This window comes from Microbacterium sp. NPDC055442 (genome assembly GCF_053644215.1).
The window spans coordinates 1-57,671 of record NZ_JBSHLF010000003.1 but is presented as its reverse complement, the minus strand read 5'-3'; the positions used below and the strand labels follow the sequence as shown (position 1 = coordinate 57,671).

The following is a 57,671-nucleotide window of genomic DNA, read 5'->3' as shown; positions in this document are numbered from 1 at the left end:
ACGGCTTGACGAACAACGTCGAATACAACTTCACGGTCGTCGCGACCAACCGCGTGGGCGATTCGGACCCGTCGGCACCGTCAGAGACGGCCCGCCCCGACGCGCGGCCCGACACCCCGCAGCCCCCGACGCTGGTCTTCGGGGATCGGAGCCTGCAGGTGGCCTGGGTCACGCCGACGACCCCGGGATCCCCCGTCGAGTCGTTCACGCTCGAGATCTCGCCGGCCCCGCCGTCGGGCATCACGCAGAAGACGGGCGTGACCGGCACGTCGCTGACGTGGGACGGTCTCGAGAACGGCACGAACTATCAGGTGCGCGTGCGGGCGCACAACCGTGCGCCCGACCCGTCGAGCTGGAGTGTCTACTCGGCACCCATGGTGCCGGCGGCACCCCCGGCGGCTGCCGGAGCACCGACGACGGCGCGCCTGGCGCCGGTCGGCACCCAGGCGCAGATGCAGGTCGCCTGGCAGCCTCCCGCCAACAACGGCGACACGATCGACCAGTACCGCGTCAACGTCCTCCGTGGGGGTTCGGTCGTCAACACGGTCACGAACATCCCCGGCAGCGTGACGGCGCAGGCGATCGTCGTGGCGGCATCCGAGACCGACTACACCTTCACGGTCGAGGCGCACAACAAGGCCGGCTGGGGTGCGGCCAGCGCCGCGTCGGCGCCGCGCCGCGGGTTCACGCAGCTCGGTGCGCCGACGAACGTGCAGGCGACGACTCCCGCCGCGAACAGCCGCATCGTTGTGACGTACGGCGCCGCACCGGGCAACGGCGCGCGCGCCGGCGAGATCGCCTACGAGTACAACGTCGGAGGCGGCTGGCGCAGCGATTGGGACGGCCGCACGATCACGGCGGGGATCTCGAACAACTCCGCCTACACCGTGCAGGTGCGCGGCTACACGACGATCGACGGCGTCAGATACGACGGCCCGGCGGCGTCCTCCGCGAGCGCCGCACGCCCGTACGGCCCGGTCAACACTCCGGGCGCGGGGGCGACGGCCAGCGGCACGACGATCACCTACTCGTGGTCTGCTCCGGCAGACAACGGCCGCACGATCCAGGTCATGCAGATCAAGATCAACGGCGAAGCCTGGAAGAACGTCGGCCGCTCCGGAAGCGAATCGCGCGACCACGGTCACAGTTACACGGGCACGATCCAGGTACGGGCCTACGACACAGAGGGTCAGGTCTCGGCCGTCGCATCGAAGTCGGCGACGACCTCCGCGCCGCCGCAGGCGTCTGCGCAGACGTACAAGGGCATCCGGACCAACAGTCCGACCTGCACGTCTCAGTACTGCCACCAGATCGGCGTGACGGTGAAGAACTTCCCGGCCGGGAACTACGACATCGTCTGCAACCACACCAACGGCGGCACGGCGTTCGCGCGCTACCCCAACGTGTACCTCCCCGCGAACGGTTCGAAGGAGTTCACGTGCCACTTCGGTGGACTGTCCGGAACCCAGGCGTGGATCACGATCGTGGGCTGGGGCGACGCCGCACGCGCGAACTGGTGACCCCGATCGCTCCATACGCCCGCATCTTCGAGAGAAAGACACGACACACATGACTATGACCCCCGAACAGGCGGCCTGGTTCCAGGGCACCTTCGCCCGCCTCGTCGACAACGTCGACCGCGCCCTCATGGGCAAGCGCGAGGTCGTCGGACTCGTGCTGGCGGCGATGCTCGCCGAAGGGCACGTGCTGCTCGAGGACGCACCGGGAACGGGCAAGACGAGTCTCGCGAAGGCCCTCGCGGCGACGGTGCAGGGCACCAGCAGCCGCATCCAGTTCACGCCCGACCTCCTGCCCTCCGACGTCACGGGGGTGACGATCTACGACCAGGCGACCCGTCGGTTCGAGTTCCACAAGGGCCCCGTGTTCGCCTCGATCGTGCTCGCCGACGAGATCAACCGTGCGTCGCCCAAGACGCAGTCGGCGCTGCTGGAGGTCATGGAGGAGTCGCGGGTCACCGTCGACGGCGTCGCGCACGAAGTGGGGCGCCCGTTCCTCGTCATCGCGACGCAGAACCCGATCGAGCAGGCGGGCACGTACAAGCTGCCCGAAGCTCAGCTGGACCGCTTCCTCGTCAAGACCTCGATCGGCTACCCCGACCTCGAGATCGCCGAGCAGATCCTCGCCGGGTCCGCCGACCGCAACCCGTCGGCGCACCTGCCGGCGATCATCACGACGAGCGCCGTCGCCGACATGGCCGACCTCGCCGCGACGGTGCACGTCGAGCCGGCCGTGCTGCGCTACACGGCGCAGCTCGCCGAGGCGACGCGTGAGGATGCCGCGACGCGCCTGGGCGTCTCGGTGCGCGGCTCGATCTCGATGATCCGCGTCGCGAAGGTGTGGGCGGCCGCGCAAGGACGTCACTTCGTGACGCCCGACGACATCAAGCGACTCGCCGCACCGACGTGGACGCACCGTCTCGTGATGGACCCCGAGGCGGAGTTCTCGGGCACGACGCCCGAGACCGTCATCGCCCGTGTGCTCGAGACCGTCGACGCTCCGCAGGCGAGGTCGGCAGCTTGATGACGACGGACGCGCTCCGCCCGGCGGCTGCCGTGGGGCAGCGCCGTGAGCACGCGCAGGGCGTCGCCCTGCTCGTGTGGGCGCGTGTCCGCAGCATCCTGTCGGTGTTCCGCCCGCTCGCGTGGGTGCTCATCGCGGCGGCTGTCGTGCTCTGGATCGCGGGCCAGACGCTCGGCTGGTGGGAGCTGACGATCACGGCTGTCGTGCTCGCGACCGTCGTCGCGCTGTGCGCCCTGTTCCTCATCGGTCGCACGACCTACGACGCTTCGCTCGATCTGAACCGCACGCGCGTCGTCGTCGGCGAACGCGCCGTCGGGGCGCTGACGCTCGCCAACACCGGCACGCGCGCGATCCTGCCCTCGCGCGTCGTGCTTCCCGTCGGGGCCGGTCGCGGCGTGTTCGCCGTGCGCCGCCTGGCGGCGGGAGAGTCCGCCGAAGAGCTCTTCGCGATTCCGACGCAGCGCCGGGGCGTGCTCGCGGTCGGGCCGGTGAGCGTCGTGCGCGGTGACCCGCTCGGCGTCTTCGAGCGCGTGCACCGTCGCGACGAGCCGGTCGATCTCTTCGTGCACCCCCGCACCGTGGCGTTCTCGGGCCAGTCGCTCGGGTTCCTGCGCGACCTGGAGGGGCTCCCCGCGACCGACCTCTCGCGCGACGATGTGTCGTTCCACGCTCTGCGCGAATACCAGCCCGGCGACGATCTGCGACACGTGCACTGGAAGTCGACGGCGCGCATCGGCGACATGATGGTGCGCCAGTACGAGGAGACGCGCCGGTCGCACTTCGTCATCGCCCTGTCGCGCAGCGCGGCGGATTATCGCGATTCGGACGAGTTCGAGCTCGGCATCTCGATCGCCGGGTCGATCGGCCTGCGCGCGCTGCGCGACTCGCAGCGCGTCGAGATGCGCGTGCAGGGCCGTGAGCTGCCGGCATCCAACGGCAAGCGGTTCCTCGACTCGCTCTCGATCATCGACCATTCCCGGCCCCGCGAAGGCGGCATCGTCGAGCTCGCCGGAACGGTGGCCGCGACGCTGCCGCTCGCGAGCGTCGTCGTGCTCATCTGCGGCAGCAACGTCGACGCCGCGGCGCTGCGCCGCGCGTGCGCGCGCCTGCCGTTCGGCGCGCGGGTGCTCGCGCTCGTCGCCGAGCCGGGCGCCACCCCGTCGCTGCGCCGCATCGGCGACGCCGACGTGCTCACGGTCGGCGCCCTGGACAAGCTCCCCGGCGCGCTGCGGAAGGTGCTCGCATGACCACTCCGACCACGACGCCGCAGCGTCTGCCGCTGCGGCGATGGGTCCTCGACCTCGTCGCCGTCGCACTGCTGCTCGCCGTGCCCATCGCCGGCTTCTGGCCGACGTTCGCGGCGCCGTCCTATCTGGTCGCCGCGGTCGGCGCGGCCCTGCTCGGCATGACCATCGCGTCGCTGGGCGCCCTGTGGCGCTGGGGAGCGCTGCTGATCGCCGGCGCGACGGTCGTCGTCTACTTCGTCTTCGGCGGTGCGCTCGCGCTGCCGCACACGACCGTCGCCGGGGTCGTGCCGACCCTCGACACGCTCGGGGGCCTCGCCCTGGGCGCCGTGACGTCGTGGAAGGGACTGCTCACGACGGTCGCCCCCGTCGCGGCGAGCGACGGCCACCTCGTCGTTCCGTTCCTGCTCACCCTCGTCGCCGCGGTCCTCACGACGAGCCTCGCGCTGCGCGTCGCCCGTGCCGCGTGGGCGCTGATCCCCGTCGCGGCGTTCCTCGTCGTGCAGATCGCGATCGGCACGTCCGAGCCCGCCGCGCCCATCGTGCAGGGCATCGTGTTCGCCATCGTCGCGGTCGCGTGGCTGTCGCTGCGCGCCGCGTGGGCGCACAGCGGCGCGGCGATCTCGCTCGGCGGAGACGGCGAAGGGTCGTCGCGCACTGCCGCGACCCGTCGCATCCTGCTCGGCGGCGGGGTCGTCGCCGTCGCCGCCGTCATCGGCGTCGCGACGAGCGCTCTGGCGGCCCCCGAGGCTCCGCGCTACGTGCTGCGCGACGTCGTCATCCCGCCGTTCGACATCCGCGAGTACCCGAGCCCCCTGCAGGGGTTCCGCGCCCTCGTGCGCGACCAGGCGGACGATCCGCTCTTCCGGGTGTCGGGACTGCCCGAGGGCGCGCGCGTGCGCATCGCGACGATGGACGCCTACAGCGGCACGGTCTACAACGTGTCCGACGAGGGCGCCGGATCGTCGAGCGCCTTCCGCCCCGTGCGCGGCAAGATGTCGCCGGATGCCGCGGGCACGCCCGTCACGCTGCGCTTCGACATGGGCGAATGGGACAACGTGTGGATGCCGGGCGCCGGAGAGATCGCCGAGGTGCAGTTCGACGGTCCGCGCGCCGACGACCTGCGTCGCAGCGCCCACTACAACGAATCGACCCGGACCGGCGTCGTCACGGGACGACTCACGACCGGTGACGGCTACACGATCGACACGACTCTTCCCGCCCAGCCCAGCGACGAGCGGCTGTCGGGCGAAGCCTTCGCTCCGGTCAAGCTGCCCAAGCAGGAAGGCGTCCCGCAGGATCTCGCCGACATCGCCGCGAAGGCGGTCGCTGAAGCGAACACGCCGATCGAGCAGGCGCGCGCACTGGAGAGCTTCCTGGCCGACGGCGGCTTCTTCAGCCACGGGCTCGAGGGCGAAGTCCTCTCGCGAGCCGGCCACGGCGCCGAACGGATCCTGACCCTCGTCGATGCCGACCAGATGATCGGCGACGACGAGCAGTACGCGACCGCGATGGCCCTTCTCGCGCGCGAGATCGGGATCCCCGCTCGCGTCGTGATGGGCTTCTATCCCGAAGAGGATGCCGCGGGTCAGGCCGTCTTCACCGCGACGGGCGACACACTGCACGCGTGGGTCGAGATCGCCTTCGAAGACTCCGGCTGGGTGCGGTTCGACCCGACTCCGCCCGAGGACCAGGTGCCGAACGACCAGACCACGAAGCCGCGCGCCGATCCGAAGCCGCAGGTGCTGCAGCCGCCGCCCCCCGAGCAGGAGCCCGTCGACCTGCCGATCGCGATCCCCGACGACCGCGAGAGCGAAGACGAGGAGAAGAACGACCTCGGCCTGCTCGGCGCGATCCTGGCGATCGGCGGCGGTGTGCTCGGCGTGCTCGCCCTCCTGGCGGCGCCGTTCATCGTGATCGGTGTCTTCAAGGCGGCCAGGCGTCGTCGGCGCCGAGCCGCGGAGCGGCCGTCCGACCGGATCAGCGGAGGGTGGGATGAGCTCGTCGACCGCGCGGTCGACTACGGCACGCCCGTGAACTCCGGCGGCACGCGCCAGGAAGACGCGGTGACGGTCGCCGACGCGTTCGCCGAATCGCGCGTCGCGACGCTGGCGACCCGCGCCGATCTCGAGGTGTTCGGGCCGACCGATCCCACGCCGGCCGACATCGATGAGTTCTGGCGTCAGGTCGACGACATCGTCGGCGGGATGGCGGCGCACCGCTCGCTCTGGCAGCGGATGCGCGCCAGACTGAACCTGCGCTCGCTGCTGGCGGGCACACGGTTCGCGCTCCCCCCTCGCACAATCCGTGCCCGTCCGGACGGCGACGATCGACGAGCCGACACCTCCCCACCCCCGGAGTCCGAATGAGTCACCCCAGCTACGCCCCGCCGGTCGCACCCGCGCCGCGCGGCCCCGCCCTCGCATCGATCGGGCGTCGCGTGGCCGCGTACGCGATCGACGGCGCGATCGGCGCCGCCATCATGGTCGTGCTGGCCGTCGTGGGCGTCGCGATCGCGCTACCGCTGTCCGACGGAAGTCCCCAGAGCGTCCTGTTGGTGCTCGCACTCGTCTACGGCGTCATCGGACTCGCGAGCCTCGCGTGGGCTCTCGTCTACACGGCGCTGCAGGGCGGTCAGGGCTCGCCGGGGCAACGTCTGATGCGCGTGCAGGTGCGGGATGCCACCACCGGCGCCCCCCTCGGCTTCGGCCGCGCGCTGCTGCGCAACATCATCTGGGGGCTGGCAGGGTCCATCGTCGTCGGCTACTTCACGCCCCTCTTCGACCCGGTGCGGCGTCAGGGCTGGCACGACAAGGTCGTGAACGCCGTCGTCGTCGACGCCGTCGCCCGAGCCGACCGGTCTGACGGTCGCACGCCGTCGCGACCCGGGGCCACGCCGGCGCCCGCTCCGGGCGCCGCGGGCGCACCGATGCCCGCTCCGGGCCCCGCGGCGCCCGCCGTGCCGCCGCCACCGCCGCTGCCGCCGCGCGAGTTCACACCGCCGCCGGCGCCGGCGTACCCGTCGGCTGCTCCGAAGCCCGTCGCGCCCGCGTTCCGTTCGGCCGCGTCGGGCGACGGCATGATCTCGCTCGTGCCCGGAATCACGATCGACCCGACCGGTGGCGCGGCATCCCCGGCGCCCGCGGCACCGGCACCCGTGGCTCCGGCGCCCGTGGCTCCCGCGCCTGCGGCTCCGGCGCCCGTGACACCGCCGCCCGCAACGGCTCCGACTCCCGCCGCTGCCCCCGCTTCGGCGACGCCCCCCGTGCCGCCGCCCGCCTACCTCGCGCCGCCGCGCGTCTCGACGCCGGGGCCGGTTTCGGAAGAGATCGACATCGACGAAACGCGCGCCGCGACCCCGGCCCGCACGGTCGCCGTGCTCGTGTGGGACGACGGCACCCGCACCGCCGTGTACACACGCACGCTCTTCGGGCGCAATCCGGGCCGCGAAGAGGGGGCGGTCGTGGCGTCCGTCCGCGACGAGACGCTGTCGCTGTCGAAGACCCACTTCGAGATCGGATCGAATGCGGCGGGTCCGTACGTCGCCGATCGCCACTCGACCAACGGCACGACGCTCGTGCGCGACGGCGGGCGCCAGGTGCTCGCACCGGGCGTGCAGACGGCGCTGCGCCCCGGCGACGTGCTCGAGTTCGGTGATCGCCGCGCCACCGTCGGGGGCGACGCGTGAGTGTGCCCATCGTCGAGGTCGTCGCCGGTGCGGCGACGGATCCGGGCCTGCGCCGTCCGATCAACGAGGACTCGCACCTCGCGGCATCCCCGCTCTTCCTCGTCGCCGACGGCATGGGCGGACACCAGGCGGGCGAAGTCGCATCGGCCGCCGTCATCGCCGAGTTCTCGACTCTCGCGGGACGCGGAAGCCTGTCGATGCGCGAAGTGCGCACGGCACTGGACACCGCGCGGCGCCGCGTCGACGAACTTCCGGAAGCGGCCGCGGGCGCCGGCACGACGCTCACGGGAGTCGTCATCGCCGACGTCGACGGCGTCGGGTGCTGGCTCACGCTCAATCTGGGGGATTCGCGCACCTATCTGCTCAGCGACGGCGAGTTCGACCAGATCAGCGTCGACCACTCGGTCGTGCAGGAGCTCATCGACAGCGGACAGCTCGATGCCGCCACGGCGGCCGTCGACGCTCGCCGCAACGTCATCACGCGCGCGATCGGCGGCGGCAGCTCGGCAGAGGCCGACTACTGGGTCATCCCGGCACAGGTCGGCGACCGGGTGCTCGTGTGCTCCGACGGGCTGTCGGGGGAATTGAGCAGCGAGCGCATCGACACCGTCCTGCGGGCGGAATCGGATCCGCAGGCGGCAGCGACCCGCCTCGTGCACGAGGCGATGCTGCAGGGCGGTCGCGACAACATCACCGCGATCGTCGTCGACGCCGTCGCGGTGCACCGCGGTGTCGCCGCCGACGACGGCGATGACGACGTCGACGAGGACACCCGACCCCGTGTCGGGACAGGAGGGGGTCGGCGATGATCGTCGGACGATACGCGCCAGGACCGTGGCAGGCGGTGGTGACGGGCCGCGGGCTCGTCGTGCTGGGCGCCGACGTTCCCATCACGCTGCTCGAGAGCGTCTGGCGTCAGGCCGACGCGGGCCGCGGGCTCCCCGCCGTGATCGAGGCCCTGACGGGTGCGTTCGGCACATCGCTCGCGGCGATCCCGCCGTTCGCCGTCGTGCTCGCCGAAGAGGACAGCGTGCGTGCCGTCGTGCGGGGGGCGTTCGAGCTCACCGTCGAGACGGCGACCGGCGTCGAAGAGCTCTCGGGTGCGACGGTCACGACATGGACCGAGCGCACGATCCCCGGTGCGGTCCGCGCGAACATCGTGACGGCCGAGCACGATGCGCCCGTCGAGTACCCGATCCGCGACGGCATCGTGCTGGTGTCGGCCGTCACGGTCACCTTCGATGGGGCGGATGCTGCGCCGGTGGCCCCGCCCGAGCTCCACGCCGCGCGTGGCGCCACGCCCGAGCCCCAGGCCGCGCGTGTTGCCACGCCTCCCGCAGCCGGGTTTGGGGCGGGTTCGGGCACGGACACGCCGGAGGGCGCGGCGAGTCGCGACGCGAATCCGCCCCAAACCCCGGACGCGGGTGGGGTTGAACCCGGGGTCGAACCGGAACCCCAGGCCCAGGCCCAGCCCGAGCCCGCGGCCGGGGCCCAGGCCCAGGGCCAGCCCCAGGCCCAGCCCGCGGCCGCGGCCGGGGCCGAGGCCGGGGCGCTGGCGACTCCCGCGGCAGTGGAGGCGCCGGGGATCATCGACTCCGCCGCCGTCACGATGGCCGGAGCCGACACGCTCCTTCCCGCCGACTCGACCTTCGCGCGCGCGGCCGTCACGGGCGACAGCGCCTCCGCCGAAACCTCTGCCGACCCGGCCGAGGGCGACAGCGTCTGGGCGGCGACGGTCGTGCGCCCGACCGACGCGACCGGACCCGCCCCGGCACCCGCCGCGGGTGATCACGACGGTGAGACCATCTCGCTCGCGCAGGCGCGTGCACTGCGCGGCGCGGCGGATTCCGACTCGATGCCGCCGCCGCTCGCGCCACCGCGGCGCACCGCGCCCGGTCGCATCCGTCTGTCCACGGGGCAGGAGCTGCTGCTCGATCGCACCGTCGTGATCGGCCGCCGGCCGCGATCGACGCGCGTCGTCGGCACCGATCTGCCGCACCTCGTCGCGGTCGCGAGCCCGGAACAGGACATCTCGCGCAGCCACCTCGAACTGCGGGTCGAGGGCGACAGCATCGTGGCGACCGACCTGAACACGACCAACGGCACGATCCTGCACCGGGCCGGGGCCGACCCCGTGCGGCTGCACCCGGGCGAGGCGACCGTCGTCGTCAGCGGCGACCTGCTCGATCTCGGCGACGGGATCACCGTCACGGTCGAGGAGACCGCATGAGCGCGAAGCGCGCGCCCATGGCGCCGCCGGATCTGCCGGGATTCACGTATGTCGACGTGCTCGGATCCGGCGGCTTCGCCGATGTCTACCTCTACGAGCAGCAGCTGCCCCGCCGCCGCGTCGCGGTGAAGGTGCTGCTGCTGGATCGCATCTCGAGCGGCTCGGTGGCGGAGTTCACCGCCGAGGCGAATGTCATGGCGATGCTCTCGACGCATCCCGCGATCGTCACGATCTATCAGGCCGGGGTCGCCGACGACGGCCGCCCCTATCTCGTGATGGAGTACTGCCCCAAGCCCAACCTGCAGGTGCGGTACCGGCGCGAGCCGTTCTCGATCGCCGAATCGCTGCGGGTCGGCGTCCAGGTCGCGGCCGCCGTCGAGACCGCGCACCGCGCCGGGGTGCTGCACCGCGACATCAAACCCGCCAACATCCTCGTGACCGAGTACAACCGACCGGCGCTCACCGACTTCGGCATCGCGTCGACGACGGCCGCCGCGGCGGAGTCCGCGGGCCTGTCGATCCCGTGGTCGCCGCCGGAGTCGTTCGCCGATGCGCCGCAGTCGACGCCGCGCTCGGACGTCTACGCGCTCGGCGCGACGGTGTACACCCTGCTGGCGGGGCGGTCGCCCTTCGAACAGCCCGATCAGCGCAACACGGCCGCAGACCTCATCCAGCGGATCGAGACCGAGCCCCTCCCCGCGCTCATGAGGACGGATTCCCCCGCGTCGCTGCAGTGGGTGCTCGAACGCGCGATGGCCAAGAACCCGGCCGACCGCTACGAGTCCGCCCTCGGGTTCGCGCGCGCCCTGCAGAAGGTGCAGATCGAGCTGTCGCACGCCGTGACGGCGATCGACATCCTCGATGACGCGCTGCCCGAAGAGGACGTCGTCGAAGACGATGACGACGGCCTGACCCGTGTGCGCGGCGTCGTCAGCATCAACCCCGAGACCTCGCCCGCGGCGGGGCTCACCCGACCCTCGGCCGCGACCGCACCGGCACAGCCGCGGCATGATCCGGCCGTCGCGGCCTTCGCACCCGGCGTCGACGAGACGATGCTGCGCGCGCCGTCGGCCCCCGCCGAGCCCGCGACGGACGTGACCGCGACGATGCGCCGGCCGGTCGCCCAGCCCGCTCCGCCCGCCGAGCCGCCCGCGTCACCGCCGCTCGCCCCGCCTCCGCCCGCAGCATCCGAACCGCCGCGCGCGGCCCGGTCGCGCCGTGCCGTCCTCGGCTGGTCGATCGGCGGCGGTGTCCTGATCGTGCTCGCCGCCATCATCGTGGGGGTGTCGCTGCCGGGAATCCTCTCGGGGAACACGCCGACCCCGCCGCCGCCCGAGACCTCCGCCGACCCGCAGGACCCCGTCTCGGTCGTCGTGCCCGCACCCGCCGACGTCACGGCCGTCGCGAACGCCGACGACGTGACCTTCACCTGGACGAACCCCGACCCGAAGGACGGCGACCACTATCTGTGGTCGGTCGTGAGCATCGGCGCAGAGGCCTCGACCGAGAGCACGACCGAGACGAGCGTCACGGTGCCCGCCGATCCGTCGGGTCGCACGTGCATCGAACTGTTCACGGTGCGCGACAACGGTCGTTCGTCGCAGGCTGTCACCGAGTGCACGCCGTGAGCGCGCCCGCCCCGCTCACCGTCGAGTTCGCCGGCGAGGTCTTCCCCGTCTCGCCCGACGCCGAGTTCACGGTCGGCCGCGAGGGCGACCTCGCGATCGACGACAACCTGTTCCTGCACCGCAACTTCCTGACCATCTCGCGCGTCGAGGGACTGTGGCTGCTCTCGAACGTCGGCAGCCGGCTGTCGGCGACGGTGACCGACTCCGGCGGACGCGTGCAGGCCTGGCTCGCCCCCGGAGCGCGACTGCCTCTCGTCTTCGCGAAGACGTCGATCATCTTCAGCGCCGGACCCACGACCTACGAACTGACCGTCACCTCGAGCGAGCCGGCGTTCCGCGAGACGGTGCGCATCGACGACGACGAGGGCGACGGACTCAGCACGATCGGCGACGTGCCGCTGACGCTCAGCCAGCGGCTCATGATCCTCGCCCTCGCCGAGCCCGTCCTGCGCCGCGAGGGCACCGGCATGAGCGAGCTGCCGACCTCGGCGCAGGCGGCGGAGCGGCTGGGCTGGACGCTCACCCGCTTCAACCGCAAGCTCGACAACGTGTGCGACAAGCTCGACCGCATCGGCGTGCCGGGGATGCGCGGAGGCGTGCGGTCGTACGCGACGAACCGCCGGGTGCGACTCGTGGAGCACGCGATGGCGGCGCGGCTGGTCACCCGCGAGGATCTGGCGCTGCTCGACGAGGCGCGCGACGCCGACGACGAGAGCTGACCGGGTCAGCGTCCCGTGTCGTAGAGGTGCCGGCCGCCGAGGCCCAGCACCTTGACCATGATGCCGCGCCGACGCAGCTCGGCGACCGTGCGGGTCTCTTCGTCGATGCTGCGGCCGAGGGCGTGCACGTTCGCGACGACGAGCACGTCGCCCGACTCGAGGCGGCCGACGAGGCGGTGCAGACGCTCCTCCCACGTCTCCATCGTCTCGGGCGCGGGGTGGCGGAAACCCTCGATCGGCACGCCGAATCGCGTGAGCTCGTTTCGCTGCTCGACGACCGACGGCATGTCGTCGCGGGCGACGACGAGACCGACGAGGCGGGATCCCGACGGTCGGGCCTGCCACCAGTCGCGCTCGGCGCGCAGCTCGCTGAAGCACTTGGGGCACTCCGCCGCCGCGTGCGGCAGGGTGACCGGGCTCGTGTCCGGACCCGGCGTCGGCTCGGCCCGGGTCGTGATCGCGGCATCCGCATCGATGATGTCGCTCATGGTGCTCCCTTGGTCCCGTCCATTGTCGCCCACTTCCGGCGCGGGGTCACTCGTCGAGGCGCAACCGCACGCTCAGCTCGTCGGCGTCGAGCTCGGCGAGCGCGTGGCGCAGCGCAGGCGTGCTGAACTCGCCGCCCGAGGACAGCTCGATGAGCCTGCGCCGCATCGCCTCGATCATCGTCAGGCGCACATCGAGCAGGTCGCCGCTCATCGTCGACATGTCCTCGTCGGGCGGCTCAGTCAGCCGCGCGCGCATGCGCTCGAGCATCCCGGCGGGAAAGGCGCTGCCGTCGCGTCGTGTCAGGGCGTCGTGCGAGAGGGCGGCCGCCGCGGCGCTGCGCAGCTCGTCGTCGAGTCGCCGCCGATCGTGCGCTGAGGCGCCGTCGCCGGACGCGGGCTCGAGGCGCAGCAGCCGCACGAGCCACGGCAGCGTGAAGCCCTGCAGCATGAGGCTGCCGACCGCGACGAGGAAGGCGACGAAGATGAGCAGGGGGCGCTCGGGGGTGTCCCGGGGGAGCGTCTGCGCCGCGGCGAGCGTCACGACGCCGCGCATGCCGGCCCACACGATGATCGTGCCGTGCTTCCAGCCCAGCGGCGCCGCCTGATAGTAGGCGAGGTCGGCGAAGGCCCGCGTGATGCGCCGGCGGGCCGCGACGAGGCGCCGCGCGTGATGCGGTGGCGCGTCGGGGTGACGCGCCGCTTCGTGCTCGGCGACGGCGTGGTCGATGCGATCGCTCAGCCGCTGCAGCTTCTCCTTCCGCTTGCCGCGGGCCCGCCGGCTCTGCAGCCAGACGAGCACCGACACGTAGACGCCGCGCACGACGAGCACGATGCCCAGCGCCGTGAGGGCCAGGAGCGGTCCGTGCCCGACACCGTGGTCGCTGCGGATGTTGTGGGCGAGGATGTCCTTGAGCTCGAGCCCCATCACGAGGAAGACGGCGCCCTCGAGCATGAGTTCGACCGTGCGCCAGTTGAGGTCGTCCGATCGGCGCTGCTCGGGCGTGAACCACCGCACCGAGCCCTGTCCCGTCACGATGCCGGCGACGACCGCGGCGACGAGACCCGACCCGCCCAGGTGTTCGGTGGGCAGGTAGGCCGCGAACGGCACGACGAAGCCGATCGCGGTGTTGGCGGCGGAGTGGCGCACGAGCGCGCGCAGACGCAGGTTGAGGTAGCCGATGAGCCCGCCGACGATGAGGGCGACGATGACGCCCCACACGAACGCGCCGATGAAGCCGCCGGCCGGAACTCCGGCCAGCGCGACGCCCGCGATGGCGGTGCGCAGCAGCACGAGCGATGTCGCGTCGTTGAGCAGGCTCTCGCCCTCGAGCAGCGTCACGACGCGGCGCGAGAGTCCGAGACGCTTGACGATCGACGTCGCGACGGCGTCGGTCGGGCTGAGGATCGCCCCCAGTGCCAGGGCGAGCAGGAAGGGCAGCCCGGGAATGACGGCGACGAAGAAGAAGGCGAGCGCGATGGAGCTGACGATGACCAGCAGCACCGACAGGCCGGCGATGTGGCCGAGGTCGCGCCGGAACTCGATCGCCGGCAGCGAGACGGCGGCCGAATAGAGCAGCGGCGGCAGCACCCCGACGAGGATGATCTCGGGGTCGACGGCGACCGGGGGCACGAACGGCAGCAGACTCACCCCCAGCCCGACGAGCACGAGGATGAGGGGGCCGGCGATGTTGAGCTTGGGGGCGACCGCCGTGGCGCCGGCGATCACGACGACGCCGATGATGATGAGGACGAGGGGGCTCATCAGCTCTGCCATGCCGAGAGCCTACGGCGCGGTACGGTCGAGATCATGACGCTCGACGAGATCCTCTACCCGCCGATCGAGCCGTACGAGACGGGTGAGCTCATCGCGGGCGAGGGCAACCGGCTCTACTGGGAGCAGTCCGGCAACCCCGACGGCAAGCCCGTCGTGTTCCTGCACGGCGGACCCGGCGGGGGCACCGCACCGTGGCATCGCCGGTTCTTCGACCCCGAGCGCTACCGCATCGTGCTGTTCGACCAGCGCGGATGCGGCCGCTCGACGCCGCACGCGAGCGCGCCCGAGGCCGACCTGCGGCACAACACGACGTGGCACCTCGTCGCCGACATGGAGCTGCTGCGCCGCAATCTCGGCATCGAGCGCTGGCAGGTCTTCGGGGGATCGTGGGGCAGCGCCCTCGCGCTCGCCTACGCCCAGACCCACCCCACCGCGGTGTCCGAGCTCGTGCTGCGCGGGATCTTCACGCTGCGTCGTCACGAGCTGGAGTGGTTCTACGAGGGCGGCGCCGCGGCGCTCTTCCCCGACGAGTGGGAGAGGTTCCTGGCCCCGATCCCGGTTCTGCAGCGCGCGCGGCTCATCGAGGCATACCATCGGCGCTTGACCGATCCCGATCCGGCCGTGCATCGTCCGGCAGGGGTCGCGTGGTCCCGGTGGGAGGCCGCCTCGCTCACGCTCCGTCCTGATCACGAGCTCATCGAGACCATGACCGAGCCGGACTCGGCCGTCGCGTTCGCGCGCATCGAGAACCACTACTTCCTCCACGGCGGCTGGTTCGAAGAGGGTCAGCTGATCGCCGACGCGGGCCGGCTGCGCGGCATCCCGGGGGTCATCGTGCAGGGCCGTCACGACGTGTGCACGCCCGCGATGACGGCGTGGGATCTGCATCGCGCGTGGCCGGAGGCGGAGCTGGTGATGATCACGGATGCTGCGCACTCGGCGTCGGAGCCGGGGATCGCGGCCGCTCTCCTCGAGGCGACGGACCGCTTCGCGGCGGAGTGAGCGTCGTCGCGCCGGCGCGTGTCCGGGCGGTCGGCGTCAGGCGCCGAACGCGCGCACGAGGGTCGCGACGAGCCCCGATCGGCGGCCGTCCATGCGGAAGCGGGTCAGCCCTTCGCTCACGACATCGCCCGTGCGCGACGTGACGAACCAGGGCGGCTTGGGCAGCACCGAGAAGCTGCGCCCGCGGGAGCGGATGAGCCCGCGCGGATCGAGCGAACGCGGGAACGGACGGAACGGGCCGCGCACGACCGAGCGCTCGACGCGATCGAGCAGCAGCGCGTTGTGCACGATGCCGATGCCGCTCTCGACGTTTTCGCGCGTCGCCCCGGGGAACCCGCCCCACGTGAGGGTCGGGGTGAGAAAGCCCAGCGCCGTCCACGCGTTGACGGCGATCGAGCCGTAGCGCAGGTCGGCGATCGCGCGCTCGAGACCGGCGCCGAGCGCCGCCTCGGTGACGGGGTCGACCAGGAGGTTCGCGCCGAGCGTGCCGACGAGGCGATCGTTCGCGTGGGCGACGGCCGCGTCGACGAAGCGCTGACCCGTGCCGGGCAGAGCGATGACCCCGAGCACGGGAGCGAAGTACTCCGTCGTCTCGAGCGCTGTCGCATCGTCGTCGGGGCCGATCTCGACGAGCAGGCGCGTGCCGTCGGCGCACGCCTGGGCGCGCGGGTAGTCGGCGACGGCGTCGGCGAGCTTCTCGTCGCCGCGCGGGTACCAGACGGGCCGCGCCGGCGCTGCCGCGTACGCGCGGCGCAGCGCCGCGGTGAACGCGTCGCGCTGGGGCCAGTCGGCGCTCAGGATGACGACCTGTCCCGCGATGCAGTTGTGCCCGCTGTTCTGCAGCCGCATCGTCGTGATGTGCTCGGCGTGAAAGCGCAGATCCGCGTCCGACCATTCGCCGGGCACGACGATGATGGGCGAGACCCCGCCGAGCTCCGCGGTGATCGGCTTCTCCAGCCCCCCACCCCCCGACTGCGCCCCGGTCCCTGAGCTTGCCGCGGTCCCTGAGCTTGTCGAAGGGTCGCCCCCTGACTCCGCCCCGGTCCCTGAGCTCGTCGCGGTCCCTGAGCTTGTCGAAGGGTCGCCCCCCACGATCGCGTCGAACGTCGCGGCGGCGCCCGTGATGTGCACGTGCGCGATCTGCGGATGCCGCGTGAGATACGCTCCGACATCGCCCCCGCCGCGGACGATCCGCAGGAATCCGGGCTCGATGAGCGGCGCGAGCGCCCGTTCGTAGACAGGGACGAGGTCGTCCTGCGTCGGGTTCACCTTGAGCAGCGCGACGCGGTTGTGCGCGAGCAGCTCGTAGAGCACGTCGAGCACGGGGATCGATGTGACGTTGCCGGCCCCGAGCACGAGTCCGATGCCGCCGGGGGTCGTGGGGGACAACTGCGCGAGTCCGGCGTCGCGGCGAGCCGCGGCATCCGTCACTCCCGGCTCGAACCACACTTCGCCGGTGTATCCCGACAGCAGCAGCCCGTCGATGGGGTCGAGGGGGAAGACCTGCGCGCGCCGGCGGCCGCCGGGCGCGGGCGACGTCGCGATCCCGTGCAGGGGGCTCTCGCCCTTCGCGAGACGCTCGAGCGTGCGGCGGTAGGCGTCCAGCGCGACGATCGTGCCGTACGGGCCGGCGAGCCACTCCTCGCCCCGCAGCGGATGGTCGGCATCGAGACCCTTCGAGGCCGCGGCGATGTCGGCCCACTCCCCGGCGACGGCGGCGACCGTCGTGCGCACACTCTGCATGAGACGTGCGCGCTGGGTCAGCGTGAGGTGCGTCCACGTGGTGGCGCCGGTCGCGAGCTGCGCGATCGCGGCATCGAGCGGAGCGCGGGTGTTCTTGCTCACCTGGGGCACGGGCCCTCCTTCCGGCAGGGCGGTCCAGTCTACGGGCGGGGCGGATGCCGCGTGCGGCTCGCCGCCCGTCAGCTCGCGCGGACCGCCGCGGCGACGGCCCGCAGGCCCGTGAGCGTCTCGGCGAACGACGTCGACAGGGGCGACAGCCCGATGCGCAGGCCCTCGGGATCGCGGTAGTCGGGGATGACGTCCTCACTCCACAGCCGGGCCGTCACGGCGCGCATCGACGGGTGCGACAGCGTCACATGCCCGCCGCGCAGCTCGGGGTCGCGCGGCGACGCGAGCGTCACGCCGAGCGGAGCGAGCAGCGCGTCGGACACGTCCACGGCGAACGAGGTCAGTGCGACCGACTTCTCGCGCACGGCGTCGATGCCGGCGCTGTCGATCATGTCGACGGTGTCCTGCATCGCGAGCATCCCCACGATCGGGGGCGTGCCCGAGAGGAACCGACGCATCCCGGCCGCGGGCTCGTACGCCGGCCCCATCGCGAAGACGTCGGCCGTGCCCATCCATCCCTGGATCGGCTGCGCGAGCCGGTCCTGCAGCCCCGCCGCGACGTAGGCGAACGCGGGCGAGCCCGGACCGCCGTTGAGGTACTTGTAGGTGCATCCCACCGCGAGGTCGAAGCCCCACTCGTCGGCGTGCACGGGCACCGACCCGGCCGAGTGGCACAGGTCCCACACGATGAGCGCTCCGGCGTCGTGCGCGATGCGAGTGAGGGATGCGGCATCCGCGAGGTAGCCCGACCGGTAGGCGACGTGCGACAGCAGCACGACGGCGGTCTCGGGTCCGACCGCCGCCTGCAGCGCTTCGGCCGTCACACCCGCCGACAGGTCGACCTCGACCCAGCGCACGCGTCCGCCGCGCTCGCGGGCGATGCCCTCGACGAGATACCGGTCGGTCGGGAAGTTGTCGCGATCGACGACGATCTCCACGCGCGCGGGATCGGCCGCGTGCTGCGCATCGAACGCCGCGCGCACGAGCTTGTAGAGCAGCACGGTCGTCGAGTCGCCGACGACGGTCTGACCGGAGGCGGCGCCGATGACCGCCCGCCCGATGGCGTCGCCGACGGCGAAGGGAAGCTGCATCCACGACTCGTCCCATCCACGGATGAGCCGCCCGCCCCATTCCTCGGTCGCGAACCGCGCGAGGCGATCCACCGACGCACGCGGCGGGCGTCCGAGCGAGTTGCCGTCGAAGTACACGAGCGACGACTCGGCTCCGACGAACAGGTCGCGGAAGCGGCGCAGCGGGTCGGCGGCATCGAAATCGGATGCGGCGCGGTCGAAGTCAATCCTGGTCATGTACGAGCTCCTCGGTGAGAACGACGGTCGCGGTCGCGAGCCACGCGGGCAGCTCGTCGACCGTGTCGGGCGGCGTGCCCGGGATGAAAGTCGTGAAGGCGCCCGTGCCCGGCTCGAGCGGCCACGGGTCGGTGAGGGCGTCGATGAGAGCGGGACCGTCGAGACCCGCGTCGACGAGGGCCGCGAGCTCGCGCGCGTTGACGCCCGTGGGCAGGTCGCCGTTGCCGAGGTCGGTGCCGTAGAGCACCGTGCCTCCCGCCGCGGCGAAGGCGGCGAGGTTCGCGACGGCGGTCGAGCGCGCGTCGCCCTCGTGGATGTCGAGCGTCGAGATCCACCGCTGCCCGGCGGCGACGGCGCTCGCGATGAAGCGCGGGCCGAGATGCTCGGTGGGTGTGTGGGCGAGCGCGTCGACACCGCCGCGCAGCGCGAGGCGCGGCATCCCCTCGCCTTCCGCGTGCGCGACGACGGGCAACGCGCGATCATGCGCGGCCGACACGATCGCGGCCAGGGTTTCGCGGTCGAACACGGGGCCCGCCGTGCTGTTGAGGGCGACCTTGATGACGGATGCACCGAACGCGGCCTGCTCGGCGACGGCGGTCGCCGCCCCACCCGGCACGCCCTCGTGCGGGGAGTCGCTCGTCACTTCGCACACGACGGCGTCGGGGGCCCACGAGCGGCCGGACGGGTATCCGCCCGGCACCGTCAGGAATGCCCCCGCGAAGGCGCGGCGGGGCACGGCGCGTCGCGGCCGGCGCGTGAGCGCGGCGGGGTCTCCGCCGAGGTCGAGGATCCCGGCGATGCCGCCCGCCGTGAGGGCTCGGTCGTCGATGAGGTGCAGGTGCACGTGGTGATCGATGAACGGGGGCAGCGCGACGCCGGTTCCACCCGTGAGGCCTTCCCGGCACGCGGATGCCGCGGGGCCGAGCAGCCGCGCCAGTCGCAGCGGATCGACGGGGTCGTTCACAGCTCCGTCCGCACCGCGAGCAGCTCGGGGAAGAACGTCAGTTCGAGCGCTCGCCGCAGGAACGGCACGCCGCTCGAACCGCCCGTTCCGATCTTGTGGCCGATGATGCGCTCGACGGTCTTGAGGTGACGGAAGCGCCAGAGCTGGAAGTTGTCCTCGAGGTCGACGAGCTCTTCGCTCGTCTCGTACGCCGCCCAGTGCTCGGAGGGGTGCGCGTAGATCTCGGTGAAGACCGGCACGAGCTCGGGAGCGAAGGTCCACGCCTGCGTGACGTCGCGCTCGAGCACGCTCGCCGGGATCGTGTAGCCCCTCCGCGCGAGCAGGCGCAGGAATTCGTCGTACAGGCTCGGTGCGTTCAGCGCCGCCGAGACGAGGGCGTGGGCCGCGGGGTCGGATTCGAAGACGCGCAGCATCCCGGCGTTCTTGTTGCCGAGGGTGAATTCGACCGCGCGGTACTGCGCCGACTGGAACCCGCTCGAATTGCCGAGGACGCCGCGGAACTCGACGTACTCGGCCGGGGTGAGCGTCGCCAGCACCGACCACTGCTCGGTCAGTGTCTTCTGGATGTGCTTGACGCGGGCGATGCATTTGAGCGCGAGTCCGAGGTCGTCCTGGCGCAGGTGCCGGCATGCCGCGCCGAGCTCGTGCAGCACGAGTTTGAGCCAGAGCTCGGTCGTCTGGTGCTGGATGATGAAGAGCAGCTCGTCGTGGTGCTCGGGATCGCTGAGCGGATGCTGCGCGGCCAGCAGCGTGTCCAGTTCCAGGTAACCGCCGTAGCTCATGCGGTCCGAGAAGTCGGTCACGACTGTGCCCTCGATGATTCGGGTGTTTCCTTCGATGCCGTCGTTCACGCCCTTGAGCGTAGACGGTCGACGGTCTTCGTCGTCAGGCCCTGTCGCCGGATTCTCAGGCCAGAATGGATGGCATGACCTCTGACTCGACCATCACGATGTTCGGCGCCGAATGGTGCTCGGACTGCCGCCGCACGAAGAAGCAGCTCGACGACCTCGGTGTGACGTACACCTACGTCGACCTCGAGACCGACCCCAAGGCCGCCGACGTCGCGCGCGACATCTCGGGTCGCACGAACATCCCCGTCGTGGTCTACCCCGACACGTCGCACCACGTCGAGCCGTCCAACGCCGACGTCGAGGCGAAGCTGCGCGAGCTCTCCCTCATCTGACCCCCTGACCGCGAGACTGCAACGGCACGCCGAGACTGCGGGTGTTACCCGCTGTCTCGAGCTCCCGTTGCAGTCTCGCGGTCAAAAGGCGGCGGGTCACGGCGGGCGTCAGCGGCGGCCGAGACCGCGGTAGGTCCAGCCGGCGGCGCGCCAGCGCGCGGGGTCGTAGGCGTTGCGCGCGTCGACGATGTTCGGCGTCGCGACGAGCGGCCGCACCACCTCGGGGTCGAGGTAGCGGTACTCGTCCCACTCCGTCACGAGCACGACGACGTCCGCACCGCGCACGGTGTCCTCGAACGATGCGCGGTAGTCCAGCTGCGGATGGCGTGCCCGGGCGTTCTCGATGGCGGCCGGATCGGTCACCCGCACGTCGGCCCCGAGGCCCTTCAAGCGCACCGCGACGTCGAGCGCGGGTGAGTCCCGCACATCGTCGGAGTGGGGCTTGAACGCGAGACCGAGCACCGCGACGACCTTGCCGACCGGCTGACCGTCGAGCGCCTCGACGACGTGGTCGACGACCTTGCTGCGCCGGCGCAGGTTGATCGCATCGACCTCCTTGAGGAACGCGACCGAATCGGCGCGGCCGAGCTCTTCGGCCCGTGCGGTGAAGGCGCGGATGTCCTTCGGCAGGCAGCCGCCGCCGAAGCCCACACCCGCGCCGAGGAATCGGCGGCCGATCCGGTCGTCATGGCCGATCGCGTCGGCGAGCTGCACGACATCGGCGCCGGTCACCTCGGCGATCTCGGCCATCGCGTTGATGAACGAGATCTTCGTCGCGAGGAAGGCGTTGGCGGCGACCTTGACGAGCTCGGACGTCGCGAAGTCGGTCACGATGAGCGGGGTGTCGAGCGCGATCACGGGCGCATACGCTTCGCGCAACGCGGCCTCGGCCACGGCCGCCTGATCGGGCTCGGGCGGCAGACCGAACACGAGCCGGTCGGGGGTGAGCGAGTCCTTCACGGCCCAGCCTTCGCGCAGGAACTCGGGGTTCCACGCGAGTACGGCGCCCGACCCGGCGATCCGCTCGGCGAGGACGGCGGCGGTGCCCACGGGCACCGTCGACTTGCCGGCGATCACCTCACCCTCGCCGATGTGCGCGAGCACGCCGTCGATCGCGGCGTCGACGTAGGACATGTCGGCGGCCGTGCCGTCTTTACGCTGCGGTGTGCCGACAGCGATGAAATGGATGCCGCTGCCCGCGGCATCCGTCATGTCGGTCGAGAACCGCAGCCGGCCGGACGCGACGTGCGTCTGCAGCAGTTCGGGCAGGCCCGGTTCGAAGAACGGGGCCTCGCCGCGCGTGAGCGCCGCGATCTTGTCGGCGTCGACGTCGATGCCGACGACGTCGTGGCCGAGTTCGGCCATGGCCGCCGCGTGGACGGCTCCGAGATATCCGCATCCGATGACCGAGATCCGCATCGATGTCCCTTCGTTGTTGGCGCTCGTCCATCATGGCGTGCTCGCGTGCAACGATGGGTGGGCTCACCCCCGGAGCGCAAGGGAGATTCCCATCGAACTGTCGATCGTCGTACCGACCTACAACGAGGCGCCCAACGTGGCCGAGCTCGTGCGGCGAATCGCGGCCGCGACGGCGGGAATCGCGTGCGAGATCATCGTCGTCGACGACAGTACGGATGCCACCCCCGACGTCGTGCGGGAGGTCTCGGCGTCGTCGACGATCCCTGTGCGTCTGCTCCACCGTGAGCGGGCGGTGGGGGGTCTCGGCGGGGCGGTGCTCGAGGGATTCGCCGCGGCGATGTCGGACCTGTGCCTCGTGATGGACGCCGATCTGCAGCATCCGCCCGAGAAGATCCCCGAGATGCTCGCGCGCTTTCGCGAGGGCGACGTCGACGTGGTCGTCGCGTCGCGGTATGCCGGCGGCGGCACCGCGAACGGACTCGCCGACCGTACGCGGGTGTTCGTCTCGAAGCTGTCGACCGCGGTGACCAAGTCGATGTTCCCCGTGCGACTCAAAGACGTCACCGATCCCATGACGGGGTTCTTCCTCGTCGATCGCCGTTCTCTCGATCTCGACGGCCTCAAGCCGCGCGGGTTCAAGATCCTGCTCGAGATGCTCGCGCGCAAGACGCTGCGCGTCGCCGAGGTGCCGTTCGATTTCGCCGATCGGCACGCGGGGGAGTCGAAGGCGTCGCTGCGGCAGGGAGTCCACTTCATGACGCAGCTGACGGCACTGCGATTCGGCAAGATGTCGCTGTTCGCCGTGGTGGGCGCGCTCGGAGCGGTCGCGAACATCGCGATCGTGTGGGCGCTGACCGCGGTCGGGATGGACTACATCCTCGCCGCCATCATCGCCGCCGAGGTGACGATCATCGGCAACTTCCTGCTGATCGAACGGTTCGTGTTCCATGACATGCGGGGCGAGGCATCGGGCGGCTGGGTGCGGTTCGCGAAGTCGTTCGCGTTCAACAACGCCGAGGCGCTCGTGCGCATCCCCGTGCTCGCGCTCATGGTCGAGACGTGGCACATCTCGGCGGTGCTGGCCACGGCGATCACGCTCGCGGTCGCGTTCATCGTGCGCTTCGTCTTCCATTCGCTCGTCGTCTACGCCCCGCGCAAACCGGAGCCGTCGCGGGCGCGGGCGATTGTGGAGAGAATCGACGAACACGTCGTCCAACCGGGAGAGCTGTGACCACGATCGCGCTCGCACACGATTACGTCACACAGCGTGGCGGAGCGGAACGTGTCGCGCTCGCGATGGCGCGCGCGTTTCCCGGGGCCCCCCTGCACACGACGCTGTTCCACGCCGAGGGCACTTTTCCCGAGTTCGACCAGCTCGACATCCGCACGTCGCGCGTCGACCGCTGGCCGGCGCTGCGTCGGCACCACCGACTCGCCCTTCCGTTCCTCGCCGGTGCCGTCGACGCGCATCCGATCGACGCCGATGTCGTGCTCGCGAGCTCGAGCGGATGGGCGCACGGATTCCCGACGGCAGGTCGCAAGGTCGTGTACTGCCACGCGCCGGCGCGGTGGCTCTATCAGCTCGACCGGTATGCCGGTGGTGACGAGGCGCCGGGAGTGCGCGCCCGAGCGGTTCGCGCGGCGATCGGGATGCTGGGGCCGCGACTGCGGCGATGGGATCAGCGCGCCGCGGCGACCGCGGACCGCTATCTCGTCAATTCGACGGTCATCCAGCGGGCCGTGCAGGATGTCTACGGAATCGACGCGGAGGTGCTCGCGCCGCCCCCCGCCACGCTGCACCCCGATGACGCGCGCGAAGAGATCGCCGGCGTCAGGCGTCCGTTCCTGCTGTGCGTGGCGCGCCTCCTGCCCTATAAGAACGTCGACCTCGTGATCGAGGCCGTCGCGGCGGCCGGTGGGCTCGACCTCGTCGTGGTCGGCGACGGTCCCGAACGCAAGACGCTCGAGGCGCTCGCGGCGCGCGCGGGCGGCACGCACCTGGTCGGCAAGGTGTCCGACGCGCAGCTGCGCTGGCTGTATGCGCAGTGCGAAGGTCTGGTTGCGGCATCCTACGAAGACTTCGGGCTCTCGCCTCTCGAGGCGGCGACCTTCGGCAAGCCCACGGCCGCACTCCGAGACGGCGGATACCTCGACACGGTCGTCGAAGGGCGCACGGGTGTCTTCTTCGACTCCCCGACGGTCGACGCGGTCGCCGGCGCGATCGGGGCACTGGCCGAACGGTCGTGGAGAGCTCTCGAGATCACGGCGCACGCCGAGTCGTTCTCAGAGGAGCGGTTCGCCACTCGGCTGCGCGATGTCGTCAGCGAGGTGGTCTCCCATCGTTGATGCGCGAGGAACCCGTAGGACAGCAGCTCTCTGGACGGCCGGGTTCCTCAGCGCGTTCGTGCTGCTCTATGTCCTCGCGGTGCTGACCCCGCTGGGCCAGCGTCTCGACGCGTCGACACTCGGATCGTTCCCGGCGCTTCGAGACGAGCCGTGGATGCGGATCTACGGCGCCCGCAATGCCCTCATGCTCGGGCTCGTGGTGCTCGCCGCCCTCGCCGCCGTCGGCGCGCTGCTGGCCCGACGGTTTCTCGCCGTGGCCGCCGCGGCGATCTGTCTCGGCGGAACAGGGGTGCTGGCCGCGCTGTTCGACATCGCCGTTCCGCGCCCCGATTTCGGCGCCTTCGCGTACGCGCACAACACGTATCCGAGCGGTCACGTCGCGGTCTGCGCCGCCGGCGTGATCGCGATCGCCTGGCTGAACCCGCGCTGGGCACCGCGACCGGTCGTCGCCGTGCTCGCGGGGGTGGTGTGGATCGAGGCGGCGATGTCACTGCTGTCCTTCGCGCATCGGGGCAGCGACGTGCTGGGCGGCATCCTGCTGGCCGGCGCTGTCGCGTTCGCGGTGCAGGCCGCGGTCGGCGTCGTCGTGTCGCCTGCACGACGGCTTCGGGCCTGGACAGCGGTGGGGTCGGCGGTCTGCCTCACCGGGGCGGTGTGCGTGCTCATCGCGATGGCCGACGTTCCGCGGGCGCCCGACGTCGCCGGCGGCGGGATGCTGCTCGCCTGCGCCGGCGTGCTCGTCGTGCTCGTCGCGCGTCAGGGTGCGGTCGCGAGCGTCGAAGTGGGGTCTGAGAGCCGGCGGTAGGCTTGCTGTGACGCTGGGCGTGTCCTGCGAGTCTGGCCGATGCACACGTACATCGGGTTCTTCCACCTGGATACTCGAAGACGCGAAGCCGTCAGCGGCTGCACGAGCAGCATGAGTTCGACCGGGGGGCAGAACGCGTGACACTACGGCAAGTGCTCGACGTGCTGTGGAAGCGCATCTGGGTGATCCTCGCGATCACGGCTGTCGCGGGCATCGTCGCCGTGGGCTATCTGCAGGTGCGTGATGTCACGTATGAAACGAGCGGCACCGTTCGGCTGAACGCCGTCGTCACCGAGACGGCCGTGTCGGGGGAGATCGGCGGCATGACGGTCGATCTCGACCCCGAGACCATCACCGCGCCCGTCATCCTCGACGCCGCGGCGGCGATCACCGGCGACGCGCGCGGTGCTCTCGCGGGGCAGATCGAAGCCCGCCTCGATGACAGTTCGCGCACCGGCCGGTTGACCGTGACGGCGTCCGGTCCGAGCCCGGAGTCCGCTCAAGCGCGGGCGAACGCCGTGATCGAGGCGTACGTCGCATACGTCGACGAGCAGATGACCGAGGTGCAGACGACACTGCGTGAGCAGCACACCGAAGCCATCCAGCAGGCCACCGAACTGCAACGGGAGGTCTTCCGCAACCCCGAGAACGCGATCGCCCAATCGAACCTGGCGTCTGCGCTCAACCGGATGAGCATGCTGCAGACCCAGCTCGACGCGATCGCCGCATCGGGCCCGACCATGACGGTCTTGCGCGAACCGGCACCGGGAGAATCGACTGTCCCCGGCCAGCTCATCGTGTTCGGACTCGCCCTCTTGACCGGCGCCATCGTCGGGATCGGAGTCGTTCTGATCCGCGACCAGTTCGACAACCGTCTGCGGGGCTCCGACGAGGTCGAAGGCATCGCCGGCACCGTGTCGCTCGGTGAACTGCGCTGGGACCGGTCGGTCAAGCGACTTGATCCGCCCCTCCCTGTCGCGAGCTCGCAGCGAACCGATCTGAGCGAAGGCCTGCGGACGGTGCGGTCGACGGTGCAGGTTCTCATCCCGCCTCGCCACGCGGTCGTCGTGGTGACGAGCGTCGAGCCGGGCGACGGAAAATCCTTCATCTCATCCAACCTCGCCCTCGCCTGGGCGCGCGCGGGAAAGAGCGTCATCCTCGTCGGCGGCGATCTGCGCCGCCCGGATCTCGCACGCTACTTCGGCGACGCGGCCGACGGTGAGGGCGTGGCCGAGCTGCTGCAGAACCAGGAAGACGGCACTCCCGTGTCGTCGGAGGAGATCGAGGCCCGACTCAACGTCACGACCTATCGACGCCTCCGCATCCTTCCCGCCGGTGCGGAACCGAGGGACCCCGCCGACCTTTTGGCCGGCGCGGCGTACGAGTCGCTCGTCGACGAGCTCAGGCTGCTGGCCGATATCGTCATCATCGACTCGCCGCCGGCCATCGGACTCGCCGACGCCTCGTTGCTCTCGATGTACACCGACGGCGCGATCGTCGTCGCGTCGGTCATGCGCACCGATCGCACGCTGCTTGCCGACACCGTCGCCGGGCTGCGCGCGAACGGCGTCGAGATCCTCGGCGTCGTCGCGAACCGAGGACGGCGGAAGCTGCCGAAGACGTATGCCGCCTATTACATGCGCAGCGACAAGAGCGGCCGTCGCCGCACGGCTCAGGTCACGCCCGACTCGCAACCCCTCGATGCCGATGTCGAAGATGATGATCTCGATGTGTTCGACGGTCGCTCCGACCTGGCCGACCGTCCGCGCTACCGACGCGGGGTGACGACGAACCCCGTGCCGACGACCCGACCCAAGACCTCGGTGCTTCATCCGCAGCCGCCGGATGAGCAGGAAAGCGGTGCGCCTGCATGACTTTTGCGCCCCCCGGTGATGGACCGTTCGCCGCGCCGGTGCGATCTCCCGAAGCCATCGCCGGGCAGAGCGAGATCCTCTTCGTCTGCCACGGCAACCAGTGCCGTTCTCCCTACGCCGCGGCCATCGCCGAGCGGCTCGGGGGTGGGCGCAGCCTGCGTTTCCACTCTGCGGGCCTGATCGAGGGCGGCCGCTCGATGCCCACGGTCGGTCGCGCTCTCGCAGCCCGGATCGGGTACGACTTCACCCAGCACCGCAGCCGCGAACTCGATGCGCACGACATGGCGGGATTCGATCTCGTGCTCACCGCCGCGCGCGAACAGGCGCGCGAGGTGATCGCCGAGAATCCCGACGCCTGGCCGCGCGTGTTCACGATCAAGCAGTTCGCGCGGTGGATTCAGGAGAACCCCCGGCCTCCGCGAGCAGCGCTGGGGTCATGGCTCGATGCCGCCGCCGCCGACCGGCCGCGCACCGAGCTGGTGGGGGCCGACCCGGCCGACGATGTCGCCGATCCGCTCCTGCTGCCGGAGCGGGCATGGACGACGATGGTGGACGAGTTGACCCGGGATCTCACGACGATCATCGAGGGGCTCGCGCCCACTTCGAGGTGACGCAGCTCAGATGCTCTCGAGAATCGCCCTCAGTTGATTCCACGACCGACGCCAGGAGCGCGCGCGTGCGCGTCGGAGCGCTGACTCTCCGAGGGCTGCACGGGCGAGCGGGTCGTCCCTCAACGTCGTGATCTCGGTCGCCAACCGTTCGGCATCGTCAGCATCGATCAGCACGCCGGCGTCGCCGACGACTTCGGGGATGCCGCCGACCGCGCTCGCGATCACGGGAAGCCCCGTGGCCATCGCTTCACCGATCGTGAGGCCGCTGGGCTCGCGCCACCGCGAGGGTACGACGAAGATGTCCGCGGTGCGCAGCAGATCGGGAAGGCGACCCCGATCGACGAAGGGCTCGAAGGCGACCCTGCCGGACACCTTCCCGGCCAGGTCGCGTAGCGAGCGTTCGTACGGGGTGAGGGGAGCCGCGGCGTCGAACCCGGTGCTTCCCACGATGACGACCTCGATGTCGTCGTGGGGCAGAAGCGCGGCAGCCCGGAGCAGGACATCAGGCCCCTTGTCGGCGATCACGCGTCCGACGTACATGAGTCGCAGCGGGTGAGCGTCGCTCCGCGGCTCGTCGCGCGGTGCGAAGGCCTCGGTGTCGATGCCGTTGTCGACGATGTGCACCCGGCGGGCGAGGGAGCGCGGCAGCCGTGATGCGGTGTGGCGCGCGAGATCTTCACTCACGCAGACGATGGCGGCGACACCGCCGAGCGTGCGCTCGGCCTCGCGCCGACCGACGGTGCGGAACAGGTCGTTGTGCGCATACAGCACGGTCGTGTGCGGCTGATCGCCGAGAAGGCGCGGCAACGCCGGTGCGTTGTGGGCGATGACGATCGAAGGCGACTGATCCCGCAGTGCATCCGATACGGGCTGCCAGGCGCGAACCGCCGATCGGCGGGCGACGCCGAGACGCGCGAGAGCGGCATCCGCTATCCGCTCCGCGCGTCGGGTGGGCATCGCGCCGGTGTATTCGAGCACTTCGGCCGACTCGTAGCGGGGGCGGAAGGTGGTCGAATCGACGAGCACGGCGTGACGCGCATCGTCGCCTTCTGACGCGAGGGCCGCACGCGCCAGACCGTGGACGACCGTCGGAATCGCCGATCCGGTGCGCGGCGAGAAGTGATCGCCCGGTGTGATGGCGTGAATGATGCGCCGGGTCATATCCGCACGACCGGAGTCCTGCGAAGAACGGTCTGAACCGGATGCGGGATGCGTTCGATGCCCAGGGCTTTGTCTCGCGCTTGGACTCCGTAGCAGATGCCCGCGATGATCCACAGGATCGAGGAGTGGCCGGCGACCCAGTAGAGGTCGAACTGCACCTGCGCGAAACGCCCGACCACGACGGCGAGGGCGAGCGTGCCGTACACCGGGTTCATCTTCGCGAGCAGCCAGAAAGCCCCGCCGAACATCGCGAGGAAGCCGATGAGGCCGAGGACGCCCACTGTCGTGAGGACCTCGAGCTCCGCGTTGGGGGGCTGGAAACCCGAGTAACCGGTGTGCCCGGTCACCCACCAGCGATGGCCGACGCCGAAGAGCGGCGACATCTGCCAGACCTTGATCGAATCGCCGTACCAATCGAGCCGCTGGTTGGACGAGTTGAACTGATCGTCCGAGCCGAGCTGCTCTTGCACCGCCGTCACGACGAAGTACGCGACGGGAACGAGCACGACCCACATCCACCGTGATCGCTTGCCGTTGTGGAAGCGTGGCCGCAGGCCCACGATGAGAACCCCGACGAGCGCGCCGATGAGAGCCTGGCGAGACTGGGCGGCGAGCGCCCCGACGCCGCAGACGGCGAACGTCGCATACCCGAACCACGGTCGCCACTCGAGCCACGGCGGGTTGGCGAATGCGATGATCGCCCCGATCATGAGGATCGCTCCGATGGCGTTCTTGTGCAGCATCCCCAAATACACGGGACCGAAGCCGTTCGAGACGGCCGTCACCATCGCGGCGATCCCGATGAACCAGCACAGCGCGATGTACATGCCCAGCGCGAGTTTGGCGTGACCTTCGCGCCCCACCACGAATCCGACGATCATGCTGCCGAGCACGAGAGCGATCTCGTGCGCCCACTCGATGTAGTTCGCGACGTAGCGGTTGAGCAACAGCTGTGGCGCCGTCAGCGCGATGTAACAGGCGCCTGCCCACAGGAGCGGCTGCAGGGTCTGCGCACCCTTGCCACGCAGCATGAGGAGGGCGACGATCGCGGCGAAGCCGAGCACGAAGTCCGCCAGGCTCATCGGACCGACCCGCACCACCGCCATCGTCGCCGGAACGGCCAGCACCGGAATGAGCGAGAGGTCGATGGCCGCGATGCCGACCACGAGCACGGCGAGGGCGGCGGGGATGGCGAGGTCGGGTTCGGTCACCGCGATGAAGCCGGCGGCGAGCCCGACCAGGACGACGGCGAAGCATCCGAGTATGAGCGAGCGCAATCTGCGCATCGACCCGGGGCTGCGGCCCGCGCGCGTTCGCGCCACACCGAAACGTGTGGGATGCCGCGGGCTGGTCACGCGTCAATCGTACGGACCGAGTCCCGAGTGCGCGCCGGTAGTGTGTCGACGTGGCACCGACGATGCAACGGACGGATCACGCGACAGAGGCCCATCCTCCCCGCCGAGTCCTCGTCCTCACGCACACCGGCGAGCTCGGCGGTGCCGAAGCGGCCCTCATCAGGCTGGCTTCAGCCATCGACCGGCGAGCTTTCTCGGTAGAAGCGGTACTTCTCAGCGCCGGCCCCCTTGCTGCGCGACTTGAGGACATCGAGGTTCCGGTAGTCGTGCTGCCATCCGGCGAGGTAACTCGCGTGACGCGGGAGCAGACGGTCGGGTCATTGAGCCGGCTGTGGAGGAATTTTCGGCAGACGGTCGCCGCATCGGTGCGCATCCGACGGTTGTTGCGGGAGCGGTCCCCGGACCTCGTCGTGGCGAACTCGCTCAAGGCGGCAGTTCTGCTGTCGCTCGCGACGCCGGGTTCTGGAACACGGTGGGTCTGGCATCTGCACGACCGGATTTCGGACGATTACCTCCCGGCGGCTGTCGTCATCGCGCTCCGATGGGTCGCACGATTCGGGCCTCATCGCGTCGTGGCGAACTCGCACGCGACGGCACGAACCCTCGGGCAACGGGTAGGCCGGTCGAAACATGTGGTGGTCGCATACCCCGGACTGGAACCGCACGCGTTCGACGAACCACGAAGGCGCGGCGGAGGCCGCACCATCGGCTTGATCGGACGCGTCAGCGCGACCAAAGGTCAGCGTGAGTTCCTCTCGGCCGCTGAGCTGATCCATTCGAGCGCACCTCACCTGCGATTCAGAATCATCGGCGCTGCACTTTTCGATGACGCCGTCGAGGAGTCGCGGTTGCGCGCGCTCTCGACGGCATCGCGAGCCGCGGGTCGGATCGAATGGCGCGGTTGGGTGGCTGATCCGAGCCGCGAGCTGCGCAGATTGCGGATTCTCGTGCACGCATCGCCCGTCCCCGAGCCGTTCGGTCAGGTGATCGTGGAGGCCATGGCGGCGGGTGTGCCGGTCGTGGCGACCAACGCGGGAGGCGTGCCTGAAATCCTCGACCCGGGCGGCGTAGCAGTCCTGGTGGCGCCGGGGGTTCATGCGGCGCCCGCAGGCGTGCTCGTTCGGCCGGGGGATCCTGAAGCCCTGGCCCGCGGCATACTCTGGCTGCTGGAGCATCCCGCGCGCGCAGCTGATGTCGCCACGTTCGCACGAGGCGAAGCTCGCAAGAGGTTCACGATCGACCGCACCAAGGATGTCGTCGAGCGCGCGTGGTTCGACAGTGCGCGGCCTCGGCCCCTCCGGCGAGCGTGAATGCCCGCGCGTCGACTGCTTGATGACGTGCGCGCGCATATGCGGTACTATTCTCCCGCCTGCAGCTGGGGTTCGCAGGTCAAAGCGTTTCGTGATCGAGCTGGGGGAAATCGATGAGTCGTGCGCGCACACTGAGCGAAGAGCCGGGGGCGGAGCCCGCGGCGAAGTCACCTCGTCCCAGGCGGTCGACATGGGTGGCCGCCTCCATCGCCGGCCTGCTCGCGTCCGCCGTCGTCGTCGCCGGCATGTTCGCGCCACCTCAGCAGACGACACCGCCCGCAGCGGCCGACGTCACCGAGGAATTCCGCGATCCCGACGTGGTCATCGGCGCAGAGCCCAGCAACGCGCGCGCTATCGGCGGCGTGGTTGGTCAGGATATCGGCGCTACGTTCCCTGAATCGCAGACCGGTCCCGGCGAGGCGGTCACGGTCGCGGGCTCCCTCTGGTGGTCATGGATCGCACCGGAGACGGGTGCTTTCCGGTTCTCCACGGTCGGCAGTGAGATGAACACCGACATCGTGATCCGAGAGGCAGATTCCGCCGGAACCGTGGTCGGCAGCGGAACCGAGGCAGGGGATCTCGATACCGGCGAAGTCACGGTCGATGTCGTAGAAGACACGAAGTACTTCGTCCAGGTGAGTACGGGAGGATCGGATCCCGATCCAGGGCTGATTGTCCTCTCGTGGCAGCGTGCCGCTGCCGCCGTCGAACAGCCCGAGCCGGTGCCGCCCGCGGCAGTGTTCAGTGCTCCAGAGATCCCCCTCCTCGGCACGACGGGTGAAAAGCCCCAGTCGAAACTGTGGCATGCGAACGGAATCTGGTGGGCGGTCATCGGCACCGCCGCCACGACCCCCGTCGGTACGTGGATCTGGCGCTACGACGGCGATTCGTGGTCCGCCGTCACCCGCGTGTCCGACCGCACCGACGTGCGCGCGGACGTGCTTGCCGACGGTGAAGTCGTGCATCTGCTGTTGCACGGCCCCGTCACATCGCTCGTCTCGGTGCGTTACGACAGTGCGACGGCCGCGTACGTGCCGTGGGAAGCTCGGCCGGTCGGCACCGCCGTTTCACTCCCGGGCAGTGAAACGGCCACGATCGATGTGGACGGCACCGGTCGGATGTGGCTCGCCACCGAAACTGCGACACAGATCCAGATGCGGTGGGCCGACGCCCCCTATTCCACGTTCTCCGCTCCGATCACTGTGGCTTCGGGAATCAGCGGCGACGACATCGCCGTCGTGACTGCTCTCCCTGGCCGTATCGGCGTGCTCTGGTCGAATCAGACGACGAAGAGGTTCGGCTTCCGGACGCACGTCGACGGCACGTCCCCGACGACGTGGACTGCCGATGAGGTACCGGGCGCGTCGGCCGCGCTCAATATCGACGGTGGGATGGCCGATGATCATCTGAATGTCGCAGTCGCAGCGGATGGCACTCTCTACGCCGCCGTCAAGACGTCATACAACTCCTCGAACCGGCCCGTGATCGGGCTCCTCGTGCGAGCAGCGAGCGGCGGATGGACGTTCCACGAAGTCGACAAACGAGGTACCCGCCCCATCGTCCTCGCAGACGAAGCCACAGGCAGCCTGCGCATCACCTACACCGCAAACGACGGAATGGGGGCGATCCTCGAAAAAACAACGACGCGCTCTGCACTCGACTTCTCTCGCCCCGCCGACGTCATCGTGCCAGGCTCGTACAACAACGTCACGAGCACGAAAGCCAACGTCCCCGGGGCTGCACTCGTGATGGTGAGCAACGCGACTTCGACGAAGACGAAGTCCCTCCAATGGGTGCATCCGGGCGCCCCGGTGGCCGACGATGTCACCGTCTCCACCACGCAGGGCACTGGGGTGACAGCCTCATTCGCCATCGACTCGGACCTCCCGATCGACGAGGTGGCGATCATCCGCTCGGCGACATCCGGTGGGGTGTCCGTTGACGGGAAGACATTCACCTACGAGCCGGAGGGCTCGTTCGTCGGTCGGGACTCGTTCACGTATCGCGCCCGTGCGGGAGAACTGTGGTCGGCGGAAGCGACCGTCACGATCGCCGTTTCCGACGAGACGGCGCTGCTGGGGTCGTGGGACTTCGACGAAGCGACCGGAACGACCACCGAAGACGCGTCTGTCTGGGCCAACCATGCGGCAGTTCAGGGTGGGGCGTCCTGGGTGGACGGCGTGTCAGGGAGCGCCCTTCGCGTAGACGGCAACTCCGGGCAGGCGACAGTTCCGCACTCCGCCGCATTCGGTGAGGACTTCGAGGGCTTGACTGTTTCAGCCTGGATCCGCCCAGAGAAGCTCACGAAGCAGTACATCGTGACCAAAGCCGACCCGAACTTCGTGGACGGCTTCGAATTGAGCATCGCATCGAACGGCGTGCCGTACTTCAGGGTGAACCACGCCACTGCCGACAACGACTACCGGCTTCTCGGTCCCGCTGCGCCGATCGCCGACGCGGCGACGTGGACACACCTCGCCGGAACATATGACGGCACGACGATGCGTCTCTATGTGAATGGTGTCGACGTCGCATCGATGCCGGCACCGACGTCGGTGGGCGCGAACAGTCTGCCTCTCATCATCGGTGGCCAGCCCGACGGCACGAACAGGTTCCAAGGCGGCGTCGACGGCGTGCGCGTTTATGCGCGCGGGCTTTCCGCAGCCGACGTTCGTGGGCTCTTCGAAGGTGAGCACGGGGAGAGCCCCGAGCCCGAACCGTCGCCGGCTGATCCGACACCGACGCCCGCGCCGAGCGTCACGGCGAACCCCGAACCGGGGAGCGTGGGGGACTGGAAGTTCGAGGAGACGGCGGGAGCGATCGTCATCGACGCATCCGCGGCGGCGAACAACGGCACGATTTCGGGCGGCGTGCAGCGCGTCGCTGGGGTCACAGGCCGCGCACTCGCCTTCGACGGAGCGAATGGACGCGTCACTGTCGCCCACCACGCTTCACTCGATCTGACGACGAGCATGACGCTGTCCGCCTGGGTTCGACCTGATCGCGTCGGCACACAGAACATCATCAAGAAATCCACCAACGGTGGCACGAACGGCTATGAGCTCTCGATCGCCTCGTCTGGGAAGCCCTTCTTCCGGGTCAATCAGGCGTCTGCGGGCGACCAGTACCGGGTCAACGCCGCCACGGCTCTCGTATCGAACGGCACGAAGTGGACCCACCTTGTCGGCACATTCGACGGCGACCGGATGCGTATGTTCGTGGATGGCGTGGAAGTCGGCAGCACTGCCGGGCCGGCTGCAGTGGGAACGAACAGCCTTGCGCTGACGATCGGCGATCAGCCCGGTGGCGGGTATGCTTTCGACGGCTCGGTCGATGAGGCGCGTGTGCTCGACCGTGCCGTGACCGCCGCGGAGGCGTTGGCTCTCTACAACGGCGAGGGGCTCGGCGCGCCGACGCCGACACCGGCCGTGACGCCGACGCCGACGCCGACTCCCACGCCGACGCCGACGCCGACGCCGACGCCGACCGTGACGCCGACGCCGACGCCGACTCCCACGCCGACACCGACCGCGACGCCGACGCCGACGCCGACGCCGACTCCCACGCCGACTCCCACGCCGACGCCGACGCCGACGCCGACCGCTCCGACCCCGAGCGCAGCGTGGTCTTTCGAGGAGGCCTCCGGGGCAACGGTGCTGGGTGATGGCGGGTCCGGTATCAATGGTCGGTTCGAAGGCGGCGTGAGCCGGGTGCAAGGCATTTCGGGGAGAGCCGTTCGGTTCGACGGTGTGGACGGCAGCCGGGTAGCGGTCGCTGATCATGCGGCACTCGATGTGACCGGGCCGTTCAGCGTCTCCGCGTGGGTCAAGCCGGAACAGGCCGCGACGCAAGGGGTCGTCAAGAAGTCCATCAACGGCTCCGTCGCGGGGTACGAGATCTCCCTCGCGAACAACGGCAGACCGTTCTTCCGAGTCAACCAGAGCGTCTCAGGCGACACCTTCCGAGTGAACGGGACGTCGACCTACCCGACGAATGGCAGCACCTGGACTCACCTCGTGGGGGTCTACGATGGGGCGACCCTGCGACTCTACGTCGATGGCACCTTGCAGGGGCAGGTCGCAGGGCCCGCTTCGGTGATCGCGAACGATCTGGCGTTGACGATCGGCGGTCAGCCCGGGGGTGGCCACCCGTTGAAGGGCGCAGTGGACGACGTGCGGCTCTACGACCGGGCGCTCAGCGCCACCGAGGTCGTGATGGTCAGGTCTGCAGCAGGGTAGCCTCACTCTTTACCGGCCATATCGTCGCGCGCGCACGATGTGGCTCGTAACTGGAACGGGGAGTCCAATCGGTGACGCACAGTGAGGAAGTCGCGGAGTCCGCGCCGACAGTGACGGTCGTCGTTCCCGTCTACGAGGACCTCGCGCGATTGAAGATGTGCCTCGCGCTCATCGCCGCGCAGGACTATCCTGCCGAACTCATCAACGTGATCGTCGTCGATAATGCGTCTCGAACGGATCTGACACCCGCTCTGCCGCCAGGGGACCCACGCTTCACGCTGATTCGCGAGATGCAGCGCGGCTCCTACGCAGCCCGCAACGCTGGCCTGAAGATCGCAGAGGGCGAGATGCTCGCCTTCACGGATGCCGACTGCTTGCCGCACCCCACATGGATCAGCACAGCGGTGGCGATCCTGACCGAAGAAGGTCATCCGCAGGCTGTCGGCGGTGACATCCATTTGGTGTTTCGAAACGGCATGCACCCGCGCAGCGGACCGGAGCTGTACGAATCAGCCCACGAGTTCCCCCAACGTCGGTTCGTCGAAGTGGACGGATTCGCCGCGACCGCGAACCTCGTCGTATCCCGTTCGGTCATGTCACGCGTGGGGCCCTTCAACGCCGCTCTGAAATCCGGAGGCGACCAGGAGTGGGGCAAGCGACTGCATGCTAGCGGCGCACGGATGGTGTTCAGTGCACGCGCGGTGGTCGATCACCCGGCGCGATCTTCGTGGTTCGGGCTGGCCAAGAAGACCGTACGAGTCGAACGGGGGATCAGTGCATTGACCGTCGGGCAGCAGAGTTCGGAAGACCGCCGGTACATCGGCCAGCAATTGCGGATCGGGCTCGGAATCTGGAGGGCGGTGTGGCGTCAGGACTGGCCCGCTTCCCGCGGTGAAAAAGCGAAGTACGCTGCAGCGCAGAGCTGGGTGAACGCGTTTCGGATCGCAGAGCGAATACGCGCGAGATCCTCGCAACGCATACGAAGCCGTGGTCTTTCCCGATCGATCACACCGTGACAGACACACGGTTCGCGGCGCTTGCACTGCTTCCTCTCATCAGGCCCGGCGACCAGGTCTTGTGCGTCGCTTCGGATTGGGGCGCGCTTGCGGATGCACTGACCCATCTCGGGGCGTCTGTCACCACCGTCGGACCGGACGAGAGCCGTCTCCTGCAGGGCAGACGATTCGCGGTGGCGTTCGTCGATGTGCGCCAGTTCGGACCAGCGGGGGTCGAACGGTCGAACACGCGACGACTACTGTCACACGTGCGGGAGAACCTCACACCCGACGGAGTCGTGGTTGTGGCGGCTTCCAACCCCCTCCGTGCGCGGATGCGCGGTCGGCGCTCGCTCCCGGGTGCGGGAGTGTCGTTGTTCTCAGATCCCGTGCGACCGTGGGGCGCGACGCTCCGCGGCACGGGCCTGTCCGTGTCCCGACTGCTCATCCCGCTGCCGTCGCTCGATCACCTCGAGGTGATCGTGCACGCCGAATCGCTGCGTCGTGGGCGGGACACCGCGACGAACAGCACTCGACAACGGCTCGGTAGATTTCTCGCCCGGGCAGGTCTGGGAAAGTGGATGGCGCCCGACTACCTGGTCATCGCGCGAGCCCATCGCGCGGCGACCACGTCGGTGACGCGCGCGGAGGAGCTGTCATCCAACCGCGCGACGATCATGGCGCGCACACATCCACGCGTGGTCATCGACGCGGAGAGTGTCTTCCTCAAGGTGCCGCTCTCCGCCGTTGAAGAGCGCAGAGCCGAGCAAGAAGTCCAACGCACCCGCGCAGCATTCGCCGGGCCGTGGGGGCACTATGCCCCGGAGAACGTAGAACTGGTGGAGCAGGGCAGGCTCACGGTGTGCCGGTATGCGCGGTACGACGCCGTGCCGACGAGCTTGGGGGAGTACGAGCGAGACGTGCTCACGGTCCTGGACGCCCTTGAGTCCGGCGAGACCGGTCAGATGTCATCGACCGACCTCTACCGGCGCCTGCAATCACCCCGCGAGCCCGCGAACTTCGAAGACGACGACCTCGAGAACCTTCGGTCCCGCTTACTCGGACAGGGGACGCTGCCGGTGCTGATCGGGCCATCCCACGGCGATCTGCACCGTGAGAACGTGCTCCGGTTGCGCGGGGGAGGGATCAAGCTCATCGATTGGCCACGCGGCGAAGACCGTAACCCGCGTTTCCTCGACGCTGTGTACGCCACGTTGGACCTTCACCGTCGGCGTGCGGGTGCCAGCCTCAGCGAAGCGGCCATCGCGTTCATGAAGAACGACATCGAGGGGCCGCTCGCCGAGAGGGCCGGCGAACTGCTCGGCTCGATGAGTCGGGAGGATGTCATCCTCTGGCGAATGCTCCACGCGATGAGTTTCTACGCGCACGATGCGCGTCGAGACCCGGGCAATCAGACGTTGCAGACACTGCGGCGACTCTGGGGCTGACCGTCACCCCGAGGAGATCGACCCGACGCTCTTCACACTTGCTTCTCGGGGGGAGGGTCGCCGGATTTCCCGGAAGACATCGCGTGCACCGAGTGCGACAACGGCGCTGCCGACGACGATGCAGACGATGAGGTCGTAATCTCCCGTGTACGCCAACGAACCGCCGAAGATGAAGAAGGACCCGCCGCCGGCGATTCGCGTCACGCCATGCCACACGGTGGCGAACACGGCGATCGCGACGGCAGTGATGCGCGCGGCAGAGTAGGCTCTTTCGCCCCTCGCGGGCCATGGCAGCGTGGCCAAACTGAAGAACGCCGCGTAAGCCACGATCTGCGTTGAGAACGTGATGTTGAGCACCAGCGCATTGACAAGATGGAAGCTCGCCGCGGCAAGCAGCCATAGACGCCAGGGAACACGCCCCCACAGCAACCAGATGAAGCCGCTGACCTCGAACAGCACCGCGATCACATCCGCTGCTTTGAACGCCAGCAGCAGAACGCCCGGAACGAGGCCGGCGAGCAATTGGGGTTCCTGCAAGTCCATTCGCGGGTAGTACCAGCTCAGGAAGCCGCTCACGCCCAGATCAGGTGTGAGCCAATATCGGCTCTTCTCGACCCCTGCGACCAGGAACCCGAAGCACAGGGCAACACCGAGGAGCGAGAGGCCCTGTGCTATCCGTCGCGGAGCCGCCTTGCCCCAGTCTGCGATCAGCATGCACACGAGCACGAGTGCAATCGCGATTTGGTGAGAGATCTTGCCTTGCGAATAGGCGAACGTCGTACTCACGATGTAGGTCACGAGCGCGACGGACGTCGAGATACGGGTGGCCCACCCGCATGTCATGGCGCAGATTGCCGCGAGCCCGACGAGATCGACGATCGTGAAGAACGGGGACGGCGGGAACCCGCCGGCCATGCTGGACAGGCTCAGAAGCGGAGGCGTAAAGAACGCATCCGGAGTCTGGTCCAGCCACGAGAACCAGCGGGCGTCGAAGAGCAAGAGGTAGAGCCCGAAGACCCAACGGAAGACCCCCAACGATCCTGGGGCAACCCGGGTCGAAGCCGCGATTCGGCCCCACGCCCATAGCAGCGCGCGATCAACCAATGAGGTTCACCTCCTCGAGGACCTCTCGATCCAGTTCTCGTCCGGTTCTGTGATCGATCGTCACCCGCTCCTTGCGAACGATGAGGGTTTCCTCGCTCAGGCCCATTGAGCGCAACTGACCCGCCAGCCACTCGCGGGCGCGTGTTGTCTCTTCGAGCGTGGGCACCGCGCGCGGAACCTCGAAGACGAGGTCGATTCCGCGGACGACGACGGATCGCGTCGAAGACCGATCTTGACCGAACCTCGACGCGATGAGACCGCTGAGTTGAGACGGTGGGATCGGATCGAGAAGCAGGGCTCGGTCGACGACGCGTTCGACTCCTGCCGGAGTGTAGGCGACGAGAGTGTCTGACTGGAAAGCAGCTACCCCGTCCACGACATGCGTTTGGATCTGTCCTCCGCCGGGGAAGATGACCGCCGGATACGGCTCTTCTCCAGTGAGGGTCAGGATGGCGAACGGCGCCGCGAGCACAACGGCGATCCCCAACGTGGCCCCCAGCCCGAACAGTGGTCTGGCTCTGCCGTCGTCGTCGTCTCGCGTTGCCCGCTCTTTCGGTGACATCGCGCAGTCCTTCCTCACGGAGAGGAGACCAGCAGGTCATCGACGGCCCCAGGACGTCGATGGTGCACACCATATACCCGCCGGCCAGGCTGTGCCAGGCTGCGAGCGCGAGCAGGCCGGTAATGTCAGTTGCGTGATTATGGCGTCCGGGGTTCCGCACGGTGCCCGGGTGCTCGATGTCGGCGCACGTGATGCGTATCTCGGGGTGTTGCTCACCGAGAGCATCGGGGCGAAGTATCTCGGTCTCGTGTCCGCTGAAGCGCTGGACGGCGTCCGCAGCCACGCGGGACCGCTCGCGGAGAGATTCCACAAGCTCGACCCTTTGTTCAGGGTCTCCCAGAGTTCGGCGGACGTGCTCGTGGTGCGCGCTGATCGGCCGCTTTCCGTCGCGGGGTTCAGTGAACTGGCGCCCTTCCGCTGGATTGCGGTCGAGCGCGGTAAAGGCCGGCGCAGTGCGGCGACCCGCCTCGCCCTCGGGATCGCCCGCAGGCGGGGCCGGATCTCTGCGGTCGACAGCTGGACAGATTCCGCACACGCGTTCGATGTCTTTCGGCTGCACCACGAACCACCGTTGCGACCACGCGTCTATTTCTCACCAGTGTGGGGCGTTACGGGGCTCGCGCGACGGCTCGAAGACGCGGGTTTGGAGTATGTCGTGCTGCGCTGGTTCACGCAGCTGCCGCAGATGGCCCCCGGCGAGGACCTCGACATCTTGGTGCGCGACGAACACGCCGAGACCTTTCGTGAAATCGTCGGCGCCGAGCCGGGCACGATCCCGATCGACCTTTACAGCGAAACCGGTCTTGACGGCTATGACTTCCGCGGCGCTGCCTACTATGTTCCTTCGCTCGCGAAGACGATTCTGGATCGCTCTGTGATTCATGCGAGCGGTATGCGCGTGCCGGCTCCCGCCGATCACCTGCACTCGCTCGCGTACCACGTGCTCTACCACAAGGGGTTTTCTGCCGGCCTCGCATCGTCTCTGCCACATAGCCCCCTCGAGGAGCCGGCCGAGCATGACTACGCGGCCGCACTCACGGAGGCTGCGGAGAGTGCTGGGTCACACATTCCTCTCGATATGGAGGGCCTCGACGACTACCTCGGGCAGCAGAAGTGGCGGCCGCCGCTTGATGCCCTTCGCCGGCTGTCGAGCTCGAACGATTGGGCTGCTCGCCGCATTGACGTCCGGAAGGACGCGTCTGGCGTGGAGGGGGAGCTTGCGGTCTTCGTCATTCGTGAGCGCCTGGAAGAAGTCGTCTCGCTTGATGACGTACGCGGGATCCTGGAGCATCTGGGTTTTCAGATTGTTTTCACGCATCGCCTGGATGCTGCTGCCCGCGGCCGTGCCGCAGCTCACATCCGCGGAGGTAACTGGGGGCGTGGGCCGTATCCGGCCAGCGGAGGGGGTCCCTCCCTGGTCATCGCAGCGCTCCACTTCGCTCCTGAATCGGTGGATCCCGCGCTGAAATCACGCTATCCGCATCTCACCAACGCCGACATCCTCGCGGCGAAGGTGACCGTCCGTGACCTCGTCGATGCGACGCTCGGAGAGTCCCGCGCATTCAACGGGATGCACTCTGCGGACGACGAGACCGAAGCCTGGCACTATCTCGAACTCGCTGCTCCGGAATCCGTCGCGCGGGTCCGAGAGATCGTCGCAGCCGGCCGCGCGGCGCAGGGCGTTCCGCACGGAACGACGAGAACGCTCAGCCGCGGGCGACGCGCTCGTGTCGACGTGCGAGCTACCGATGCAGGAATTGTCGTGCGGAAAACGTTCGTGCCGGGCGCCCGACGGCATCTCGAGCGAGAACTCGCTGCCCTCGACGCGCTGGCCACCAGTGATATCGCTCCGGAGGTGCTCGACCGCGGCGAAGACTGGTTCGAGATGCCGTACTACCGCAACGTGCTGACCCGTCGACGCCGTCTGCTCCCTCTGCCGATCCTCCGACGCATGGTGGCGGTACTCGATCAGCTGCACGCCGCCGGCTTCGATCTGGTCGACGCGAAGCCCGATAACTTCATCATCGATGAGGATGGTCGCCTACTCCTGGTCGATTTGGAGTTCGCCTACGCCACGACCGGGGAAGCCGAAGCCCGGCGGACGCTGGTCGACGGCCCGGAGTTCTCGTCTCCGGACCCTCGACGCTATCCCGACGTCCCTGTCGGCGACTCGTCCTACGGCGTGCGCTGGCTTCCGCACTCCGGAATGCCCCCCGCGGTGCTGATCAGTGGCGGTGCCTTCGCACAGCACCGCCATCGGTCCGTCTACCGGATTCGCCAGAGCCTCTGGGCACCAGGGGCCCCACCGCGAGCACTGCTCAGGTATGCGCGCGATGCGCTCCGGGGATGGCGCCGGGGGATGCGGCAGTCCGCGCTGAGCTTGCTCAACGCTCGATCAGCCCGCGGTCAGGGGAAGACGTGAGGGCTGTCACACCGGCCGGCTATGCGCCGGGGGTGCCGTCGCCAACCTGATGCAGGTCCTCCACCGTGGCGCGTCGCCATCCAGACGACCAACCGATGCGCCAAACCAGATTCGCCCACCTTGCCGGACTCCCGGCTGCGCGGACGAGACGCCCGAGCTTGGCTGACCCGGGGGATTCTTCAGGCGGGGCTCCGTCCTCGAACGGGTGCTGGTCGAGGCCGGTCGTCGAGGCTGCCAGCAATGCGTACTTGTGTGTCATCCTGCGGGCGCCTCGCCCGTAGGTGCGAGCCTGTCTGTAGACGGCGCGGAGCCCGACACGCTGCTGGACGTATAGCAGCATGTCCGGAGCAAACGTCAAGTGATATCCGGCCAGCTGCGCACGGATGCAGAAGTCGTCGTCTTCTGCGGTGAACTCGGACTCATCGAATCCGCCGATGGAGTCGAAGACGGCGCGGTGCATGGCCATGTTGTTGCTGCCCGCGGATACGAAGCCGGGAAGGTAGGACAACGCTGAAAGGCCGTCAAGCTGCGGTGACCACGAGACTGAGAACGCGCCTTTGCCTCGGAGGTGCTCGATGTCGAGCCGTCCAGCCGCGAACGAGTGCTGTGACAGCGCGTGTCGTGCTGCCCGGCACCATCCGTCCGCGACGATATCGTCTGCGTCACAGAAAGCGATCCACTCCCCTCCGCTCTCTGAAACCCCGATGTTGCGCGCGGCGCCAGGCCCGCGCCTCGAGGAAGCATCCACGAGACGGATCTCGGGGTACCGTTCCGCCATCGTCCTGACGACGTCGACGGTCCTGTCGGTCGAGCCGTTGTCGCAGACGAGGATCTCACGTGGCGCGCTTGCTTGACGGGCGAGTGCCTCGAGCTGACGCCCCAGCGTCTCGGCCGCGTTGTACGCGGGGATGATGATGCTCATCATCGGGCGATCCGGCTCACCTGCCATGATGAGCCCGTCGGTCATCTCGACGGGCGCCAAGAGCGGCGAATACCCCGCTGATCAGCCCTCGTGCCTCAGTGAGGATCAGAGTCGGCCCAGCGAAGACACGCAGTCGTTGCAGCGGCGACAGTCGTGTGTCTTGGCGGGTGCGTGCGCGCAGCTCACTCCTCAGCCGGGAGAAGTGGCGGGGCTGATCGCGCAGCGCTGACCAGATGTATCGCGTCAGGAGCGGATCGCGCCATCCGAACAGGCGCACGAGCAGTACGACGTGGTTGCGTCGCGCATAGTAGATGTGACGCCGATCGAGCCGCTTCCTCCTGAGCATGTCGCGCGTAGCAGTCTGCGTCACGATGGCTGTGGGTTGCAGCACGAGCTTGCCGCCTGTCAGGCCCAGCCGCAGCGAGATGTCGGATTCCGCGGCGTGGCCCGTTCCGGGGTATCCTCCGCGGATGCCGCCGATAGCATCCAGCGCAGTGCGGCGGAAAGACATGTTCGCCGCGCCCTGGTGATCGACGTCGATCTGTCTTCCGGGATCTGCGGCGAAGTTGTCGGTGAGTCGACCGTCGGGTAGAAGTCGGCCGATTTCGCCGCGACCCTTGATCGCCTCGCCTTCGATGCCATGTAGGACGCGGCCGCACACCGCGACGACTCGTGGATCGGCGTACGGCACGGTCAACTCGCCGAGCCACCGTTCGTCGACGTGGGCGTCATCGCCGATGAAGGCGACGATGTCGCCCGACGTCGCGGCGTAGCCGGTGTGGCGAGGTTCCGGGGTGGGGCCGGAGTCTGACTTGTGCCGCACGAACCGTACGTCCGGAAACTCATCCGATAAAGATCTGCTCATCCGATCATCTGATGAATCGTCGACCACAACGACCTCGAGCGGCGCGGGCACGAGCTTTTCGATGTGCTGAAGACAGGTTCGAAGGTGTTCGGGTCTGTCCGCCGTGACGATCACAACACTCACTGAAGCTGTCACGTCACGACTCCGGCGGACCGACACGGACGACACGGAACCAGTCTCGCCGCCGCAGGGGCGAACTGAGCGATGTCCGCCACGGGTGACGCTGTCGCTTCGCCCAGCGGGCGTATACGGCCGGTTTGGTGTAGTCGGCGGCGTGCCCCGACCAGCCGAACTTGCGGCGGATGGTGTCGTGGTCCCGCACCCACGAGTAGTGCAGCACCGCGGACTGCGGTGAGACGACCTCGTGCACGATCGTCTCGTGGTGGTGCGCGGGATCCGTGTTCCACGCACGCAGGTCGACTCGGTGAAGGGCGACGTCCGCTTGGCGGGCGTGCACGAGCGTGGTTCCCGCCCGCACCGCGAGGGGGCCGGGATACGACGCGGCAGGACGCAGGAAGCGCGTGCTGGCTTCCAGGTAGCGGTTACCGCCGACGTGTGCATACAGCCAACGCGACGGGTAGTACAGCGCGGATGCTCCCCTCGCCTCAGCGCGCAGGAGGGAGCCGAAGAATCGCGGTGCGTCGAGCATCACTTCGTCGGTGTCGAGTTGCAGCACCCAGTCCGCCCCGTCGGATGCGACGTCCAATGCCGTCTGACGCTGGAAGGTGTCGTTATCGAGGGGATGCTCATCGAGCCTTGCGAAGCTGCCCGGTGCGCGGACGCATTTGCCCTCGACGTCGAGCGCGTCGACGATGGCGAGACATTCTTCGACGGGCAGGTTGGTGCCGGTCCACGACTTCGCGTCCTGGTCGTAGGACAGCACGATGCGGTCCACGTGCGCGTAGTACGCCTTCAGGCTCTCGGCGAGGAACGCCGGGTCGGCCATGAGGGCGTACGCGGTGACGCGCATGTCAGATGTAGTCCGCGAACTCGCGCTCGTTCTTCTGGAAGACGAGCGTGCCGAGGAAGAACACGAGGGGCGCTCCGATGACGATTGCGAGGATCTGCCAGAGGGGAGGCGCGGGGGTGCCCAGTGCCGACCAGCGAAATGCCTCCAGGAACCACGTGACCGGGTTGATCTGGAACAGCCATCGGATGCTGTCCGGCACGGCCGACAGCGAGTAGGCGAGCGGACTGGCGTACATGAGCACCTGCAGGAACCACGGCAGCACGTACCCCACGTCGCGGTACTTGACGAGATACGCCGCAGCCGCGAGACCGAACCCGAGCCCGAGCAGCAGGATCAGCATGACCCATACCGGCAGCAAGAGGATCGCCCAACCGGGGTTGATGCCGAAGATGAACAGCAGCACGACCAGCAGAACGAAACCGACGAGGAAGTCGACGACGATCGACGCCAGGCTCGAGATCGGCACGAGCATGCGCGGAAAGAAGACCTTCTGCACGAGTGATTGGTTGGCGACCATCGACGATGAGGCGCGACCCAGCACACCGTTGAAGAGATTCCACGCGAGCATTGCGGCGAGGGTGAAGACGAAGGTCGGGATGCCGTCGGTCGAGAGTCCTGCGATGACGCCGAACACGATCGTGAAGATGCCGGCGGTGACGAGCGGCTGGAGGATCACCCACGTGACACCGAAGATCGTCTGGCGGTAGCGGACGATGATGTCTCGCTGCGCGAGCCGGACCGCTACTTCGCGTGCGCGCCAGATCTCGCGCCACGGCGGAAGATTCAGTCGCCCGGGAGGTGTGATGACGGTGCGCTGCACATCAGGTTCCATGTCAGACCCCCTCGTACTCGAAGTTCACGAACACGAGCCCCTTCTCGGTGCTGGAGGATTCGGTGAACTCGGGGTACGGCAGGTCGGGCAGCACTTCGAAGCGCCACGCGCCCTCCCAGGCATCGAGAATGCCGGCTTGGCAGGCGTAGAGATCGACCGTGTACTGTCCGGGCTTGAGCCAGAGGTCGCGAATGATGAGCCGGCCGGACTGGGGCTCTGCGGGATCGAACCAGGCGCCGACGAGCCGGGAGTCGCACTGGGCGATGACGGACCCCTGGTCGTTGTTGATGTGAGCCGACACGAAGTACGACCCGATGAGCTTCTTGCCTGGCGGAGCAGTGAAGTCGATGACGATGTCCTCGCCGGACTTGACGAACTCATCTTCCATCGAGACGCGTTCCAGGCGGAGTCGCCCATTGCCCGGCCGCTTGGTCGCATCGCTCTGCGCGAGCGCGAAGCTCTCGAAGCTGTCGCGATACGCCTGCAGTGTGCCCTCAACGCTGCCCGAGTACGCGAGCTTGCCGCGGTCCAGCAGCATCGCCGAACTGCACAGTGCTTGGACGGTCTGCAGCTGGTGGCTCACGTAGAGAACGGTTCGGCCGCCCGACGCCGCCTCGCGCATCTTCTGGATCGACCGCCGCTGGAACTCCGCGTCACCCACGGCGAGCACTTCATCGATCACAAGGATCTCGGTGTCGAGGTGCGCCGCGACCGAGAACGCCAGGCGCACGTACATGCCGGAGGAGTATCGCTTCACCGGCGTCGCGAGGAACTTCTCGATGCCCGAGAACTCGACGATCTCGTCATAGCGCTTCTGGATCTCTTTGCGGGTCATGCCGAGAATGGCGCCGTTGAGGTAGATGTTCTCCTTGCCGGTCAGCTCGGGGTGGAACCCGGTGCCGACCTCGAGGAGCGACCCGACGCGACCGTTCAACTCGATGCGCCCGCGAGAGGGTGCCGTCACCCGGGTGAGCAGCTTCAGCAGTGTCGACTTTCCCGCACCATTTCGTCCGACGATGCCGAGCGCCTCGCCTTGCGGCACGTCGAATGACACGTCGTCGAGCGCATCGAAAAGCGTGAACTTCGCGCGTCCGGTCGAGCGCACCCACTGGATCGCCGCTTGCGCGGCCGTCGTCGGTCTCTCGCCGAAGGCGCCCAGACGGTACGTCTTACCCAGCCGGTCGACCTTGATCGCGGCATCCCCCACAGTCTGCACAGGGAGAATCTACATGGTTAGAGGGCTCTCATCGTGTCGCGTCGGCGACATCGGCTCGTCGGATCCTATAATTTCGCGACCCGCCGCCATACCTCGGCATGGTGTGCGGCGCTGCGCTCCCAGGTGAATCCCTGCGCGCGCAGCCGTCCCCGCTCGGCGAGCGCACCCACCGATGATTCGTCGGACGCCGCGTACACGAGGCCTTCCGCGATCGCCGCGCCAGACGGCTCGACGAGCACACCCGCATCGCCCACGACCTCGACGAGCGAGCTCGTGCGAGCCGCGACCACCGGGACGCCGACGGCCATCGCTTCGAGCGCGGGGAGTCCGAAGCCCTCGTAGAGCGAGGGCACGACGACGGCGGATGCTCCGGCGAGGAGTCCTGGGATGAGATCACCGCGCACGCGGCCCAGGAGGCGTGTGCGCGGCAGCTGTGCGAACAGTCGCGTGCGTCGTGGATGCTCCGGCCCGGACAGCACGAGAGTCAGATCGGGGCGTGCGGAAGCGACGTCAGCCCAAGCCTCCGCGAGCGCGTCGAGGTTCTTCCGTTTCGACGCGCCACCGGCGTGAAGAACATAAGAGCCGGTGATCCCCAGGTTCGACAGCGCACGCGAATCGAGAGCCTCAGCATCGAAGAAGCGCTGATCGACACCGTTGTGAATCGCTTCCACGCGATCGATGCCCAGGTACTCGGCAACGTCGTCGGCCGCGAACTGCGACGGGGCGATGACCGCGGCCGCGCGGCGCAATTCGTCGGCCGCGAACGGTTCGGGTGAGGACTCGTCGTCGAAGCGCCAGGCGACGGTGTCGTGGATCGTGATGATCTCGGGTACGCGGGCGGGGGGCATTCCGAACCCCATCCGGTGAACGATGTCGGCGCCGCGGTACATGGTGGCGCCGATGGCGCGTCGCACCGGTCGGGGCGCCCGCGAGAGCACCCACGTCGGCAGGCGCGTGGTTCCCGGCAGTTCGGAGCGCATCGAACGGACGATCTCGCGGCTCACCGACGAACCCGCCCCGAGCGCGCGTGGTGCACGACGGATGATCTCCTCTTCGTACACCTGCTGACCCATCGGGGCAGCGGTGGCTATCGTGGCGAATGTGACGCGAATGGCGCGTGACCTCCGAATCGGTGCGGCGCAGGGCGCCAGGGTATCGAAGCGAGCGTAGTGGGAGAAGGTGCCGTGGCCGAGGTCGTGCTGGTGGCGAGTTCCTTCCTGCCCCGTGTGGGGGGCGTGGAGGAACACGTTCTGCACGTCGCCCGAGAGCTGCGCCGTCAGGGCATCGACGTCGCGATTTGGACGGTCGATCAGCGGGATGACGTGCCCGCCGATGTCGACGGCATCCCGATTCGCGTGCTGCCGTGCCCGCTGCCCGCGCGCTCGCTTCGCGTGCTCGCGTCTTTCGCATGGCGTGCGCCCCGTGCGCTGGGCAGATGGTTCGCCGCTGTGCGGCACGACCGCCCCGCGGTCCTGCACGTGCACTGCTTCGGGCCGAACGGAGTCTGGGCATCGGCGATCGCCCGGATGACCCGCCGGCGTCTGGTCGTGACGAGTCATGGCGAGACTCTCGGTGACGCCGACGACGTGTTCGGCGGTTCGGCACTGCTGCGTCGCGCACTGCGCGAAGCGCTCTCCCGCGCAGCAGTCGTGACCGCGCCCTCGCGCTCGACGCTCACCGACCTCGAATCCCGGTTCGGCTTGCGCGCCGGCGGCGGCGTCATCGTCGCCAACGGTGTGAACCTCGACGAACCGGCGGCCGATCCGCCCGCTGGCCTGCCCGAGCGCTACGTGCTCGCCTATGGACGACTGGTCAGGACGAAGGGTTTCGACCTGCTCCTCGACGCCTTCGCGGCGGCCGAGCTTCCGCCGGACGTGCACCTTGTGATCGGCGGCGACGGACCGGCGCGAACGGAACTCGAATCACTCGCCGAGCGTCTGGGAGTCCGCGAGCGGACCCATTTCTGCGGGCGGCTCTCCCGCGGCCAAGTCGTGACGGTGACCCGCGGGGCGCTCGCGCTCGGCGTGCCGAGTCGCGCGGAGTCTTTCGGCATCGTCGTGCTCGAAGGATGGCGGGCCGGCATCCCCGTGATAGCGACATCCCATGGCGGGCCGCCCGAGTTCGTCCGAGACGGGCGGGACGGATGGATCGTGGACCCATTCGACACGCCTGCGCTCGCCGCCGCGCTTCGACGAATCGTGGATGACCCCGAGAACGCGGCGACGGTGGCCTCCGCCGGCCGAGCGCGGGCGAAGGAGTACAGCTGGCGACGCATCGCACTCCAGTACGCGCAGCTTTACGCCCACGTCGGTGGCGTGCGCGCTCGCCGATAGCATCGCGGAATGACCCCGCGTGCCGACCTGGTGAGCGTCATCATCGCCACCAACCGCACCAGCCCGTTCCTCGCGCAAGCGCTGGACTCCGTGCGTGCCCAGACGCACCCGCACGTCGAGGTCATCGTCGTCGACGACGGATCACCGGACCCGAAAGAGGTCGCCGCCGCCGTATCCGTGCTGCCAGAGGTGGAACTCATGCGGCAGGAGTCGTCCGGCGTCAGCACCGCTCGCAACAGCGGCGCGCAGGTATCGACAGGCACGTACTTGGCCTTCCTCGACGACGACGACAGATGGCACCCTGATCGGCTCGCGGCGCACGTCGCGTTGCTCGAGGAACACGGTGATGCCGTGGCGGCATACTGCGGGATGCGCACGATCGGGGAAGACGGCGAGGTGCTGCTCGACGCGGATCAGGTGCCTGTCGACGGTCCGTCCGACATCGCGCGACGTCGCACCGGCATCATTCTGCCGAATCTCGTCATCCGGCGTTCGGCCTTCGACGCGGTGGGTGGTTTCGACCTCGGCCTGCAGTTCGCCGAGGACCTGGATCTGCTCATCCGGCTGTCTGCGCTCGGGCCTGTCGTGTTCGAGCCTCGGACGCTCGTCGACTACCGCGCTCACGAGCACAACACGACGCGTCGGCACCGCGACCTCGTGCGCGGCATCGCGACGGTGCTGAGTCGTCACCGCGAGCGCGCCGCCGGTGATGGTGACGCCGAGCTCATCGCGGCATTCGATGAGAGCATCCGCAAGAATGCGCGATTCGCGTGGTGGTCGGCGTCGCGCGCCGCGAAGGCGGCGCTGCGTGAACGCAAGCCGGCGAGGGCGATCGGTGAGCTGGCCTGGGCTCTGCGCGTCGCACCGGGCGGCCTCGTGGACGGCGCCTGGCGTCGAGTCCGCGGGATCCGTGGCTGACCTCGTCGCTAGGCTCGTGCCGGGAAGGAACGGCCAGTGAGAGTTCTGCGAGTCGCACATCATGCGGTGGTCACGGCCTGGCGTGAACGCGAGCGCCGGCTGCGGGCCCGCGGGGTCGACCTGCTCCTGATCTCCGCGAAGCGGTGGAACGAAGGCGGGCGCCGCGTATCGCTCCAGCCCGGCGCCGACCGATTCGTGCGGGGCGCAGCCACGGTCGGCACCCATCCGAACGCGTTCCTGTACGACCCGCGGCCGATCTGGCGTGCCCTGAAGCGCCGGCCCGACGTCATCGACCTGCACGAAGAGCCGTTCTCACTTGCGACCGCCGAGCTGCTTCTGCTGCGTCGCCTGCGTCGCAGCCGCGCGCCGTACGTGCTCTACTCCGCGCAGAACATCGACAAGACCTACCCGATCCCGTTCCGTTGGCTCGAGCGCTACGCGCTGCGCCACGCCGCGGGCGCCTACGTCTGCAACCGCGAGGCGGGCGAGATCCTCGCACGAAAGGGTCTGCGCGGCCCCGCCGCGCTCATTCCGCTGGGCGTGGACACCGCGGTGTTCGCGGCCGCGGACAAGACGGCTGCCGCGCCGACGCCGGTGATCGGATACGTGGGCCGACTCGAGCCGCACAAGGGCGTCGCGACGCTGCTGCGCGCGGCAGCATCCAGGCCCGACTGGCGCATCGAGATCACGGGCGAGGGGCCGCAGGAGCAGGAACTCGCCGCACTCGCCGCCGAACTGGGCGTGTCCGACCGGGTCGCCTTCCTCGGCTTCGCGCAGGGCGCCGAGCTCGCCGAACGCTATCGCCGCCTGGATGTGGTCGCCGTGCCGTCGGTGCCCTGGCCCGGTTGGCTGGAGCAGTTCTGCAGGGTGGCCGTCGAGGCGATGGCATCCGGTGTCCCGGTCGTGGCGAGCCGCTCGGGTGCCATCCCCGACGTCGTCGGCGAGGCCGGCATCCTCGTCGAACCGGGCGATCCCCACGCGCTGCGCGACGGCATCGACCAGGCGCTCGAGCCCGGCACGTGGCGCGGCCTGCGTGCGCGCGGTCTCGAGCACGCTCAGAACTTCACCTGGGAGCGCGTCGCCGAGCAGCAGCTCGCTCTGTATCGCGAGGTCGCGCCGGCCAACGACACCGGTCGCGATCGTCCCGTCGAGGTCGTCGCGATCGCGTACGGGGATCCCGAGCTGCTCGACGGGGCGCTCGCGCACCTGGGTGACGGTTTTCCCGTGACGATCGTCGACAACTCCTCGTCTGCTGAGACCCGCGCGATGGCAGAGCGGCGCGGCGCGCACTACATCGACCCGGGCCGCAATCTCGGCTTCGGCGCCGGCGTCAACGTGGCGCTTCGCTCGCTCGCCGATCGCGGCGCCGAGGGGGCTGACGTGCTCCTTCTCAACCCCGACGCGCGCATCGCGCCGGACGCCGTCGGCGAGCTGCACCGCGTGCTGCACGGTTCGGGACGCATCGCGACCGTCGGTGCCACCCAGACCGAGCCCGGCTCAGGCTCACCCGTGCGGGTGTGGTGGCCGTTCCCGCGTCCTCTCCGTGCCTGGCTCGACGCCGTGGGGCTCGGGCGGCTCGACAGGGCGAAAGGGTTCGCGATCGGGTCGGTGCTGCTGCTGCGCGCCGAAGCGATCGCAGAGATCGGCCACTTCGACGAGCGGTTCTTCCTCTATGCAGAAGAGGTCGACTGGCAGAAGCGGGCGACGGATGCCGGTTGGCGCATCGCCGTGGCATCCGTCGAGGCCACCCACATCGGGGCAGGCACCGGAGGTGACGGCAGCGTGCGCGAGGCGCTGTTCTTCGCCAGCACCGAGGAGTACCAGCGCAAGCACTTCGGCGCCTTCGGGTGGCAGTCGTTCCGTGTCGCGATGATCGTCGGTGCGACCATCCGCGGGGTGGTGCTGCGCGGCGCACGCGGTGACGACGCACGGCGCCGCCGCCGCATCTTCGCGCGCGGGCCGGTGCGGTACCGCACCGAGCTTCAGCGCTGATCCGGCAGGGGACTCGCGCGCTTCTCGTCGAGCACCTGCCGATAGACATCGAGCGTGCTCTTCGCCACGGCATCCCAGGTGTACGCGGACACGTCGCGCTGCGCGCGCGCGCCCATCGAACGACGCACGGCGGCATCCGTCACGAGGGGCTCGAGCGCACGCGCGATCTGCCGGCCGTCGCGCTCGATGAAGACGCCGTTCTCGCCGTCGACGACGAACTCCTCGGTGCCGTTGACCCGGGTCGTCGCCAGCGGCAGGCCGGCGCTGGCGGCTTCGAGCGTGACCAGCGCGAACGCTTCGTAGAGGGTCGGCAGCACGAAGACATCGGCGGCCTGGAAGTAGTCCTCCACTGTGCTCGAATGGCCGGCGAAGACGATCCGGTCGCCGACGCCGAGCGCCGCCGCTCGCGCTCGGTACGAGGTCTCGTCATCTCCTCCGACGACGAGCGCGCGGGCGGTCGGCGGCAGATGCGGCAGCGCGTCGATGAGAGGGGCGAGTCCTTTTCGTCGGAATTCCTTGCCCACCCAGAGCAACACGACATCGTCGTCGGCGAAACCGTGACGGTTGCGGACTGCCTGGCGTCGCTCCGCGGCGTCCTGAGGTTGGAATCTGGCGGTGTCCACGGCATTGGGGATCACGGCGATGAGCTCAGGAGGAACGCCGTAGTGCTCGGTCACCTCACGGCCCACGCCATGAGAGACCGCGATGACGCGCCGGAATGCACCGGGGCGGTAGTTCGCCTTCTCGACATGCAGCACGGCGTGATGCAGAGGGTTCGCGATCGCGCGGACCGCCTCGCCGTTGCGGAACTTCATCTCCCACCACGCCCGATGACAGCTGTGCGCAGTGATGACGTCCTGAGTGCGCAGCGCGCACCCGCCCTGGTTGTGGAGCAGATCGAAGTGCTTGTGCTCGAGGTGCCGTGTCGCAGCCGAGGAGTATGTCAGGGGAACGAGGAAACCGGGCCCCCGCGGTTCCGGGACCCGCTCCCAGGCGAGTTCGGGACCGGGAACCGGGTCGACCCCGGTAGCCACCAGCGTCATGTCGATCGACGATGAGAGTCGACGGGCCACCTCGTATGACGCGCGCTCGATGCCCCCTTCGTTGTTGAAGCGGTATGACGACATCGCGACACGCACACGGCCATGCTAGCCAGCGGCTCCGCCGGGGCATCTCTCATAGACTGCAACCGGCCGAAGCGGAGGGCGAACGTATGCGAGTGACGCATCTGGTCTGCTCCGATGGGTTCGCCGGTGTGGAGCGCTACCTCGCAAACGTCGCGACCGGTTTGACCCGTGACGGCGTCGAGGTCACGGTCATCGGGGGCGACCGGCGGCAGATGACGTCCGCCCTCGCGAGCACGGGGGTCCGATGGATGCCCGGCGACGATATGCGCGAGGCGATGCGCACGCTCCGCGCCACCGCCGCGCCCGACGTGCTGCACACGCACATGTCCCAGGCCGACCTCGTGGGCTGGCTCTATCGACGCGCGCCACGTGCTCGTCGCGTGCGCCAGGTGAGCACGCGACATTTCGCGGGGCCGCGCGGACGCAGCCCGCTCTCTCGGGCCGCGTTCCGGCCCGTCGGCAGGTCGCTCGCCGCGCAGATCGCCATCTCGCAGTTCGTCGCCGAGAACGTCGAACCGCCCGCCGAGGTCGTGTACTCCGGCGTCGACTCGACGGATGCCGCACGCCCCCGCGAACCGTTCGTGCTGGCCGCGCAGCGCCTCGAACCCGAGAAGCACACGGCCGACGTCATCGATGCCTGGGCGCAGTCGCGCGGACCGCTCGACGGGTGGACGCTCAAGATCGCGGGCGACGGCGCCGAGCGGGCTGACCTGGAGAAACGCGCGAAGGAGCGCGGCGTGGGCGACAGCGTCGAGTTCCTGGGCCATCGCCCTGACGTTCCCGACCTGCTCGCGCGCGCGAGCATGGTCATCGCTCCCACCCGGCGCGAAGGGCTCGGAATACTCGTGCTCGAAGCGATGGCGCACGGTACTCCGGTCGTCGCCTCCGCGGGCGGCGGACACCTCGAGACCGTCGGAGTCGCGACCCCAGAGCTTCTCTTCCCGAGTGGCGACACGGCATATGCCGCACGAGTCATGGACTCGTTGATCGCCGATGACGGCCTGCGTGCTCGCGCGGGGGAGGCGGCCCGCGCGGCACAGCGCGGGCGCTTCACTCTCGATGCGCAGGTGCGTGGCATCCGTGCCGTTTATGACCGTCTCGGAGTCGGCGAATGAGCCGCGATCTCGTCGTTCTGTCGCTCGAGCCCTGGGACGACGTGTGGCGCCGGAACCAGTACCTCATCGACGGTCTTCTCCGCGGTGACGAGGATCTGCGCGTGCTGTTCGTCGAGCCCTCCAACGACCTGCTGCATTCCGCGGTCAGTGGACGCCGGATCCACCGCGGACGAGGCCTTCGTACGGAGCCGGGATATGAGGGGCGGCTGCACCTTCTGCAGCCGGACAAGCTCTTGCCGCGCCTCGCGGGACCGGCCGCCGACGCACTGTTGCGACGTCGCGTGCGAGGGGTGGCGGCATCGTTGGGGATGCACGCACCCGTGCTGTGGGTGAATGATCCCGGGTGGGCTGGCCTCGTCGCTCGGACGGACTGGCCGAGCCTTTACGACATGACCGACGATTGGCTCGCCGCGGATCGTCCGTCGCGCGAACTTCGACGGATCGCGGCCAACGAAGAGATCCTCATGCAGCGCACGGACGCCGTCGTCGTGTGCTCGACGGGGCTGCGCGACACTCGCGCGCCGCGCCGCGACGTCGTGCTCATTCCCAACGCCGTCGACGTGGAGCGGTACCGGTGGCTCCGTGAACGTCCCGCCGATCTGCCGGAGCGCAGTGCGCTGTATCTCGGCACGCTCCATGAGGACAGGCTGGACGTCGGACTCGCCCTGCGCGCCGCCGATGAAGCGGCATCCGTAGGGGGGCGGATCGTCTTCGTCGGACCTGTCGCGCTCGCCGCCGAGAGCGCCGATCGGCTGGTGGATCACCCCGCGATCACGCTGCTCGGGCCTCGCGCGTGGACCGACGTTCCCGGCTATCTGCAACACGCGACGGCGCTTATCGTGCCGCACGTCGTGAACGACTTCACCGACAGCCTCGATCCCATAAAGCTGTACGAGTACCTGGCGGTCGGGCGCCCTGTCGTGAGCACCCCCGTCGCCGGCTTCCGTGATCTCGACACGGCTGCTGTGACGGTCGCCGGCGGCAGCGATTTCGTCGAGGCGGTCTCGGAGGTTCTCGTGAGCGAACCGGCACGGGCTGCGATGCCCGACGTGCCTGACTGGGCGGAGCGGGTCACGGCATACCAGCAGGTGCTGGAACCGCTACTCGAGCGCTGACGGCGTGGTACGGCCACGTGACGAGGAGTCGGGTCACCTCGTCACGTGGCCGAGTCGATGGGTCAGTACGCCCCTCGGGGGGCGATCATGACCTTGGCCGTACGCCACATGATCATCAGGTCGCTCATGACCGACCAGTTCTCGACATAGCGCAGGTCGAGGCGCACGCTCTCTTCCCACGAGAGGTCGCTGCGACCGCTGATCTGCCAGAGACCGGTGATACCGGGCTTGATGAACAGACGGCGATAGACCTTGCCGGCGTACTTGCGCACTTCGCTGGGAAGCGGTGGGCGGGGGCCGACGACGCTCATATCGCCGCGCAGGACATTCCAGAACTGAGGCAGCTCATCGATGGAGTACTTCCTCAGGAAGGCGCCGATGCGCGTCACCCGCGGATCGTTCTTGATCTTGAACAGCACGCCACTGCCCTCGTTCTGTGACTCGAGCTGGGCCCGCTGCTGTTCGGCGTCATTGCCCATCGTGCGGAATTTGAGGATGCCGAACTCCTGGCCGTCGCGGCCGATCCGCGTCTGGCGGAAGAAGACGGGTCCGCCGTCGTCGAGCTTGATGAGCATCGCCACGACAGGCATGACCAGCAGAGAGATCGGGATCATCACGAGGAGCGAGAACACGATGTCACCGACGCGCTTCAGCGCGTGATGACCGCCTTCGAACTCGGGGATCTTCACGTGGATGAGGGGGAGTCCATCGACCGGTGCGAGCGAGATGCGGGGCCCCGCGACATCCGCGATCCGACTCGACAGGACGAGCTCGGATGCCGTGCCCTCGAGCTCCCAGCTCAGCCGCTTGATGAAATCGGGGTCATCATCGGGGCGATTCGCCACGATGATCGTGTCGGCGCCGTGCGTGCGCGCGTGAGAGGCGACGGAGTTCATCGTGCCGACGACATCGTAGCTGCGGTCATGGGCGATGATCCGGTCGCGGGGGCCGTCGGAAGGCGCGACTCCGATGATCGTGTAGCCGCCGGACCCTGCCTCATCGAGCGTGCGCAGGACGTACTCGATGTCGTCACTCGATCCCGCGACGATCGCGCGCTTCGTGAAGGCGCCCGACGCCCGCTGGTTGTGGAGCCATTTGCGCAACATCCAGCGGCCGGCGATCAGGGCGACCGTGCCGGCCGGCAGCGCGAACAGGAGATCCGGCCGCAGCTGTTGCCACTGGAAGATCAGGAACAGCGCCGCAAGCAGGCCGAACGTGTGAGCGGAGGCATGCGCGACCCGCTTGTACTCGGTCGACCCCGACCCCATGACAGAGGTGGCGCGCGACTGCACGACCGTCAGCATGAGCATCCAGGTCGCGACGGTGAGGACGGCGATCAGCCCGCCCGTTGCGGACGCGCCGTCGACGAAGAAGGTGACACCGGTGGTGGCTGCGACCGAACCGATGATCACGAGCCCGTCCGTCACCTGCAGCCGCAAGGCGTACTGCCGTTCCCAGGCGCGGCGGCGTTCGAGCGCCTGCTCGACGCGCGGCACGAGCGTGAGTGTCGGTGCGGTGTCCACCGCGCGAGGTGCGGCGACAGGCGTGCCGAAACCGGCGAGCGTGTCGAGTCCTCGAAGAGTTCCTGCGCCCAGTTCGATCGCGCTCACGAGCCACCACCGCTACGGCGGGGGTCGCTGCGCAGGGCATCCCCAAATGCCATTGCCGAAAATTCCCCAGTGTTGCGCGGCGCCTATGCCATCGGGCTCCGCTGCCCCAGTGCACTCACGACAAGGCCCCAAACCTTATCTCGGGAGTGCATCCCACTGCGCCCCCCGGTGCGCCTATCACACTAGCGTGCAAGGTCGCTGGGGGGAAGGGTGAATTGTGCGTGACGTCTGGGACAACGAGAAGCGGGGGTGACGCACGTGGTGTGCGTCACCCCCGCGAGGGGTACTGCGGTTTACTCGAACAGTGACAGGGTCATCACCGAGGTGTAGCTGCCGGATGCGGCGGCCGATGCGGCGACCTTGAGGGTCAGGTCGGCGGTCGCGTCC

At 69.1% G+C, this 57,671-nt stretch carries 45 protein-coding genes (1 of these 45 running past the window's edge); 26 read left to right on the top strand and 19 right to left on the bottom strand.

What is annotated here, in order from left to right; translation table 11 throughout:
• The 9 genes in view from ACWIBS_RS07570 to ACWIBS_RS07530 are tightly spaced (at most 49 nt apart) and all read left to right on the top strand, a layout consistent with a single transcriptional unit that may run on beyond the window.
• Positions 1 to 1,520: the final stretch of an Ig-like domain-containing protein gene (locus ACWIBS_RS07570; RefSeq protein WP_376128301.1), read on the top strand. 4,555 nt of this gene lie to the left of the window's left edge; only the last 1,520 of its 6,075 coding nucleotides appear in the window; its start codon lies off the left edge, out of view; it ends in the stop codon at positions 1,518 to 1,520.
• Positions 1,521 to 1,569: 49 nt separating this feature from the next.
• Complete coding sequence (locus ACWIBS_RS07565; protein WP_376128299.1) at positions 1,570 to 2,541, top strand: AAA family ATPase; 972 nt, start codon at positions 1,570 to 1,572, stop codon at positions 2,539 to 2,541.
• On the top strand, positions 2,541 to 3,788 hold the full coding sequence (locus ACWIBS_RS07560) for a DUF58 domain-containing protein (RefSeq protein ID WP_376128314.1): 1,248 nt from the start codon (positions 2,541 to 2,543) through the stop codon (positions 3,786 to 3,788). Before ACWIBS_RS07565 ends, ACWIBS_RS07560 begins: the two co-directional genes overlap by 1 nt.
• Complete coding sequence (locus tag ACWIBS_RS07555; protein WP_376128297.1) at positions 3,785 to 6,154, top strand: transglutaminase-like domain-containing protein; 2,370 nt, start codon at positions 3,785 to 3,787, stop codon at positions 6,152 to 6,154. The genes ACWIBS_RS07560 and ACWIBS_RS07555 overlap by 4 nt, the downstream gene beginning before the upstream one ends.
• Positions 6,151 to 7,473, top strand: a complete 1,323-nt coding sequence (locus ACWIBS_RS07550; protein WP_376128295.1) for an RDD family protein — start codon at positions 6,151 to 6,153, stop codon at positions 7,471 to 7,473. Before ACWIBS_RS07555 ends, ACWIBS_RS07550 begins: the two co-directional genes overlap by 4 nt.
• Positions 7,470 to 8,282, top strand: a complete 813-nt coding sequence (locus ACWIBS_RS07545; RefSeq protein ID WP_376128293.1) for a PP2C family protein-serine/threonine phosphatase — start codon at positions 7,470 to 7,472, stop codon at positions 8,280 to 8,282. Before ACWIBS_RS07550 ends, ACWIBS_RS07545 begins: the two co-directional genes overlap by 4 nt.
• Positions 8,279 to 9,703 carry an FHA domain-containing protein gene (locus ACWIBS_RS07540; protein WP_376128291.1) on the top strand — a complete coding sequence of 475 codons (1,425 nt, stop codon included), beginning with the start codon at positions 8,279 to 8,281 and terminating at the stop codon, positions 9,701 to 9,703. The genes ACWIBS_RS07545 and ACWIBS_RS07540 overlap by 4 nt, the downstream gene beginning before the upstream one ends.
• Positions 9,700 to 11,331, top strand: coding sequence for a serine/threonine-protein kinase (locus tag ACWIBS_RS07535; protein WP_376128290.1), 1,632 nt, complete (start codon positions 9,700 to 9,702; stop codon positions 11,329 to 11,331). The genes ACWIBS_RS07540 and ACWIBS_RS07535 overlap by 4 nt, the downstream gene beginning before the upstream one ends.
• On the top strand, positions 11,328 to 12,050 hold the full coding sequence (locus ACWIBS_RS07530) for a hypothetical protein (RefSeq protein WP_376128288.1): 723 nt from the start codon (positions 11,328 to 11,330) through the stop codon (positions 12,048 to 12,050). Before ACWIBS_RS07535 ends, ACWIBS_RS07530 begins: the two co-directional genes overlap by 4 nt.
• A gap of 5 nt (positions 12,051 to 12,055) precedes the next feature.
• On the opposite strand, the gene ACWIBS_RS07525 is transcribed toward ACWIBS_RS07530, so the two are convergent.
• Entirely contained in the window at positions 12,056 to 12,538 is a 483-nt protein-coding gene (locus tag ACWIBS_RS07525; RefSeq protein WP_376128286.1) for a recombinase family protein, read from the bottom strand.
• A 46-nt stretch (positions 12,539 to 12,584) separates the two neighbouring features.
• Complete coding sequence (locus tag ACWIBS_RS07520) at positions 12,585 to 14,312, bottom strand: cation:proton antiporter (RefSeq protein ID WP_376128284.1); 1,728 nt, start codon at positions 14,310 to 14,312, stop codon at positions 12,585 to 12,587.
• A 33-nt stretch (positions 14,313 to 14,345) separates the two neighbouring features.
• Between ACWIBS_RS07520 and pip the strand changes: the two genes are divergently transcribed.
• Positions 14,346 to 15,314: a prolyl aminopeptidase gene (gene pip, locus ACWIBS_RS07515; protein ID WP_376128282.1), complete on the top strand. Its 969-nt coding sequence runs from the start codon at positions 14,346 to 14,348 to the stop codon at positions 15,312 to 15,314.
• Between the two features lie 36 nt (positions 15,315 to 15,350).
• On the opposite strand, the gene ACWIBS_RS07510 is transcribed toward pip, so the two are convergent.
• The 4 genes from ACWIBS_RS07510 to kynA form a co-directional block, all read right to left on the bottom strand.
• Positions 15,351 to 17,168 carry an aldehyde dehydrogenase family protein gene (locus ACWIBS_RS07510; protein ID WP_376128280.1) on the bottom strand — a complete coding sequence of 606 codons (1,818 nt, stop codon included), beginning with the start codon at positions 17,166 to 17,168 and terminating at the stop codon, positions 15,351 to 15,353.
• A gap of 68 nt (positions 17,169 to 17,236) precedes the next feature.
• Positions 17,237 to 18,472: a kynureninase gene (locus ACWIBS_RS07505; RefSeq protein ID WP_376128278.1), complete on the bottom strand. Its 1,236-nt coding sequence runs from the start codon at positions 18,470 to 18,472 to the stop codon at positions 17,237 to 17,239.
• Positions 18,459 to 19,436 carry a hypothetical protein gene (locus ACWIBS_RS07500; protein ID WP_376128276.1) on the bottom strand — a complete coding sequence of 326 codons (978 nt, stop codon included), beginning with the start codon at positions 19,434 to 19,436 and terminating at the stop codon, positions 18,459 to 18,461. The genes ACWIBS_RS07505 and ACWIBS_RS07500 overlap by 14 nt, the downstream gene beginning before the upstream one ends.
• Positions 19,433 to 20,218 carry a tryptophan 2,3-dioxygenase gene (gene kynA / locus ACWIBS_RS07495; protein WP_376128312.1) on the bottom strand — a complete coding sequence of 262 codons (786 nt, stop codon included), beginning with the start codon at positions 20,216 to 20,218 and terminating at the stop codon, positions 19,433 to 19,435. Before kynA ends, ACWIBS_RS07500 begins: the two co-directional genes overlap by 4 nt.
• 143 nt (positions 20,219 to 20,361) lie before the next feature.
• On the opposite strand from kynA, the gene ACWIBS_RS07490 reads away from it, so the two are divergent.
• Positions 20,362 to 20,619 (top strand): glutaredoxin family protein, encoded by a 258-nt coding sequence (locus tag ACWIBS_RS07490; protein WP_376128274.1) that lies wholly within the window; start codon positions 20,362 to 20,364, stop codon positions 20,617 to 20,619.
• Positions 20,620 to 20,727: 108 nt separating this feature from the next.
• Here ACWIBS_RS07490 and ACWIBS_RS07485 read toward each other — a convergent pair whose 3' ends face one another.
• A complete protein-coding gene (locus ACWIBS_RS07485; protein ID WP_376128272.1) occupies positions 20,728 to 22,038 on the bottom strand; it encodes a UDP-glucose dehydrogenase family protein in 1,311 nt (436 codons plus the stop codon).
• A 91-nt stretch (positions 22,039 to 22,129) separates the two neighbouring features.
• Between ACWIBS_RS07485 and ACWIBS_RS07480 the strand changes: the two genes are divergently transcribed.
• The 5 genes from ACWIBS_RS07480 (at position 22,130) to ACWIBS_RS07460 (ending at position 27,674) form a co-directional block, all read left to right on the top strand.
• The gene (locus ACWIBS_RS07480; protein WP_376128310.1) at positions 22,130 to 23,269 is read left to right on the top strand and encodes a glycosyltransferase; all 1,140 of its coding nucleotides are present in this window, start codon (positions 22,130 to 22,132) and stop codon (positions 23,267 to 23,269) included.
• The gene (locus tag ACWIBS_RS07475; protein WP_376128270.1) at positions 23,266 to 24,384 is read left to right on the top strand and encodes a glycosyltransferase; all 1,119 of its coding nucleotides are present in this window, start codon (positions 23,266 to 23,268) and stop codon (positions 24,382 to 24,384) included. The genes ACWIBS_RS07480 and ACWIBS_RS07475 overlap by 4 nt, the downstream gene beginning before the upstream one ends.
• 58 nt (positions 24,385 to 24,442) lie before the next feature.
• On the top strand, positions 24,443 to 25,189 hold the full coding sequence (locus ACWIBS_RS07470) for a phosphatase PAP2 family protein (RefSeq protein WP_376128269.1): 747 nt from the start codon (positions 24,443 to 24,445) through the stop codon (positions 25,187 to 25,189).
• 137 nt (positions 25,190 to 25,326) lie between these two features.
• A complete protein-coding gene (locus tag ACWIBS_RS07465) occupies positions 25,327 to 27,063 on the top strand; it encodes a polysaccharide biosynthesis tyrosine autokinase (RefSeq protein WP_376128267.1) in 1,737 nt (578 codons plus the stop codon).
• Complete coding sequence (locus ACWIBS_RS07460; RefSeq protein ID WP_376128265.1) at positions 27,060 to 27,674, top strand: arsenate-mycothiol transferase ArsC; 615 nt, start codon at positions 27,060 to 27,062, stop codon at positions 27,672 to 27,674. The genes ACWIBS_RS07465 and ACWIBS_RS07460 overlap by 4 nt, the downstream gene beginning before the upstream one ends.
• Before the next feature lie 6 nt (positions 27,675 to 27,680).
• Here ACWIBS_RS07460 and ACWIBS_RS07455 read toward each other — a convergent pair whose 3' ends face one another.
• On the bottom strand, positions 27,681 to 28,835 hold the full coding sequence (locus ACWIBS_RS07455; RefSeq protein ID WP_376128263.1) for a glycosyltransferase family 4 protein: 1,155 nt from the start codon (positions 28,833 to 28,835) through the stop codon (positions 27,681 to 27,683).
• The gene (locus ACWIBS_RS07450; RefSeq protein ID WP_454136725.1) at positions 28,832 to 30,190 is read right to left on the bottom strand and encodes an O-antigen ligase family protein; all 1,359 of its coding nucleotides are present in this window, start codon (positions 30,188 to 30,190) and stop codon (positions 28,832 to 28,834) included. Before ACWIBS_RS07450 ends, ACWIBS_RS07455 begins: the two co-directional genes overlap by 4 nt.
• A gap of 50 nt (positions 30,191 to 30,240) precedes the next feature.
• Here ACWIBS_RS07450 and ACWIBS_RS07445 point away from each other — a divergent pair, with 50 nt between their 5' ends.
• The 4 genes from ACWIBS_RS07445 (at position 30,241) to ACWIBS_RS07430 (ending at position 38,181) form a co-directional block, all read left to right on the top strand.
• Positions 30,241 to 31,500, top strand: coding sequence for a glycosyltransferase (locus tag ACWIBS_RS07445; RefSeq protein ID WP_376128259.1), 1,260 nt, complete (start codon positions 30,241 to 30,243; stop codon positions 31,498 to 31,500).
• A 194-nt stretch (positions 31,501 to 31,694) separates the two neighbouring features.
• Positions 31,695 to 35,738: a LamG-like jellyroll fold domain-containing protein gene (locus tag ACWIBS_RS07440; RefSeq protein ID WP_376128258.1), complete on the top strand. Its 4,044-nt coding sequence runs from the start codon at positions 31,695 to 31,697 to the stop codon at positions 35,736 to 35,738.
• Positions 35,739 to 35,809: 71 nt separating this feature from the next.
• A complete protein-coding gene (locus ACWIBS_RS07435) occupies positions 35,810 to 36,754 on the top strand; it encodes a glycosyltransferase (protein ID WP_376128256.1) in 945 nt (314 codons plus the stop codon).
• 560 nt (positions 36,755 to 37,314) lie between these two features.
• On the top strand, positions 37,315 to 38,181 hold the full coding sequence (locus ACWIBS_RS07430) for a hypothetical protein (protein ID WP_376128255.1): 867 nt from the start codon (positions 37,315 to 37,317) through the stop codon (positions 38,179 to 38,181).
• A 3-nt stretch (positions 38,182 to 38,184) separates the two neighbouring features.
• Here the strand turns inward: ACWIBS_RS07430 and ACWIBS_RS07425 are convergent, their stop codons facing one another.
• Together ACWIBS_RS07425 and ACWIBS_RS07420 are read right to left on the bottom strand one after the other, a co-directional pair.
• On the bottom strand, positions 38,185 to 39,216 hold the full coding sequence (locus tag ACWIBS_RS07425) for a hypothetical protein (RefSeq protein WP_376128254.1): 1,032 nt from the start codon (positions 39,214 to 39,216) through the stop codon (positions 38,185 to 38,187).
• A gap of 61 nt (positions 39,217 to 39,277) precedes the next feature.
• Positions 39,278 to 39,847 (bottom strand): hypothetical protein, encoded by a 570-nt coding sequence (locus tag ACWIBS_RS07420; RefSeq protein ID WP_376128252.1) that lies wholly within the window; start codon positions 39,845 to 39,847, stop codon positions 39,278 to 39,280.
• Between the two features lie 169 nt (positions 39,848 to 40,016).
• On the opposite strand from ACWIBS_RS07420, the gene ACWIBS_RS07415 reads away from it, so the two are divergent.
• Complete coding sequence (locus ACWIBS_RS07415) at positions 40,017 to 42,269, top strand: protein kinase family protein (protein ID WP_376128250.1); 2,253 nt, start codon at positions 40,017 to 40,019, stop codon at positions 42,267 to 42,269.
• Between the two features lie 19 nt (positions 42,270 to 42,288).
• Here the strand turns inward: ACWIBS_RS07415 and ACWIBS_RS07410 are convergent, their stop codons facing one another.
• From ACWIBS_RS07410 to ACWIBS_RS07385, 6 genes are all read right to left on the bottom strand, one after another.
• The gene (locus ACWIBS_RS07410) at positions 42,289 to 43,194 is read right to left on the bottom strand and encodes a glycosyltransferase (RefSeq protein ID WP_376128249.1); all 906 of its coding nucleotides are present in this window, start codon (positions 43,192 to 43,194) and stop codon (positions 42,289 to 42,291) included.
• A gap of 13 nt (positions 43,195 to 43,207) precedes the next feature.
• Positions 43,208 to 44,224 (bottom strand): glycosyltransferase family 2 protein, encoded by a 1,017-nt coding sequence (locus ACWIBS_RS07405; RefSeq protein WP_454136720.1) that lies wholly within the window; start codon positions 44,222 to 44,224, stop codon positions 43,208 to 43,210.
• Complete coding sequence (locus tag ACWIBS_RS07400; protein ID WP_376128246.1) at positions 44,193 to 45,026, bottom strand: hypothetical protein; 834 nt, start codon at positions 45,024 to 45,026, stop codon at positions 44,193 to 44,195. The genes ACWIBS_RS07405 and ACWIBS_RS07400 overlap by 32 nt, the downstream gene beginning before the upstream one ends.
• Before the next feature lies 1 nt (position 45,027).
• On the bottom strand, positions 45,028 to 45,858 hold the full coding sequence (locus tag ACWIBS_RS07395; RefSeq protein WP_376128245.1) for an ABC transporter permease: 831 nt from the start codon (positions 45,856 to 45,858) through the stop codon (positions 45,028 to 45,030).
• A 1-nt stretch (position 45,859) separates the two neighbouring features.
• Complete coding sequence (locus ACWIBS_RS07390; protein ID WP_376128243.1) at positions 45,860 to 47,074, bottom strand: ABC transporter ATP-binding protein; 1,215 nt, start codon at positions 47,072 to 47,074, stop codon at positions 45,860 to 45,862.
• A 65-nt stretch (positions 47,075 to 47,139) separates the two neighbouring features.
• Complete coding sequence (locus tag ACWIBS_RS07385; protein ID WP_376128241.1) at positions 47,140 to 48,147, bottom strand: glycosyltransferase family 4 protein; 1,008 nt, start codon at positions 48,145 to 48,147, stop codon at positions 47,140 to 47,142.
• 111 nt (positions 48,148 to 48,258) lie between these two features.
• Between ACWIBS_RS07385 and ACWIBS_RS07380 the strand changes: the two genes are divergently transcribed.
• From ACWIBS_RS07380 to ACWIBS_RS07370, 3 genes are read left to right on the top strand one after another with little or no spacing between them, the layout of a single operon-like run.
• Complete coding sequence (locus ACWIBS_RS07380) at positions 48,259 to 49,407, top strand: glycosyltransferase family 4 protein (protein WP_376128239.1); 1,149 nt, start codon at positions 48,259 to 48,261, stop codon at positions 49,405 to 49,407.
• A gap of 9 nt (positions 49,408 to 49,416) precedes the next feature.
• Positions 49,417 to 50,325, top strand: coding sequence for a glycosyltransferase family 2 protein (locus ACWIBS_RS07375; RefSeq protein WP_376128237.1), 909 nt, complete (start codon positions 49,417 to 49,419; stop codon positions 50,323 to 50,325).
• Between the two features lie 36 nt (positions 50,326 to 50,361).
• A complete protein-coding gene (locus tag ACWIBS_RS07370) occupies positions 50,362 to 52,317 on the top strand; it encodes a glycosyltransferase (protein ID WP_376128236.1) in 1,956 nt (651 codons plus the stop codon).
• Here ACWIBS_RS07370 and ACWIBS_RS07365 read toward each other — a convergent pair.
• A complete protein-coding gene (locus ACWIBS_RS07365) occupies positions 52,308 to 53,456 on the bottom strand; it encodes a glycosyltransferase family 4 protein (protein ID WP_454136716.1) in 1,149 nt (382 codons plus the stop codon). The two genes, ACWIBS_RS07370 and ACWIBS_RS07365, sit on opposite strands and share 10 nt — an antisense overlap.
• Before the next feature lie 80 nt (positions 53,457 to 53,536).
• Here ACWIBS_RS07365 and ACWIBS_RS07360 point away from each other — a divergent pair, with 80 nt between their 5' ends.
• Entirely contained in the window at positions 53,537 to 54,559 is a 1,023-nt protein-coding gene (locus ACWIBS_RS07360; protein ID WP_376128234.1) for a glycosyltransferase family 4 protein, read from the top strand.
• The gene (locus ACWIBS_RS07355; RefSeq protein WP_376128232.1) at positions 54,556 to 55,674 is read left to right on the top strand and encodes a glycosyltransferase; all 1,119 of its coding nucleotides are present in this window, start codon (positions 54,556 to 54,558) and stop codon (positions 55,672 to 55,674) included. Before ACWIBS_RS07360 ends, ACWIBS_RS07355 begins: the two co-directional genes overlap by 4 nt.
• Before the next feature lie 62 nt (positions 55,675 to 55,736).
• Here the strand turns inward: ACWIBS_RS07355 and ACWIBS_RS07350 are convergent, their stop codons facing one another.
• Positions 55,737 to 57,284 (bottom strand): sugar transferase, encoded by a 1,548-nt coding sequence (locus tag ACWIBS_RS07350; protein WP_376128230.1) that lies wholly within the window; start codon positions 57,282 to 57,284, stop codon positions 55,737 to 55,739.
• Positions 57,285 to 57,671 lie beyond the last annotated feature (387 nt).

Bases quoted from the DNA above. Each gene is read 5' to 3' on its own strand.
- ACWIBS_RS07565 (WP_376128299.1), top strand. From the start codon at position 1,570: ATGACTATGACCCCCGAACAGGCGGCCTGGTTCCAGGGCACCTTCGCC.
- ACWIBS_RS07395 (WP_376128245.1), bottom strand. From the start codon at position 45,858: ATGGAACCTGATGTGCAGCGCACCGTCATCACACCTCCCGGGCGACTG.
- ACWIBS_RS07525 (WP_376128286.1), bottom strand. From the start codon at position 12,538: ATGAGCGACATCATCGATGCGGATGCCGCGATCACGACCCGGGCCGAG.
- ACWIBS_RS07385 (WP_376128241.1), bottom strand. From the start codon at position 48,147: ATGGGTCAGCAGGTGTACGAAGAGGAGATCATCCGTCGTGCACCACGC.
- ACWIBS_RS07540 (WP_376128291.1), top strand. From the start codon at position 8,279: ATGATCGTCGGACGATACGCGCCAGGACCGTGGCAGGCGGTGGTGACG.
- ACWIBS_RS07375 (WP_376128237.1), top strand. From the start codon at position 49,417: ATGACCCCGCGTGCCGACCTGGTGAGCGTCATCATCGCCACCAACCGC.
- ACWIBS_RS07485 (WP_376128272.1), bottom strand. From the start codon at position 22,038: ATGCGGATCTCGGTCATCGGATGCGGATATCTCGGAGCCGTCCACGCG.
- ACWIBS_RS07460 (WP_376128265.1), top strand. From the start codon at position 27,060: ATGACTTTTGCGCCCCCCGGTGATGGACCGTTCGCCGCGCCGGTGCGA.
- ACWIBS_RS07560 (WP_376128314.1), top strand. From the start codon at position 2,541: ATGACGACGGACGCGCTCCGCCCGGCGGCTGCCGTGGGGCAGCGCCGT.
- ACWIBS_RS07535 (WP_376128290.1), top strand. From the start codon at position 9,700: ATGAGCGCGAAGCGCGCGCCCATGGCGCCGCCGGATCTGCCGGGATTC.
- ACWIBS_RS07505 (WP_376128278.1), bottom strand. From the start codon at position 18,472: ATGACCAGGATTGACTTCGACCGCGCCGCATCCGATTTCGATGCCGCC.
- ACWIBS_RS07455 (WP_376128263.1), bottom strand. From the start codon at position 28,835: ATGACCCGGCGCATCATTCACGCCATCACACCGGGCGATCACTTCTCG.
- pip (WP_376128282.1), top strand. From the start codon at position 14,346: ATGACGCTCGACGAGATCCTCTACCCGCCGATCGAGCCGTACGAGACG.
- ACWIBS_RS07400 (WP_376128246.1), bottom strand. From the start codon at position 45,026: ATGCGCGTCACCGCGTACGCCCTCATGGCCGACCCGGCGTTCCTCGCC.
- ACWIBS_RS07410 (WP_376128249.1), bottom strand. From the start codon at position 43,194: ATGATGAGCATCATCATCCCCGCGTACAACGCGGCCGAGACGCTGGGG.
- ACWIBS_RS07520 (WP_376128284.1), bottom strand. From the start codon at position 14,312: ATGGCAGAGCTGATGAGCCCCCTCGTCCTCATCATCATCGGCGTCGTC.
- ACWIBS_RS07355 (WP_376128232.1), top strand. From the start codon at position 54,556: ATGAGCCGCGATCTCGTCGTTCTGTCGCTCGAGCCCTGGGACGACGTG.
- ACWIBS_RS07490 (WP_376128274.1), top strand. From the start codon at position 20,362: ATGACCTCTGACTCGACCATCACGATGTTCGGCGCCGAATGGTGCTCG.
- ACWIBS_RS07420 (WP_376128252.1), bottom strand. From the start codon at position 39,847: ATGTCACCGAAAGAGCGGGCAACGCGAGACGACGACGACGGCAGAGCC.
- ACWIBS_RS07550 (WP_376128295.1), top strand. From the start codon at position 6,151: ATGAGTCACCCCAGCTACGCCCCGCCGGTCGCACCCGCGCCGCGCGGC.
- ACWIBS_RS07430 (WP_376128255.1), top strand. From the start codon at position 37,315: ATGGCGCCCGACTACCTGGTCATCGCGCGAGCCCATCGCGCGGCGACC.
- kynA (WP_376128312.1), bottom strand. From the start codon at position 20,218: ATGAGCTACGGCGGTTACCTGGAACTGGACACGCTGCTGGCCGCGCAG.
- ACWIBS_RS07555 (WP_376128297.1), top strand. From the start codon at position 3,785: ATGACCACTCCGACCACGACGCCGCAGCGTCTGCCGCTGCGGCGATGG.